Source organism: Priestia sp. ABM2_011, from assembly GCF_056158845.1.
The window spans coordinates 4958962-5016632 of sequence record NZ_JBSWUB010000001.1 but is presented as its reverse complement, the minus strand read 5'-3'; the positions used below and the strand labels follow the sequence as shown (position 1 = coordinate 5016632).

At 38.6% G+C, this 57671-nt stretch carries 53 protein-coding genes, 1 pseudogene and 1 riboswitch (2 of these 55 only partly in view); of the genes and pseudogenes, 41 read left to right on the top strand and 13 right to left on the bottom strand.

Going from position 1 to position 57671, the window contains the following annotated elements:
- Nucleotides 1-245 carry the final stretch of an ATP-binding protein gene (locus ACXAE4_RS26380; protein WP_475237287.1) on the top strand. The gene continues 1561 nt to the left of window position 1, outside the view, so 245 of the gene's 1806 nt are visible here — the last part of the coding sequence; its start codon lies beyond the left edge, outside the window; the stop codon is at nucleotides 243-245.
- A gap of 26 nt (nucleotides 246-271) precedes the next feature.
- Here the strand turns inward: ACXAE4_RS26380 and map are convergent, their stop codons facing one another.
- Nucleotides 272-1018 (bottom strand): type I methionyl aminopeptidase, encoded by a 747-nt coding sequence (map, locus tag ACXAE4_RS26375; protein WP_154974140.1) that lies wholly within the window; start codon nucleotides 1016-1018, stop codon nucleotides 272-274.
- Nucleotides 1019-1351: 333 nt separating this feature from the next.
- Between map and ACXAE4_RS26370 the strand changes: the two genes are divergently transcribed.
- The 4 genes from ACXAE4_RS26370 to ACXAE4_RS26355 all read left to right on the top strand — a co-directional run bounded on the left by ACXAE4_RS26370 (nucleotide 1352) and on the right by ACXAE4_RS26355 (nucleotide 5875).
- Nucleotides 1352-2416 (top strand): lactonase family protein, encoded by a 1065-nt coding sequence (locus ACXAE4_RS26370; protein ID WP_155010620.1) that lies wholly within the window; start codon nucleotides 1352-1354, stop codon nucleotides 2414-2416.
- A 272-nt stretch (nucleotides 2417-2688) separates the two neighbouring features.
- Nucleotides 2689-3702, top strand: coding sequence for a nitronate monooxygenase (locus tag ACXAE4_RS26365; RefSeq protein ID WP_033580819.1), 1014 nt, complete (start codon nucleotides 2689-2691; stop codon nucleotides 3700-3702).
- Between the two features lie 63 nt (nucleotides 3703-3765).
- Nucleotides 3766-4587: a MerR family transcriptional regulator gene (locus ACXAE4_RS26360; RefSeq protein WP_028412508.1), complete on the top strand. Its 822-nt coding sequence runs from the start codon at nucleotides 3766-3768 to the stop codon at nucleotides 4585-4587.
- Nucleotides 4588-4654: 67 nt separating this feature from the next.
- Nucleotides 4655-5875, top strand: coding sequence for a multidrug effflux MFS transporter (locus ACXAE4_RS26355; RefSeq protein WP_047751756.1), 1221 nt, complete (start codon nucleotides 4655-4657; stop codon nucleotides 5873-5875).
- Between the two features lie 41 nt (nucleotides 5876-5916).
- Here ACXAE4_RS26355 and ACXAE4_RS26350 read toward each other — a convergent pair whose 3' ends face one another.
- A complete protein-coding gene (locus tag ACXAE4_RS26350; protein ID WP_165573877.1) occupies nucleotides 5917-6573 on the bottom strand; it encodes a hypothetical protein in 657 nt (218 codons plus the stop codon).
- A gap of 214 nt (nucleotides 6574-6787) precedes the next feature.
- Between ACXAE4_RS26350 and ACXAE4_RS26345 the strand changes: the two genes are divergently transcribed.
- From ACXAE4_RS26345 to ACXAE4_RS26315, 7 genes are all read left to right on the top strand, one after another.
- Nucleotides 6788-7309 carry a M15 family metallopeptidase gene (locus tag ACXAE4_RS26345; RefSeq protein ID WP_048021637.1) on the top strand — a complete coding sequence of 174 codons (522 nt, stop codon included), beginning with the start codon at nucleotides 6788-6790 and terminating at the stop codon, nucleotides 7307-7309.
- A gap of 475 nt (nucleotides 7310-7784) precedes the next feature.
- The gene (locus ACXAE4_RS26340; protein ID WP_028410185.1) at nucleotides 7785-8513 is read left to right on the top strand and encodes an amino acid ABC transporter ATP-binding protein; all 729 of its coding nucleotides are present in this window, start codon (nucleotides 7785-7787) and stop codon (nucleotides 8511-8513) included.
- Between the two features lie 21 nt (nucleotides 8514-8534).
- The gene (locus tag ACXAE4_RS26335; RefSeq protein WP_033580702.1) at nucleotides 8535-9350 is read left to right on the top strand and encodes a transporter substrate-binding domain-containing protein; all 816 of its coding nucleotides are present in this window, start codon (nucleotides 8535-8537) and stop codon (nucleotides 9348-9350) included.
- A 74-nt stretch (nucleotides 9351-9424) separates the two neighbouring features.
- A complete protein-coding gene (locus tag ACXAE4_RS26330; RefSeq protein WP_140451841.1) occupies nucleotides 9425-10063 on the top strand; it encodes an amino acid ABC transporter permease in 639 nt (212 codons plus the stop codon).
- A gap of 14 nt (nucleotides 10064-10077) precedes the next feature.
- A complete protein-coding gene (locus ACXAE4_RS26325; protein ID WP_099330582.1) occupies nucleotides 10078-10728 on the top strand; it encodes an amino acid ABC transporter permease in 651 nt (216 codons plus the stop codon).
- A 225-nt stretch (nucleotides 10729-10953) separates the two neighbouring features.
- On the top strand, nucleotides 10954-12309 hold the full coding sequence (locus ACXAE4_RS26320) for an amino acid permease (protein ID WP_028412503.1): 1356 nt from the start codon (nucleotides 10954-10956) through the stop codon (nucleotides 12307-12309).
- 127 nt (nucleotides 12310-12436) lie between these two features.
- The gene (locus tag ACXAE4_RS26315) at nucleotides 12437-13714 is read left to right on the top strand and encodes a DUF445 domain-containing protein (protein ID WP_034327421.1); all 1278 of its coding nucleotides are present in this window, start codon (nucleotides 12437-12439) and stop codon (nucleotides 13712-13714) included.
- Nucleotides 13715-13751: 37 nt separating this feature from the next.
- Here the strand turns inward: ACXAE4_RS26315 and ACXAE4_RS26310 are convergent, their stop codons facing one another.
- The 4 genes from ACXAE4_RS26310 to ACXAE4_RS26295 form a co-directional block, all read right to left on the bottom strand.
- The gene (locus tag ACXAE4_RS26310; protein ID WP_155010622.1) at nucleotides 13752-14291 is read right to left on the bottom strand and encodes a PepSY domain-containing protein; all 540 of its coding nucleotides are present in this window, start codon (nucleotides 14289-14291) and stop codon (nucleotides 13752-13754) included.
- A 133-nt stretch (nucleotides 14292-14424) separates the two neighbouring features.
- Nucleotides 14425-15000 carry a PepSY domain-containing protein gene (locus tag ACXAE4_RS26305; protein ID WP_028412500.1) on the bottom strand — a complete coding sequence of 192 codons (576 nt, stop codon included), beginning with the start codon at nucleotides 14998-15000 and terminating at the stop codon, nucleotides 14425-14427.
- Nucleotides 15001-15072: 72 nt separating this feature from the next.
- Nucleotides 15073-16419 carry a HAMP domain-containing sensor histidine kinase gene (locus ACXAE4_RS26300; protein WP_108674360.1) on the bottom strand — a complete coding sequence of 449 codons (1347 nt, stop codon included), beginning with the start codon at nucleotides 16417-16419 and terminating at the stop codon, nucleotides 15073-15075.
- A 3-nt stretch (nucleotides 16420-16422) separates the two neighbouring features.
- Complete coding sequence (locus tag ACXAE4_RS26295) at nucleotides 16423-17115, bottom strand: response regulator transcription factor (protein ID WP_154974135.1); 693 nt, start codon at nucleotides 17113-17115, stop codon at nucleotides 16423-16425.
- A gap of 190 nt (nucleotides 17116-17305) precedes the next feature.
- On the opposite strand from ACXAE4_RS26295, the gene ACXAE4_RS26290 reads away from it, so the two are divergent.
- The 4 genes from ACXAE4_RS26290 (at nucleotide 17306) to ACXAE4_RS26275 (ending at nucleotide 21084) form a co-directional block, all read left to right on the top strand.
- On the top strand, nucleotides 17306-17899 hold the full coding sequence (locus ACXAE4_RS26290; RefSeq protein WP_028412492.1) for an undecaprenyl-diphosphatase: 594 nt from the start codon (nucleotides 17306-17308) through the stop codon (nucleotides 17897-17899).
- A gap of 151 nt (nucleotides 17900-18050) precedes the next feature.
- Nucleotides 18051-18470 (top strand): organic hydroperoxide resistance protein, encoded by a 420-nt coding sequence (locus ACXAE4_RS26285; RefSeq protein WP_028412491.1) that lies wholly within the window; start codon nucleotides 18051-18053, stop codon nucleotides 18468-18470.
- A gap of 105 nt (nucleotides 18471-18575) precedes the next feature.
- Nucleotides 18576-18758, top strand: a riboswitch (cobalamin riboswitch).
- Nucleotides 18759-18891: 133 nt separating this feature from the next.
- A complete protein-coding gene (locus ACXAE4_RS26280) occupies nucleotides 18892-19689 on the top strand; it encodes a HoxN/HupN/NixA family nickel/cobalt transporter (protein WP_028412490.1) in 798 nt (265 codons plus the stop codon).
- Nucleotides 19690-19920: 231 nt separating this feature from the next.
- Entirely contained in the window at nucleotides 19921-21084 is a 1164-nt protein-coding gene (locus tag ACXAE4_RS26275) for a M20 family metallopeptidase (RefSeq protein ID WP_034327426.1), read from the top strand.
- A gap of 67 nt (nucleotides 21085-21151) precedes the next feature.
- On the opposite strand, the gene ACXAE4_RS26270 is transcribed toward ACXAE4_RS26275, so the two are convergent.
- Complete coding sequence (locus ACXAE4_RS26270) at nucleotides 21152-21574, bottom strand: DoxX family protein (RefSeq protein WP_289578676.1); 423 nt, start codon at nucleotides 21572-21574, stop codon at nucleotides 21152-21154.
- Nucleotides 21575-21876: 302 nt separating this feature from the next.
- Here ACXAE4_RS26270 and ACXAE4_RS26265 point away from each other — a divergent pair, with 302 nt between their 5' ends.
- Entirely contained in the window at nucleotides 21877-22401 is a 525-nt protein-coding gene (locus tag ACXAE4_RS26265) for a type 1 glutamine amidotransferase domain-containing protein (protein ID WP_013055087.1), read from the top strand.
- Between the two features lie 634 nt (nucleotides 22402-23035).
- Nucleotides 23036-23524: a DinB family protein gene (locus ACXAE4_RS26260; protein ID WP_028412487.1), complete on the top strand. Its 489-nt coding sequence runs from the start codon at nucleotides 23036-23038 to the stop codon at nucleotides 23522-23524.
- Between the two features lie 25 nt (nucleotides 23525-23549).
- On the opposite strand, the gene ACXAE4_RS26255 is transcribed toward ACXAE4_RS26260, so the two are convergent.
- Nucleotides 23550-24302 carry a lipase family protein gene (locus ACXAE4_RS26255; RefSeq protein WP_034327418.1) on the bottom strand — a complete coding sequence of 251 codons (753 nt, stop codon included), beginning with the start codon at nucleotides 24300-24302 and terminating at the stop codon, nucleotides 23550-23552.
- A 255-nt stretch (nucleotides 24303-24557) separates the two neighbouring features.
- On the opposite strand from ACXAE4_RS26255, the gene ACXAE4_RS26250 reads away from it, so the two are divergent.
- Complete coding sequence (locus tag ACXAE4_RS26250) at nucleotides 24558-26012, top strand: alanine/glycine:cation symporter family protein (RefSeq protein ID WP_028412486.1); 1455 nt, start codon at nucleotides 24558-24560, stop codon at nucleotides 26010-26012.
- A gap of 32 nt (nucleotides 26013-26044) precedes the next feature.
- Here the strand turns inward: ACXAE4_RS26250 and ACXAE4_RS26245 are convergent, their stop codons facing one another.
- The gene (locus ACXAE4_RS26245; RefSeq protein ID WP_028412485.1) at nucleotides 26045-27100 is read right to left on the bottom strand and encodes an aromatic acid exporter family protein; all 1056 of its coding nucleotides are present in this window, start codon (nucleotides 27098-27100) and stop codon (nucleotides 26045-26047) included.
- Between the two features lie 143 nt (nucleotides 27101-27243).
- Here ACXAE4_RS26245 and ACXAE4_RS26240 point away from each other — a divergent pair, with 143 nt between their 5' ends.
- The gene (locus tag ACXAE4_RS26240) at nucleotides 27244-28410 is read left to right on the top strand and encodes a M20 family metallopeptidase (RefSeq protein ID WP_155010624.1); all 1167 of its coding nucleotides are present in this window, start codon (nucleotides 27244-27246) and stop codon (nucleotides 28408-28410) included.
- Between the two features lie 54 nt (nucleotides 28411-28464).
- Here the strand turns inward: ACXAE4_RS26240 and ACXAE4_RS26235 are convergent, their stop codons facing one another.
- A complete protein-coding gene (locus ACXAE4_RS26235; protein WP_028412483.1) occupies nucleotides 28465-28920 on the bottom strand; it encodes a ferritin-like domain-containing protein in 456 nt (151 codons plus the stop codon).
- Between the two features lie 151 nt (nucleotides 28921-29071).
- Here ACXAE4_RS26235 and corA point away from each other — a divergent pair, with 151 nt between their 5' ends.
- The 17 genes and pseudogenes from corA (at nucleotide 29072) to essA (ending at nucleotide 49190) form a co-directional block, all read left to right on the top strand.
- Nucleotides 29072-30037, top strand: coding sequence for a magnesium/cobalt transporter CorA (gene corA / locus ACXAE4_RS26230; RefSeq protein ID WP_028412482.1), 966 nt, complete (start codon nucleotides 29072-29074; stop codon nucleotides 30035-30037).
- Nucleotides 30038-30191: 154 nt separating this feature from the next.
- A pseudogene (gene dcuS / locus ACXAE4_RS26225) lies at nucleotides 30192-31779 on the top strand (DcuS/MalK family sensor histidine kinase).
- Entirely contained in the window at nucleotides 31772-32497 is a 726-nt protein-coding gene (locus tag ACXAE4_RS26220; protein ID WP_028412480.1) for a response regulator, read from the top strand. Before dcuS ends, ACXAE4_RS26220 begins: the two are co-directional and overlap by 8 nt.
- A gap of 142 nt (nucleotides 32498-32639) precedes the next feature.
- Nucleotides 32640-33299: a cobalamin B12-binding domain-containing protein gene (locus ACXAE4_RS26215; protein ID WP_028412479.1), complete on the top strand. Its 660-nt coding sequence runs from the start codon at nucleotides 32640-32642 to the stop codon at nucleotides 33297-33299.
- Nucleotides 33286-34038: an STAS domain-containing protein gene (locus tag ACXAE4_RS26210; RefSeq protein WP_028412478.1), complete on the top strand. Its 753-nt coding sequence runs from the start codon at nucleotides 33286-33288 to the stop codon at nucleotides 34036-34038. Before ACXAE4_RS26215 ends, ACXAE4_RS26210 begins: the two co-directional genes overlap by 14 nt.
- A gap of 293 nt (nucleotides 34039-34331) precedes the next feature.
- Complete coding sequence (locus ACXAE4_RS26205) at nucleotides 34332-35426, top strand: ATP-binding protein (RefSeq protein ID WP_224980631.1); 1095 nt, start codon at nucleotides 34332-34334, stop codon at nucleotides 35424-35426.
- Nucleotides 35427-35790: 364 nt separating this feature from the next.
- The gene (locus ACXAE4_RS26200) at nucleotides 35791-36996 is read left to right on the top strand and encodes a DEAD/DEAH box helicase (RefSeq protein ID WP_028412476.1); all 1206 of its coding nucleotides are present in this window, start codon (nucleotides 35791-35793) and stop codon (nucleotides 36994-36996) included.
- Nucleotides 36997-37248: 252 nt separating this feature from the next.
- Nucleotides 37249-37566 carry a hypothetical protein gene (locus ACXAE4_RS26195; RefSeq protein ID WP_013055102.1) on the top strand — a complete coding sequence of 106 codons (318 nt, stop codon included), beginning with the start codon at nucleotides 37249-37251 and terminating at the stop codon, nucleotides 37564-37566.
- Nucleotides 37567-37675: 109 nt separating this feature from the next.
- Nucleotides 37676-38275, top strand: coding sequence for a WXG100 family type VII secretion target (locus tag ACXAE4_RS26190; protein ID WP_155010626.1), 600 nt, complete (start codon nucleotides 37676-37678; stop codon nucleotides 38273-38275).
- 61 nt (nucleotides 38276-38336) lie between these two features.
- Complete coding sequence (locus tag ACXAE4_RS26185) at nucleotides 38337-38729, top strand: SseB family protein (protein ID WP_028412474.1); 393 nt, start codon at nucleotides 38337-38339, stop codon at nucleotides 38727-38729.
- Nucleotides 38730-39098: 369 nt separating this feature from the next.
- A complete protein-coding gene (locus ACXAE4_RS26180) occupies nucleotides 39099-39392 on the top strand; it encodes a WXG100 family type VII secretion target (protein WP_028412473.1) in 294 nt (97 codons plus the stop codon).
- A gap of 93 nt (nucleotides 39393-39485) precedes the next feature.
- The gene (yukD, locus tag ACXAE4_RS26175) at nucleotides 39486-39725 is read left to right on the top strand and encodes an ESX secretion system protein YukD (protein ID WP_025752817.1); all 240 of its coding nucleotides are present in this window, start codon (nucleotides 39486-39488) and stop codon (nucleotides 39723-39725) included.
- 14 nt (nucleotides 39726-39739) lie between these two features.
- Nucleotides 39740-40828: a type VII secretion protein EssB gene (essB, locus tag ACXAE4_RS26170; protein ID WP_475237274.1), complete on the top strand. Its 1089-nt coding sequence runs from the start codon at nucleotides 39740-39742 to the stop codon at nucleotides 40826-40828.
- A complete protein-coding gene (locus tag ACXAE4_RS26165) occupies nucleotides 40746-41045 on the top strand; it encodes a type VII secretion protein EssB/YukC (protein ID WP_475237272.1) in 300 nt (99 codons plus the stop codon). The genes essB and ACXAE4_RS26165 overlap by 83 nt, the downstream gene beginning before the upstream one ends.
- Before the next feature lie 12 nt (nucleotides 41046-41057).
- Complete coding sequence (essC, locus tag ACXAE4_RS26160; RefSeq protein WP_475237271.1) at nucleotides 41058-45536, top strand: type VII secretion protein EssC; 4479 nt, start codon at nucleotides 41058-41060, stop codon at nucleotides 45534-45536.
- Complete coding sequence (gene esaA / locus ACXAE4_RS26155; protein WP_028412471.1) at nucleotides 45533-48715, top strand: type VII secretion protein EsaA; 3183 nt, start codon at nucleotides 45533-45535, stop codon at nucleotides 48713-48715. Before essC ends, esaA begins: the two co-directional genes overlap by 4 nt.
- The gene (gene essA / locus ACXAE4_RS26150; protein WP_028412470.1) at nucleotides 48693-49190 is read left to right on the top strand and encodes a type VII secretion protein EssA; all 498 of its coding nucleotides are present in this window, start codon (nucleotides 48693-48695) and stop codon (nucleotides 49188-49190) included. The genes esaA and essA overlap by 23 nt, the downstream gene beginning before the upstream one ends.
- A 50-nt stretch (nucleotides 49191-49240) precedes the next feature.
- Here essA and ACXAE4_RS26145 read toward each other — a convergent pair whose 3' ends face one another.
- Entirely contained in the window at nucleotides 49241-49717 is a 477-nt protein-coding gene (locus ACXAE4_RS26145; RefSeq protein WP_028412469.1) for a hypothetical protein, read from the bottom strand.
- A gap of 287 nt (nucleotides 49718-50004) precedes the next feature.
- On the opposite strand from ACXAE4_RS26145, the gene ACXAE4_RS26140 reads away from it, so the two are divergent.
- Nucleotides 50005-51168: an endonuclease gene (locus ACXAE4_RS26140; RefSeq protein WP_475237270.1), complete on the top strand. Its 1164-nt coding sequence runs from the start codon at nucleotides 50005-50007 to the stop codon at nucleotides 51166-51168.
- A gap of 104 nt (nucleotides 51169-51272) precedes the next feature.
- Nucleotides 51273-52910: a family 14 glycosylhydrolase gene (locus ACXAE4_RS26135; RefSeq protein WP_155010627.1), complete on the top strand. Its 1638-nt coding sequence runs from the start codon at nucleotides 51273-51275 to the stop codon at nucleotides 52908-52910.
- Between the two features lie 48 nt (nucleotides 52911-52958).
- On the opposite strand, the gene msrA is transcribed toward ACXAE4_RS26135, so the two are convergent.
- The gene (gene msrA, locus ACXAE4_RS26130; protein WP_028412466.1) at nucleotides 52959-53474 is read right to left on the bottom strand and encodes a peptide-methionine (S)-S-oxide reductase MsrA; all 516 of its coding nucleotides are present in this window, start codon (nucleotides 53472-53474) and stop codon (nucleotides 52959-52961) included.
- A gap of 347 nt (nucleotides 53475-53821) precedes the next feature.
- On the opposite strand from msrA, the gene ACXAE4_RS26125 reads away from it, so the two are divergent.
- Both ACXAE4_RS26125 and ACXAE4_RS26120 read left to right on the top strand, forming a co-directional pair.
- Nucleotides 53822-55159 (top strand): ATP-binding protein, encoded by a 1338-nt coding sequence (locus ACXAE4_RS26125; RefSeq protein ID WP_155010628.1) that lies wholly within the window; start codon nucleotides 53822-53824, stop codon nucleotides 55157-55159.
- A gap of 160 nt (nucleotides 55160-55319) precedes the next feature.
- The gene (locus ACXAE4_RS26120) at nucleotides 55320-56216 is read left to right on the top strand and encodes an amidase (protein ID WP_289578681.1); all 897 of its coding nucleotides are present in this window, start codon (nucleotides 55320-55322) and stop codon (nucleotides 56214-56216) included.
- 195 nt (nucleotides 56217-56411) lie between these two features.
- Here ACXAE4_RS26120 and ACXAE4_RS26115 read toward each other — a convergent pair whose 3' ends face one another.
- Nucleotides 56412-57671 carry the 3' portion of an ABC-F family ATP-binding cassette domain-containing protein gene (locus tag ACXAE4_RS26115; RefSeq protein ID WP_028412463.1) on the bottom strand. 297 nt of this gene lie beyond the right edge of the window, so the window shows 1260 of its 1557 coding nt (coding positions 298-1557); its start codon lies beyond the right edge, outside the window; it ends in the stop codon at nucleotides 56412-56414.

Below are 57671 nucleotides of genomic sequence, written 5' to 3'. Positions count from 1 at the left end.
TCATTACAATCTACTCGCAGGTTCATGAAGATAGCTACTGTCTATACATTGAAGATACTGGAAAAGGTATTCCGGTTCATATGCAGCAGTCGCTGTACCAGCCTTTTTCCACTTCGAAGGATAGTGGCACAGGTCTTGGCCTGCCCATTGCTCAACGTATTCTAGAAAGCCACGGAGGACAGATTAAATTATTATCTACTTCTTCCCGCGGCACAGTTTTTGTTATTAAATTTCCTCTACATTAAGAAAACAGCCTCAAAAGGGCTGTTTTTTAATGTGCTGTTAAAATAAGAGGACCGTTTTTCGTAATCGCAAGCGTATGTTCAAATTGAGCGGATAATTTACCGTCTGTTGTACGAGCAGTCCAACCGTTTTTATCCATTTTAGAATGCCATGTACCAGCGTTTACCATTGGCTCAATCGTAATAACCATACCTTCTTTTAAACGTGTACCTTTGCCGGCTTTTCCGTAGTGAAGAATTGTAGGCGCTTCGTGCATGGTATTTCCAATTCCATGTCCTGTGAAGTCGCGTACGACAGAGAACTTTTCGCCTTCTACATAGCTTTGAATAGCGTGGCCGATGTCACCTGTACGGTTTCCTGGCTGTGCTTGCTCGATTCCTTTTGAAAGCGCTTCGTATGTAACATCTACTAGACGCTGTGCTTCGTCTGAAATGTCTCCAACGGTATGAGTCCATGCGGAATCTGCTAAGCCTCCGTTTAAATTTACAACCATATCAATGGTTACAATATCCCCGTCTTTTAACGGTTTAGTTGTTGGGAAACCGTGGCAAATTTCATCATTTAAAGAAGCGCACGTTGCATATTGATATCCTTTGTATCCTTTTTGTTCCGGCGTTGCTCCGTGCTTTGCTAAGTACTCTTCAACAAATTTATCAATTTGCATTGTTGTTATGCCTGGTTTGATCATTTTAGCGATTTCTTTATGACAAGAAGCTAATAGTTTACCTGCTTCGTGCATTAAATTAATTTCGCGTTCACTTTTTAATGTGATCATTGTTGTTCACTCCTTTTTTGATGTAACTTTACGAAAAAAGTTGAGCAGCGGTTATAGCGATGAAAGTCGACTATTCATCAGTCGATTCTTCTTTATTTAAAAATCTAAGAAATACAGGAACCGTCTGCTATGGGGCGATATAAAATCATCCTTAATCATAACGCCCAATGGTAGGAAAATGCAAGATGCAGGCTTAAAAAGGAAGGGTTTGACGATAGGCATGTAGGGAAAACTGATAAATGAACGTTGAATTGGAGCATTCTCTATAACAAATGCGGTATGATATAGTAAAATAAATGAAACGAAACAATTCTTTAGGAGGGGTATAGGAAAATGAGTGAACATGGAAAATTTATTGGATTTGCAGGTACATATACAAAAGCAGGCAGTGAAGGTGTCTATACATTTACGTTAGATACGAAGGCTAAAAAGATTGTAGAAGTAAAAGCCGTGGCCAAAATTGAAAACCCTACATACTTAAATGCAAGCAAAGACAACGAACATCTTTATACAGTTATTAAAGAAGGAGAAAAAGGCGGAGTAGCTGCTTTTAAGGTTGATCCAAACACGGGTCAACTAAAGTTTGTAAACAAACAGCTGCTAGATGGCGCGCCTCCTTGCTATGTTTCAGTGAATGAAGATAATACGCTTGTTTTATCTGCTAACTTTCATAAAGGGAGCGTTGAGACGTATTCTGTTAATGAAGAAACAGGAGAAATTGAATATGTAGCATCCGTAGTGGAACATCCTCATTCAGACCTCAAAAAAGGACAAAAAGGAAAACCACACGTACACTATGCCGATTTTACTCCTGGAGAAAAGCACGTGGCCGTTGTGGACTTAGGTATTGATGAAATTGTGACATATGAAGTGGAAGAGAATAAATTGAAGGAAGTCAACAGCCTTTCTATATCTGTTGGTTCTGGCCCTAGACATTTAACGTTCCATCCAAATGGCCGCTATGCGTATGCAATGACAGAATTCAGCTCCGAAGTTTTATTTTTAACGTATGACGAAAGCACAGGAAGCTTTACTCAACAACAAGCTACTTTAGCAATTCCGGCTGATTTTACAGAAAATAATCAAGGGAGTGCGATCCACATTTCTTCAGACGGCCGCTTTGTCTATGCAGGAAACCGCGGACATAACTCGATTGCAACATTCAAAGTAGACCAGGATTCTGGACAGTTAACATTCGTAGAATGGACAGGCACTGAAGGCGACTGGCCGCGCGATTTTGTTTTAGATCCAACGGAACAATTTATTGTGGCGTCTAATCAAGAGACAGGAAACTTGGTGCTGTTTGAAAGAGACCAAGAAAATGGAAAGCTAACGCTTCTTCAATCTAACGTTACGGTTCCAGAAGCTGTATGCGTAAAGTTCCTCCACTATAAGTAATCGATGTAGAAAGCCAGACCTGATCCAAAAACAATCAGGTCTGGCTTTCTAAACCTAAGCGGCTGTCACTCCCCTTTCGGGGTTAGTGCCATCCGCATAGGTGAACCTTTGAGGGAATAGTTAGGTAGTGCGCATTCCTAAGCGTCATTTATGATCCCAATTTTTGAAATGAGCATAATCTATATATGGAAGAAAAGCCCTTTTGGAGGGCTTTTTTTTCTGGGGTTGTAGTAGAATGAAGAGAGAACGCATGAAGGGCTGAGGTGATAAGTGTGGAAAATATATGTGAGTATCCAATTGTACAAGCTCCTATGGCAGGAGGAGTTTCGACGCCTAAACTAGCTGCAGCTGTATCTAATAGCGGAGGGCTAGGGTTTTTAGCCGCGGGATATAAAAGTGCGCGTGAATTGGAGCAGGAAATTATAGAGATGCACTCACTTACGAAAAAACCTTTTGGAGTAAATCTGTTTGTTCCGACAAATGAAAAAGTAGCAGTTGATGCACTTGATTGTTATCAAAAAGAATTGTCAAAAGCCGCTGGATATTTGGAGTGTCAAGTTGGCATACCAAAGAATGATGATGATGAATGGAGTGCCAAGCTCGACATCATTCAAAAACATCGAGTACCTGCTGTGAGCTTTACATTTGGGTGCCCGGATCGAGAGATTGTAGCAAGCTTAAAGGGAATTGGAAGTCATATTTTCGTTACGATTACAACACCTCAAGAAGCCGAAGTGGCTTTGAGAGCAGGAGCAGATGCGCTGTGCTTGCAAGGAATCGAAGCCGGCGGCCATCGGTCTACTTTTTTAGAGAGTTCGGTGGACTTTTCGCTTATAAATTTGCTAAAAGAAGTCCGTCTAATCACTAAAAAGCCATTAATTGCTGCGGGAGGCTTGATGACGGGGTCTGACATTAAACGCGTGTTACAGGAAGGTGCTTCTGCTGCGCAGTTAGGTACGGCTTTTATTTGTTGTCCAGAAAGCGGAGCGAGTGCTCTTCATAAAGAAAGCATTCTTCAAAAGCGTTTTAATGAAACAGGTGTTACAAGAGCTTTTACAGGGAAACGTGCTAGAGGATTTGTGAATGCTTTTTTTATTTCCTATGATAAATCAGCACCATCCGCTTACCCTCATATTCATTACATGACAAAGCCTATTCGAACAAAAGCTACACAAATGAATAATCCAGAGTACACTTCTTTGTGGGCAGGAACTGGATTTACGCTGGCAAAAGAACTGCCTGCACATCTTATTGTGGAAGAGCTTGTACAAGAACTAAATGAATGATGAGAATTACGGTGTTGCTTGCTTTAAGTGCAAGCAGCTTTACATAAAGAAGGTGAACTTATAGTGCAAAACAAATTTACGATTGGGCAAATGGCCAGACTGCACGATATTCCAATTAAAACACTTCGCTATTATGATGAAATTGGCCTGTTCGAGCCTTATGAAGTTGATCCGCAAACCGGTTATCGTTACTATACGTTAGAACAATTTAAAAAATTAGATATCATTGTCTATTTAAAGCTGATGGGAGTTCCGTTAAAAGAAATTAAAAGAAAGATGGAGCACAGCAGCTTGGATGAATTTATTGAAACTTTAGCGGAATATCAGAAGGTAACAAAAGAAAAAATTCGTCACCTTCAAAGAGTGAATGCCCAGTTAACAACTCGAATGAAGGAATTAGAACAGACGAGACATATTAACCAAATAGGAGCCCCGTTCATCAAACACCTTCCTTCTCGTGAAGTTGTGCAAGTAAAAGCAGAGGTAGGTACGTTAGACGGAACTGAAAGTGTTCTCCGTGATTTAAAAAAGAAAATTAGTCATATTACCCCGATTATGATTGGGAAAGTAGGGTTTATACTATCTGTAGAAAACACAAAAAAACAACAATTTACAGATTACGATGGCATTTTTTTATTGGTCGAAAGCGATGTTTCTTTTAAGCATGAACTCGTTACGTTAATACCTGAAGGCGATTACGCATCTATTTATATGAGAGAAAAGAGAGATACCACAGGAGTCTATTACGATACGTTACTGAACTTTATTAAAGCCGAAGGATACAAAGCAGAAGGGCCTTTTTTAATTCGGCGAATTGTAGATTCATTTATTTCTCATCATGAAGAAGAGCGGCTGACGGAAATTCAAATTCGAATTACGTCTTGACTATCCAGTTGCTGGAGGGTTTAAGATGAGACTATTGTAAAACTGCTGAAGGGAGAGACAACAATAGATGAATCAGCAAAGTATTTCCCAAGGAATGTCTTTAAGCCGAGGAAATCGCATTTTATTTATTTTAATTTTGGGTTCACTAAGCGCATTTGGACCGTTATCAATTGATATGTATTTGCCAGCGCTGCCGACGCTTGCTAAAGAACTGCATACGTCAGCTTCTTTAGCCCAGGTCAGTCTGACAGCTTGCTTATTAGGCTTGGCATTTGGGCAAGTGGTAATGGGGCCATTCAGTGATATCCGGGGAAGGAAAAAGCCGCTTGTAGCAGCATTAATCACCTATGCAGTTGCCTCTGTGTTATGCGTGTTTGCGCCTTCTATTTGGATTTTTATCGTTTTACGATTTATTCAAGGCATGGCGGGAGCAGCAGGAATGGTTATTTCAAGAGCAAGCGTGCGAGACTTGTTTTCAGGTTCGGATTTAACAAAGTTTTTCTCCATGCTCATGCTCGTAAATGGTTTAGCTCCCATTTTGGCTCCGGTTGCCGGTGGACAGCTGCTGACGGTTATGTCGTGGCGCGGAGTATTTGGTGTATTAGCCGTAATTGGTGCACTAATGTTTTTTGCCGTTTTATTTGGCTTGAAAGAAACGCTGCCGGCTGAACGCCGTAAAGAAGGTGGATTAACAGAAGTACTGCGTACATTTAGCGTATTGCTAAAAGATAGTGTCTTCGTGGGATATGCGCTGGCGCAAGGTTTTATTATGAGCGCTATGTTTGCTTATATTTCAGGCTCTACATTTGTTCTTCAAGACATTTATGGACTGTCTCCGCAGATGTTCAGTTTTGTTTTTGCTATTAACGGTTTTGGTCTCATTATAGCTACTCAAGTGACAGGACGTTTAGCTGGTAAAGTAAAAGAAGCTACTCTTCTCATGTATGGATTGCTTCAAGCAGCCGTTGGAAGCGTGCTTTTAGTGGCTGTAATTGCTACTCACACATCCGTTATTTTGGTCTGCATCTTGCTTTTCTTTGTTGTATCAAGCGTAGGAATTGTGAACACAACCGTTTTTTCACTTGCTATGCAAAATCAAGCTTCTAATGCAGGGAGTGCTTCAGCGCTTCTAGGATTGCTGCCGTTCTTGCTCGGAGCAGCCGTAGCTCCTCTTGTGGGACTTGGAGGAGGGCAAAATGCTCTGCCGATGGGCATTGTGATTATGGTCTGTGATTTATTAGCATTAGGTGTATACATGGCATTAGTGAAACGGAAAACTGCATCATAAAAAATCTACTTGGCTCTCAACAGCCAAGTAGATTTTTTTAGTTATTGAGCTTTGTGCTCGTTCTTTTCAAACGGCATTGTGACACCGAGTTTTTGAATTTCTTTTTTTGCATTTTCTAAAATGGTTTCGGCCTTAGCTTTTGTTTCAGCATCTAAACCATTTAGAAAATCTTTCTTTTTAGCAGGAAGATCTACGCCAAGTTCTTTTAATTTGGCTTCAGCTTGTTCCTTAGTCAGCGTGCCATCGCGAAGCTGATCCATAATAGCTTTGGCTTTTTTCTTAGTGGCTGCATCTAGATTGCTAAAAGGACCACCTTTATGTTCAGGGAAGTCTACGCCAAGTTCTTTTAATTTGGCTTCAGCTTGTTCCTTAGTCAGGGTGCCGTCGCGAAGCTGATCCATAATAGCTTTGGCTTTTGCCTTTGTACCAGCATCTAAATTGCTAAAGGGGCCTTCTTTATGATGCTGAGGTAAGCTTACGCCGAGTTTCTGTAATTTTTCCTGTGCTTTTTTCATAATATCATCAACTTTTTGTTGTGTTGCATCACTCGTAGTTGTTGTATTGCCATTTGTTCGCTCTACAACCGTTGAAGAGCTTGTTTCATCTTTGCTTGCTGCAAATACCGTGGAGTTTGCAGCGGCCATAACTCCTAGTGTTAAACCGCTTGCCATGATATAACCGAATAGTTTCTTTTTCATGCTGTTGTCACTCCTTAAAAGTTATAGGGGTGTGGTACAGAGCTGTCCACAATTGTTAATGTAACCACCAATAGTGAAAAAATGGTGAAAATAGATAAAAAACGAAAAAATATAGACGTTTGTTGAACACTACAGCTCTTTTATTGGATAACAAAATGAAATTCGATATGATTTTATCTAAGTAACAGCAAAAAAGAATGGAGACTTTATATAGATGAACGTTCTTAAAAAATTGGCAATAGCTTTGATAGTTGTGATAGCGGTAAGCCTGTTATTTTTGTTTCGCGATGAGTTAAAGCCAGGTCCAACGTTAAAAGATTTTTCAGGAGCAGCTGAGTTGCATCCTGTCGTAGAAGAAAAGAAAAATAAACTTGTTCAACAAGCAAACGACCAAGGAATCTCGATTGTCATTACGGAAGGTTTCCGTTCAAAAGAAGAACAAGATAAGCTTTATGCAAAAGGCAGGACGGAAGAAGGCAACATTGTTACCTATTCAAAGGGCGGCCAGTCTTATCATAACTATGGACTAGCTATTGATTTTGCTATTGGGTTAAAAGACGGACAAGTTATTTGGGACATGAAATATGACGGTAATAACAATAATCGGTCTGATTGGATGGAGGTTGTAGATATCGCAAAAAGTTTAGGGTTTGAATGGGGAGGAGATTGGCAAGGTTTTAAAGACTATCCGCATTTTCAAATGAGTCCGGAAAATATAAAAGGCCACACACGCTAATAAAGCGTGTGTTTTTTAGAGAAATAATATAATTTCACTATATTTATGTCAGAACCTCTAACATGAATGGAAGCTTGTATTTACTTTTTTATTAATTTACTGCTAAGAGAATTATATATATTAATATAATAAAGTGATAGACAGATAATTAGAAAAAGGGCTGATTAGAGAGAACTGCCCTAGAAAAATGAAAGACAATTCGTATAAAGATATGCGTTAACTAATATAATCTATTGATTAAGCTTATACAAGTACCTTCAGCCTAGCGAACGTATGCTTACATATCGGCAAATGCCAACAAAACCTTTTATTTTTCTAGCATATTTTATTTGAAGATAGTTCATTTTGATTACAAAAAAGAGATAATTTGTCAACTGTTGACTTTGCTTTAAGGGTAAGAATATAATTTTTAACATATTTTAAATATTTTAAAAATTTAAATATTTATTGTTGTTCGCAGATTAGGAGGAGGAAAATGATTGTTTTTGACGGAGTGAACAAATATTACGGTGATTTTCACGTATTAAAAGATATCAATTTAACGATTAAAAAAGGTGAAGTTGTCGTCGTAATTGGACCTTCGGGTTCGGGTAAAAGCACGATGCTGCGATGCATAAATTATTTAGAAACAATATCTAACGGACAATTGACGGTAAATAATATATTAGTTGCAGATAAAAAAACAAATATTAACAAACTGCGCCGCAATATAGGTATGGTGTTTCAGCATTTTTATTTATATCCGCACAAAACGGTTTTAGAAAATATCACCTTAGCGCCTATGAAAGTACTGGGACAGTCGTCAGAAGAAGCTAAGAAAACAGCTCTATACTATTTGGATAAAGTAGGAATCGGTGAAAAAGCCAACGCCTACCCATCCCAGCTTTCAGGCGGCCAGCAGCAGCGTGTAGCCATTGCGAGGGGACTTGCGATGAAACCAGAGATTATGCTTTTTGATGAGCCTACCTCTGCTCTTGATCCAGAAATGATTGGAGAAGTGCTGGATGTCATGAAAACATTGGCTAAAGAAGGAATGACGATGGTAGTTGTAACTCATGAAATGGGGTTTGCTAAAGAAGTAGCAGACCGCATTGTATTTATGGATCAAGGAAAAATCTTAGAAGAGGCAACTCCGGCTGAGTTTTATGAAAACCCGCAAGAAGAAAGGGCACGTTTATTTCTTAGCCGTATTTTAAATCATTAATTGTTTAATAGGGGGAGTAATATGAAGAAATCAAAAACGTTTTTAAAGGCAGCCGTGCTTTCATTAGCAGCGGCTATGATGTTAGCGGCTTGTGGAGGGAAAAGTGAAGAAACGAGTGGATCATCAGCTAAAAAAGATGCGCTCACTGAAATCAAAGACAGAGGGAAAATTGTCATTGGAGTTAAAAATGATACGCGTTTGTTTGGCTTAAAGAATCCAAAGACGGGTGAAGTAGAAGGTTTTGATGTTGATATTTCTAAGCAGCTGGCTAAAGAGATTTTAGGAGATGAAAACAAGGTAGAATTTAAAGAAGTTACGTCCAAAACAAGGGTTCCTCTTCTTCAAAAAGGAGATATTGACGCTGTTGTTGCAACAATGACCATCACAGATGAGCGTAAAAAAGAAGTGGATTTTACGGATGTGTATTTTCAAGCTGGCCAGTCTCTTCTTGTGAAAAAAGGCAGTAAAATTAAAAGCGTTGATGATTTGAAGAAAGGTACTAAAGTGTTGGCTGTTAAAGGATCAACTTCAGCTATTAATATTCGCGAAAAAGCACCGGAGACAACGGTATTAGAGTTTGAAAACTATGCAGAAGCATTTACCGCTTTAAAATCTAAGCAAGGAGATGCTTTAACAACTGATGATGCTATTCTTTATGGAATGGCTGATGAAGATCCTTCTTATGAATTAGTAGGAAAGCCGTTCACAGAAGAGCCTTATGGCATTGCTGTGAAAAAAGGAAACAAAGAGCTTGTAGATGCATTAAACGATGCGCTTAAAAAGATGAAAGACTCTGGAAAATATGATGAAATTCACGACAAGTGGATCAAACAATAAGCGTACAGTTTTCTTTTCTCAGGATGAGCAGCATTATGCTCATCCTGCTTGTTTAGTTGAAAGGAGGAAGAAAATTGCTGGATTTTTCAATTCTGACGAACAATATGGATCTTTATTTAGAAGGTTTTAAGTACACCATTATCGCCAGTCTGATTGCTTTAGTGGCCAGTTTTGTACTTGGTACAATCATTGCGGTAATGCGAATAGCTCCTTTCAAAATAGTAAATGTAATTGGCACTGTCTACGTAGAGTTTATTCGAAATATTCCACTTGTGGTTATCGTCTTTTTTATTTTTATTGTGGCAGGAATCAGCGGTACAGCAGCCGGAGTGCTGGGATTAACTATTTATACGGCAGCTTTTATCGCCGAAGCTATACGAGCGGGAATTATGGCAGTTCCAAAAGGGCAGCTTGAAGCGGCGCGTTCATCCGGCCTTACGTACGGTCAGGCGATGCGATTCATTATATTGCCTCAAGCCATTAAAATTGTCATTCCTCCTCTTGGGAATCAATTTATTAATTTAGTGAAAAACTCATCCGTGCTAGGGATTGTTGCTGGTTTTGATTTAATGTATCAGGCAGATCTTGTTTCCTCTCGAACTTACGTAGTGTTTGATGTGTATATTTTTGTGGCCTTATTCTATTTAGTTCTAACCATTCCGTTGAGTTTAGGAGTTGGTTATCTTGAGAAACGTCTTGGTAAAACAAGCTGAAAGGAGTGAAAGTGATGGATTTTATGAGTGCTTATTCTCCTGATCACCTTTCCTTCTTAGTAGAAGGATTTTGGGTCACTTTAAAAGTGGCATTCATTTCGATTGTGTTAAGTTTTCTTATTGGAAGTATAGTAGGTATTTTAAGGTATGCCCGCATTCCAGTTCTGTCTCATGTACTCGCTTTTGTCGTAGAAATTATCCGGAATTTGCCGCTTCTTTTAATCATCTTTTTTACATACTTTGCTTTACCTGAAATCGGAATTGATATGGAAATTACGTCAGCAGCGATTGTGGCCCTCACTGTATTTGAATCTGCTATGATTTCAGAAATTATCCGAAGCGGATTAAAATCAATTGAAAAAGGACAAATTGAAGCGGCACGTTCATCAGGTTTAAACTATTACCAAACGCTTCGTTTTATTGTATTGCCACAAGCTTTGCGACGAATGGTACCTCCTTTAGTTAGTCAATTTATTTCATTATTAAAAGATACGTCGCTTGCAGTGGTCATCGCGCTTCCTGATTTGCTGCATAATGCTCAAATCATTTATGGACAGAAACAAAGTTACGTGGTGCCGATGTTTTTGATCATTGCGATGATGTATTTTATTGTAAACTATGCTTTATCAATCATTGCACGAAGACTAGAAGTCAAAAGGGTGTAGATACTCTTTTGACTTTATTTTTGGAAAATAAATAACATTGACAATGCATTGTTGCAACGCATAAAATGACTAAAGTAACAGTGATTAAATGAGATTATTTTCATTCATTATATAGAAGAAAAAAACAGTGTTGGTCCAACCCCTACTGAATATCCGGTAGGGGTTTTTGTGCAAGAAGTGATTTGGTTAAACTAACACGTAAAATGAACAGAAGGGACGGGCATTATGGAAAAACAAGATCAAAATTTAAAAAAAGGTCTGTTGCCTCGTCATGTGCAGCTCATTGCACTTGCCGGCATGATTGGGACAGGCATTTTTAAAGGTAGCGCTGACACGCTAGGTATTGCAGGACCAAGTGTTGTACTTGCGTATTTATTTGGCGGCCTTATCTTATTTATTGTAATGACGGCACTAGCGGAGATGGCAATTGTCTATCCGAATATGAACGTACAAAATTTAGTGCATAAGGCATTCGGTACGCAAACCTCTTTCATTGTAGGGTGGCTGTACTGGGTGAACTGGATTGTTGTGACGGTTGTTGAACTGCTTGCGGGAGGAAGCTTTTTGAAGTTTTGGTTCCCTTCTGTACCTCTTTGGCTCTTAAGCTTTCTCTGTGCAGTGCTGATTGTAGGGATGAATTTATTTCAAGTGAAGTATTACGGAGAAATTGAGTTTTGGTTTGCCGGTATTAAAGTAATTGCTCTTACTGCTTTTATCATTTTGGGAGCTTTCATTTTATTCGGTGTAATTCCAAGCGATGTGCAAAATCCTTGGGCAAATTATACGGCTCATGGAGGCTTTTTCCCTCACGGCATGAGCGGTGTGCTGAGCGCCTTTTTAATTGTGATGTTCTCTTACGGGGGAGCTGAACTAATTGGTGTGGCCGTAACGGAAACAAAAGATGTAAAAAACGTGTTACCGAAAGTAATTAAAGGCACAGTATGGCGAGTGATTGGCTTTTATATTTTGCCTATTTTAATTATTTGCGGCCTTATGCCCTGGAATTCTGTATCGGGGCAAGACAGTCCCTTTGTGCAAGTGTTTAGTATTACCGGTCTGCCAGGTGCGGCTCACATTATGAACTTCGTTTTATTGACGGCCGTTTTATCAGCAGCCAATTCAGGGATGTATGCAACTTCGCGTACGCTCTATGCTATGGCTCAAAGCGGAGAAGCATCCAAGCGCTTCTTGAAAGTTTCAAAAAATGGCATTCCGATTAACGGTTTGATGATTACGGCTGCTTGTATTTTAATAGGTTTGTTTTTAGCCTATAAGACGCCGGATAATGTAATTAGTTATTTAATGACTATTCCAGGTTTCACGATCATTCTCATTTGGGTGAGCATTTGTTTAGCTCAATTAAAGCTGCGTAAAGGGTATAAAGAAAAGCCGTTTTTTGCCTTAAAGTGGTTTCCTTATACAACGCTCTTTGCAACAGCAGCACTGCTTGTTATTTTTGTATCGTTTATGTTTAACAAAAACAATGTGATTGGATCAAGCGTATGTGCGGTTATCCTGGTCGTACTCCTCATTTTTTCATTTATTAATAAAAGTCGAAAAGAAAAAAAGTTTGAAGTATAGCAAAAAGGCAATATACTAGAAAGACGAGGGTAAAAGCTTGTCTTTCTTTTTTTGCGAAAATTTCTGTATCACGTTACATATTTCTAGATGAAATGTTTAGTTAAATAAATAAAGGATGAGGACTACAATGGAATCAAATAATGTATTTACAACAAACCCAAAAAAGAAATCAAAGCACTTGGCCACGATTTCTTTGGCGATTATGGGAGTGGGCTTCGTTGCCACCATGCCTTTTGGTGATTCAATTTGGGGTCGGTTGCTTCAAGGTGGGTTCGAAGCTGGATTAGTCGGGGGCTTAGCGGATTGGTTTGCAGTTACGGCTCTTTTTCGTCACCCTTTAGGCATTCCTATTCCACACACTGCGCTGCTTCCTAAAAACAGGCAGCGTATTACAAAAGGGTTAGTCTCAACGCTTGAAAACGACTGGCTGTCAAAAGAAAGCATTCAAGAAAAAGTAAAAAGAATTGCGTTTACAAAGCGTTTGCTTCCGATTGTTCGAAAAGGTGTTCATTCGGAAACGATTCAACAAAAAGGAACAGCACTGCTTGTTGATGCGATTAATCGTGTGGATACAGAGAAAGTAGTTCCTATTATTGAAAAAGAGCTCAAGTCATCGCTTTCAGCAATAGAGTTAAAGCCTATTGTGCATTCGGTTGTTGGAGAAGTGGTTAGAAATCAGTATGATGAAAAAGCACTTGATGTTCTTTTAAATAAGGGAGAGGGCTGGATTAAAAAAGAAGAAACGCAGTATCAGCTCGGAAGTATTGCTAAAAATGCGCTTGATAATATTGAGCTTGACGGTATTTTACAATTTGCTCTCAAATCATTTCAAAGCATGATTAACGAAGAGAAGCTAGGGTCTATTTTGCAAAATCTACTGCTTTCTATTACAGGTCGTCTTCGTAATGAAGATGATGAATATCGCCTTGCTTTGGTAAATGGAATTAGAAAAGAGCTGCAAGGCTTGGAGCACAATGAAGAGCTTCTTGAGAAATTAGAAGCATGGAAACAAAAAACGATTAATGAATTAAATGTAACGAATAAATTAACAGAAATCGTCGATAAAATGAAAGCGAAAGTGACGGCATTTATTGAAAGCCCTGAATTTATGAAAAGCTACGCCGTTCCTTACGTAGAGAGCTGGCTGAATGCTCTTGAAGGGGATGCACAGCGTCAAGAAGCAATTGATACGGCTATTCAAAAGCAAATCATGAGTTTTGTAGACGAGAATCATTCAAAAATTGGGCAGCTTGTTCAAGAAAACTTAGATAAATTAGATGATGAAACGCTTGTGGATATGATGGAAAACAATGTCGGAAAAGATTTGCAGTGGATTCGAGTGAACGGAGCTCTATGTGGATTCTTGATTGGTATTGTGTTAACGGTTATTAAATTAGCGGTATAAAAAAGAAGCACGCTCCTTTTGGAGCGTGCTTTTTCTATTAATCATCTATTTCTACACTGATTACGTCACCGTTTTTGGCATCTATTGAAACAGTTGCTTCACGTTTATCGGCTGTGTCAATTTCAATTTCATATACTAAACGGTTGTTTTCTTGTTCTAAATCCGTTTCATTCACGGTTCCTTTAGCACTTTTTAAAGCTGTTTTTATCGCTTGATCTAATGAAACAGCAGGGGAAACGTTTTGAAGATTCTCTTCTTTCTTATCTTCATCGTCTTTTTGTTCTTCATCAAATTCAATGATTTTACCGCTGTTGCTGTCAATATCTACATCGTATTCTTTATTACCTTTTGTGATGTCTACTTCATATTGTTTAACGCCGTCATCTACGGCTAATTGGATATTTGTAATGTCACCGCCTTCTGTTTTTTGAAGAGCAATGTCTTTTGCCTTTGCTTCTTCAATCGTTGTGGTTTGCTTCTTGTCATTGCTTTTAGACTGATCCGTCATGGCATATGCACTTGCACCTAATCCACCGACTAATACTGCACTGGCTAAAACAGTTGTAATAACTTTCATATGTTACGGCCTCCTTGATTTGTTGTTAAGACTATATTAGCCCATGAACTTTAAAGGAAAAGAAGAAGAAGTTTAAAATTTTCTTAGAAATAAATAAAGGTGTATAAAAAAAGCACAGCTTTCCGCTGTACTTTTAGTCGTCGTCATTTTCGTAGGTGATGGAATCTACATGCCCAGAGTAAGCGTTTATCATTACTTTAGCTTCTCTTGTTTTAGACTGATCAATTTCGACTTCGTAGAAGGTTTGGCCTTCTTCCTCTTCTATTTCAACTGAGGAAAACGTTCCTTTTACTTTTTGTAAAGCAATATCTCTTGCTTGTTCCATTGAAATGAGAGGCTCGTCGGATGTAGGAGAAACGGGTGGCTGCTCGCTCTTTTTTTGTTCTTTTTCTGTATCATTTTTAGTTTGAGTAGACGTTTGTTTCTCTACTTTTTGTTTGATTAATGACTGGACTTCTCCATTTTCTCCATTTACTGTGATGTGGTATGGAATATCACCTTTAAGCAAAGTAATTAGATAAATCGGTTCATCATCTTTTTGAGAAAAGCTTGCATTTTCAATTGTGCCGCCATATTTCTGCTGAATCATACGGCTGATTTCAGACTCGGATAAAATGGTATCAGATCGATTCATTGCTTTTGCTATTCCATAAAAGCAAGCTGAACCAACAGCAAGAAAGATAAGTATAAAAAGCACCGTTTTCTTCATACATTCACCTCCAGTATTATGAAAAATAGTATAGCAGGCAATTCTTAAAAATCTCTAAGAAACGGTGAGAAATCAAAGAGGAAAGCAAACCGTTACGGATGTCCCTTTGCCTTCATCGCTGCTAATCTCAATACGTCCGCTATGGGCTTCTACAATCTTTCGAGCAATGGATAACCCAAGCCCTGAACCACCGGTTTCTCGATTTCTTGCTTTATCTACGCGAAAAAAGCGTTCATACACGTTTGATAAATCTTCTTTTGGAATACCAATTCCTTGATCTGTGACCGTAATCATAAAGCTTTCGCTTCTTGTTATGGTTACCTCTACCGCTTTTTCACTATATTTAATGGCATTATCTAAGAGGATGTACAGCAGCTGCTTTAAGCGTTTTTCATCCGCTGTTACGACGGGATGATCCGTTTTTATATTTAAATAAATGGTTCGTTCAAAAGCTTGTTCTAGATGCTTGATTGTTTGGTTACAGACGGCCGCCGCATCTACGTGTTCCATGTGAAGCTCCCACTGCGACTCATCTTTCGCAAGCACCAGCATTTGAGACGTAAGCTGTTTCATGCGTAAAGACTCAGAGTGAATGGCTTCGATGGCTTCTTCTAAAATATCTGGACGCTTCATCCCCCATCGTTTTAGCATATTGGCATAGCTTTCTACCACGGTCAGGGGTGTTTTTAATTCATGAGAAGCATCGGATACGAACTGCTCTTGCTTTTTATAGTTTTCCTCTAATAAATCCATCATATTATTGAAGGTGTTGGCCATTTGATCTAACTCATCTTTAGAAGAGGAAGAGAGAGCGATTTTTTTGAATGTGCGAGACACTTGAATTTCTTCCATAGTATGAATAAGAGATTTGATAGGCCGCAAAATGATTTTACTTAAAAGCCGTCCGGCAAATATGGTCGGAATTAATATAACAAGAGAGGCAATAAGCAAGATGAATTTTAACGTCTGTAAAGATTGTTCCACGTCTTCGAGTTGTTCCGTGACTTCTAAAGAAACGACTTCACCGTTCGTCCAAATGACCGGAGTATGCGAAATTGCGTATAGGTGGCCGTCGTCTTCTTTGATGGTTGTTTGTTCATTTGAATAATAAGAATAGGATAAGTCCTGAAGCTCTTTCGTTTGATCAGTAACCGATACAACTAAAGGCCTCCCTGATTTAGGCAAAATACGAATCATTCCGTTAGGAGGCAAATAGGCACGAAGCAAATTGGCTTGTTTAACCGTCGAACTTGTTTGTTTTAGACCATGTGTTACGTTGCTTGTTTCTGCTTGCAAACGTTCAATTGCATTGTCTTCCATGGTTTTCTTGAAAATGAAGTAAATCGAGCTGTTCGCAATCACTAGCAGAATAAAAAGCAGCACAGTTGATGTAAGGATAATCTTTGTTTGCAGTTTCATGAGCTACTCCTTAAGCATATAGCCAACGCCCCGCACTGTTTGAATGTAGGGTGTTGAAAATGGAGCATCAATTTTTTTGCGCAAATAACGAATGTATACGTATACAATATTCGTGTCGCCGTAGTAATCAAATCCCCACACGTTTGTAAGAAGCTGTTCAAAGCTTAGCACTTGATTGTTGTTTTGAAGCATATAGACAAGCAAATCATATTCTTTAGGAGTCAGCTCAATAGCTTCATTTTCACGCGTGACTTCTCGCGTTTTTTCATTCACAACTAAAGTTCCTAGCTGCAGAGTATCTGCTTCTTTTTCAGCAGGAGATGCTGATGCAGGATGGCGAAGCCAGACGCGGATACGTGCAAAAAGCTCCTCAATTTGAAAGGGCTTTGTAATGTAATCGTTCGCTCCTAAATCTAGTCCGCTTACCTTATCAGGAAGGGCGTCTCGAGCGGTTAATAAGATAACGGGCGTCTGATCATCGTTTGCTCGAATGCGACGCAGTACTTCGAGTCCGCTCAATTCAGGAAGCATCACATCTAAAAGCAGCAAATCCCAATCATGTGCTTGAAACTCTGCCAATCCTTCTGTCCCTGTATAAGCCATGCCCGTTTCGTACCCTTCGTGTTCAAGCTCGAGCTGAATCAAACGAGCAATTTTGCGTTCATCTTCTACAATTAAAATTCTGCCTTTACTCAAAAAAATTCCCCCTTGTGTCTATGTATAGTTGCGTACATTATAGCATGGAGAGATTCGGGGTGTATAAATGATAAGGAAATCAATGGTTATTTACTAAATATATCAATAATAGCCCGAGAAATAATGTTCATTTTCCCAAGAAACTGATAAGATAGCTAATGACATTTAAAAATAAGAAAGGATTTCGATTATGTTATCAGCTATTAATTCAGTAGACTATACCATTTTCCATGCGGTGAATCAGTATGCCTCGCATGTGAAGTTTGTAGATTCGCTAATGGTATTCTTTGCAGATTATGCCCAGTATGTACTTATTGTTTTACTCGGCTTGTTTTTACTTATTAATAAAAACGGCAGCCGTGTTGTAGCATTTCAAGCTTTATGTGCTTGTGCCACAGGAGTCATTATCAATAAAGTGATTAGTTTATTTGCTTATCGAGATCGTCCGTTTATCTCTCACCACGTGAATCAGCTTATTGATCACGCCGCGAATTCTTCATTTCCAAGCGATCATGCTACATCTGCATTAGTTATCACTTTTACCATCTGGCTGCATTTCAAACGTTCAGGGCGCATGTGGGTTGTCATGGGTGCACTCATTGCATTTTCACGCGTATGGGTTGGCGTTCACTATCCATTCGATGTGTTAACAGGAGCTATTCTAGGCTGCGTGCTGGCGCTGTTTATTCATTATGTTATTTTTAATACGAAACTGATGAGGGCTATTACCAACTTGTCTATTTTTCGAAAATCAGCTTATGACGAACAGTCTCAATATTATTAAGAAAAAGTCGCATATACGCGGCTTTTTTTATTGGGAAATTTTTAATGTATTTAACACTTGTTTTTTAAAATTAAATTGTGTACAATTAAATTGCAGAAACGATAAATAAAAAATTTTAATAAAATTACTAAAAAAGAGGAGAGATTTATACATGAAAGCTTTATATGAAACGACAGTCGTTAACACAGGTGGAAGAACAGGAGAAGTTCATTCTTTAGATAATATCTTTAATTTAGACGTTGCAACACCTCCAGCGCTTGGTGGAGAAGCAACAACAGCAACAAACCCAGAGCAGCTATTTGCAGCTGGATACAGTGCTTGTTTCAACAGTGCGTTAGAATTTATGTTGAAAAAACATAACGTAGAAATTAAAAGCAGTGAAGTAAAAGCTACGGTTCAGCTGCTTCCAGATAAAGCTGATCAAGGAGTAAAAATTGCTGTAGCGCTTGAAGCTCATATCGAAGGCTTAGATTTAGAAACAGCTAAAAAATATGTAGACCTAGCCCACTCATACTGCCCGTATTCAAAAGCAATCAGCGGCAACGTAGACGTAACGGTAGAAGTAGTTTAATTGCTTTAAAAAGCCCTGTTAAGCATGTAAAGCTTAGCAGGGCTTTTTTATTTGAATTTTCTCTATTCATTTGTAAGGAGTACTAGTATAATGAGGAAGAAAATGAATCATTCGCACAGTTTAGGTGCTCTTACATAGCGTAAGAGGTAACAGGGAATCGAGTGCAAATCTCGAGCGGTCCAGCCACTGTAAGCAGGGAGTTTTCTATCTTATCGTCACTCAAAACGGGGAAGGCGGTAGAAAATGATGATCTCAAGCCAGGAGACCTACCTATTCTGTACACTTGACTCTTCTAGGAAAGAGGCGGTGTATCAAGGTACGCAGTGAGCAATTACTGTTTATTTTCATATGCCGACACATCCTCAATTTCTATAGAATTGAGGCTTTTTTACGTTTTATTTTAAAAAAAGGAGTGTAGGAAATGGAAGGTTTATCAGTTTTTTTACTTGTCTTTTTATTAGGAATCAGGCACGGATTAGATGCAGATCACTTAGCTTTTATTGATGGCCAGACCCGATATAATTGGCGAATGGGCAGCCGTTTTGCCCCGTGGGTCGGAACGCTGTTTTCACTCGGTCATGGAGGAATGGTGGCCGTCACGGCCGGGGTGCTGGGCGTAGTGATGAAGAATTTTACGTTTCCAGCATATTTCGATCATTTTGCATCTTGGGTATCTATCATCTCTCTCTTTCTGATTGGGACATTAAACACATATCATTTGCTTCGAACTAAAAACAAAGAAGAAGAGTTTCAGGTGAGCGGGTTAAAAGGGAAGTTTATTCCGAAAATCGCAAAAGGAACAACGAATCCTTTTTTAATTATTCTTGTAGGAGCGCTGTTTGCCCTAGCAGCTGAAACGGTCAGTCAAACGGCCGTGTGGTCTCTAGCTGTAGGGAACGCAGGCAAATATACGCCGCTTTTATTAGGACTAGTATTTATGTTTGGTATGATGCTGACAGATACAATCGATTCACTGATTGTACATAAAATGGTGAATGAATCGAGTAAGTTTGGGCAATCTGCTTCCCGCTTGATGGGCTGGGTTATTGTTATCCTCGCATATGGGGTGTCCTTCTACTTAGCATTCACTTTCTTTAATCCATGGGCCGAAGTAAACTTTGAAATGGTTGGCGTTATTTTGTTTATTTTTTTAGTGTCTATGTTTGTATTTGTAAGTGTGAAGTCAAAAGGGAAAAATATCAAAATAAATGTCAATTAATAAAATGAAAGCTTTAATCTGTTGAAGATTGAAGCTTTTTTGTATAAATTTGTTGAAGTTTATGGCTATTTTCGGTCGGTTATGAATAAGTTAAAGTATTATCTGTATTTTAAGGATGGAAAATTGTCTGAAAACCATTATAATTAAGGATAATTTAAGGTCGTTATGTGAAACGTAGAACATACTCATACGTACGATAAATAAAAGCAATGAATGCACAAGCAGCAGGGGTTGTTTGGAGGAGGAATTGATTTGAGTCAGGTAATGGTAGAACAAAGCGTATTTAGTTATTTAAAAGAACATGAACAAGAGATGCTCGAAGATTTAGTTGGATTTGTGAAAAAAGAATCACCGTCCTACAGTAAAGAGTTAGTGGATCAGTGTGGAATGTATTTAACGCAGCTGTTTCAGAAGCGTTTAGGCGTAGGGTATGAAATCATAGAAGAAAAAGAAGTAGGAAACCACTTGAAATTTACGATTGGAGAAGGAGAGAAGCAGCTTTTAATTATCGGTCACTTTGACACGGTATGGGAAAAGGGAAGGCTGAGTCTAAGAACAGAAGGAAACAAGCTTTATGGTCCGGGAATTTTAGATATGAAAGGCGGCATTATACAATCTATATGGGCGATTAAAGCGATTCAAGAGCTTGGCTTATCGCTGGATAAAAAAATTGTGTTTTTTTGCAATTCAGATGAAGAGATTGGATCAATTTCCTCTAAAAAATATATAGAAGAAGAAGCACAAAGAAGTGAAGCAGTGCTAGTAGCAGAACCTGCGGTGGCGGGTTCAGGTGCGTTAAAAACGTCGCGCAAAGGAGCGGGGATTTTCACCGTAAAGGTGTGGGGACGAGCAGCCCACGCTGGTAATCACCACAAAGAAGGAATCAATGCTATTGAAGAGCTAGCGCGCCAAGTGATTTTTCTGCAGAGCTTAACCGATTATGAAAAAGGTACAACGGTGAACGTTGGGACATTTACCGGAGGCAGCGGTACAAATGTAGTGCCGGAATATGCAGAAGCGCACGTGGATTTACGTGTTTCTACAGAAGAAGAAGCAAAACGTATGACGGATATTATTTTGAATTTAACGCCCATTTTAAAAGGGATTAAGATTGAAGTAACAGGAGGCATGAATCGTCCTCCAATGGTTAAGTCTAAACAAACGGAAGAGTTATTTGAATGCGCTCAGTCAATTGCGGCCAAACTGGGTATGAAATTAGAAGAAGCAGCTGTTGGAGGCGGAAGTGATGGCAATTTTACAGCGGCTATTGGCATTCCCACGTTGGATGGATTAGGAGCATGCGGAAAAGGAATACATGCAGAATATGAACATATTCAAATTGATACGTTGTCCGAGCGTTCTTCTTTATTTGCGAATTTGCTGCTTCAAATATAAAAAAAGCCCGCCTCAAACGGCGGGACTAACCTGAAAGCTTATATTGGGAGAGTATAAGCTTTCTTTTTTATTTACTGCTTTCTTCTTGAAGAGAAAAAGCAGTTTCTTTCTTTTTAAATACCACTTTATCAAGAGCAAGGAACTGGCTTCCTGCAACAAATAAGTGAGCAGACGTGGCAATTAAGGCAATATCAAACTCAAACCCGCCAACGAATCCGCTTTTAAGCTTGGCTGTAAAAATAGCGCCAAGCATAACTGCCACAAATAAAGCAGCTACGACTCTTGTTGCTAGACCAAGAATAATCAGAACCCCACCTACAAGTTCAATTGTTGCCACAATATATGCCATGAAACCAGGGATTCCTAAGCTATCGAAGAAGCCTACTGTATTTTCAATTCCCCCTTGCCATTTTTGAAAGCCGTGTACTAAAAATGTAAAACCTAATACTAAACGAATAATAAGCGATCCAATTTCGACGTTTTTATTCACTTTACTTCCTCCTTTAAGTGTATTTGAAAAACACTACATTATGTAGTGTAAAAGCCCGTAAAAAGAAATGTAGCAATTAAATAAAGTCTTTCTTATTTGGATAATTTTACAACATTATGAACATCACACTACACATTGTAGTGTGATGTTTGTTCCCAGTCAAGTAAAAATATAAAATTAGATCATTTGGCATACAAAAAATTTCTGAAGGGCACTTGAAAAATCCTTTAATTATGTACAATTTAGTTCCTTATTTTCAATCTTATTCTCCAACATGCTATACTGATGGCGGAGGTGTTACGATGCGCTTAGAAAATAAAAGAGTTATTGCGCTTGTTAGTGCAGACTTTGAAGATCTAGAACTATGGTATCCAGTGATGCGTCTTCGCGAAGAAGGAGCAGAAGTACATTTAGTTGGAGAAAAAGCAAACGAAACGTACATGGGGAAATACGGTGTTCCAGCCGTATCGGACTATGCATTTAAAGATGTTGATCCAGCTGAATATGACGCTATTTTAGTACCTGGAGGCTGGGCGCCGGATAAACTGCGCCGCTACCCTGAAGTAATTGAAATGGTTCGTCATATGGATGAACAGCAAAAGCCAATCGGCCAAATCTGCCATGCAGGATGGGTATTAATCTCTGCAAAAATCTTAGATGGCCGAAACGTAACAAGTACGCCAGGAATCAAAGATGATATGGAAAATGCGGGAGCTATTTGGCATGATGAAGCAGTCGTAATCGACGGCCACATCATTTCAAGCCGCCGTCCGCCAGACCTTCCTCCTTATGCAAAAGCATTTGCTGATGTACTAGCAGAGCAATAAGAAAAAAGCCGAAACCATATTGGTTTTGGCTTTTTTATAAGATTCCCTAAAAAAAGAAATGATAAAGTAAATAAAAAATCATCATTAAAAAAGCGAGCAGATGCATCTGCTCGCTTTTGTTCGTGTTTCTTATCAGTAACTTGCTTTTTGCAAGTGTAAAAACAAAATGATTACTTTCTTTATAAAATCCATGATTACGGTTTTTGTATGTTTCATTGTTGTTAGGGCACAATTAGCATTGATTGTGCTTGCATGGATTTCATCCATTGCCGCGGTTTGTTTTTCCACATGATCGATTAACCTAAACGACGCAAGCCCTACCTCTCTTGCATCCTTACGGCTCCGAAGCCGATCCAGTGTGAATAAGTTTTGTTCAAAGACATGTGTCGAATGCCAGTATTTTTACCTTGCATTGTACGATACATCCTTTCAAGTTACTTTCACTATGTCCAGCTCTTAAAGAAAAGCCAGAAATCTAAATATAACACTTCAGTTGATCTATGTCAAATAGAAAAAATATTTTTTTCACGTGAAACAATTGCAGCTAAAACATGGTTAAGTAAAGGGATATCCTTTTTATATAGAAGAGTTTTTTGATACGATAAGCTAGAGGAATCCTAGAGGAGGATGAACAATGAACAAAAATGAACAGTTTCGAAATGATGTATTGAACAGTGTAGAATCATTAACATATGAACAATTAAATCAGCAGCCAGCATCTAATACATGGAGCGTTATGCAAGTATTAGAACATTTATATTTGATGGAGCGCATGATTGTTTCACGTGTAAAGGATCAGTTAGAAAACGGTGTAGATCAGCCAACCGAAGATAAGCCGTTTCATTTAGCGGTAGACCGTTCTCGAAAAGTAGATGCACCGGCTCAAGTTACGCCTTCTAATGAAAATCAGACATTAGAAGAAATGAAGAGTAAGCTGGCGGAATCAAGAGCGGCTTTAGTAGAGTTAGAAGAAACAGCCAGTGAAGAAAACCTAAAGCAAAAATCGTTTCCACATCCTGTGTTTGGGTTAATGGATTTAAAGCAATGGATTGATTTTATTGGCTATCATGAAAAGCGTCACCAAGAACAAATAGAAGAAATCAAAACAGCAATTGGCGCATAAAAAAACAGGCATTCCGCCTGTTTTTTTATTTTTGGACCAAAATAGGGTAATCCGACATCATCCATATCCCAACACTGTATGTTTGGGGATTATGGTTCCCTACGGTAGAGCCTGTTTGGATGGTAAATGAGAGTTGCAGAGGGTCTTGATCGTAATAAATTGTTTGCTTGGTGGAAGGGGAATAGAGTCGCTTCGGAGGGATTTTAGGAACCGTATCCGTCGTGTTAACAAAACAGCGGCTATTTGAAACAAGATTTGTGTATGTTTGAACGAATTGAGGATCCCCTACTCGAGGAGCTCCGTAGTTGTACATTGTAATTTCCGGAAAAGATGCGTTTGTGGCGACATCTAAGGCATGAAGAGCAGCGAGTGCGCCACCTAGGCTATGCCCCGTTATATAAATGGGCTTGGTGGGAAGCGATTTATATGTTTCAAAAATTTCATCACGGCATGATTCGTAAACGGCTAAAAAACCTTCATGAACGAGCCCAGCTCGTTGATTGTATGGATAGGGGCGCTGCCTAATGCGAGCATCAGCAATCCAATCTGCCTCAGATTGAGTTCCTCGAAAGGCAATTACGATAGAGTCATCAGATTCTAAAATAAAACCAAACCATTCTTGCACCCCTACGGCAGAAGCTTTAAACGATTTAATAAGCCGGTAGCCTTCAGGTACATCAAATGTGCCTCCCTGTGCGTATTGCTTATAAGCTAAGACGCACGCATAAAGAAGGTCTAGAGCTAAAGAACGATAAAATAAAGGCTCGATTCTCATCATTGTTTTTCACACCTTCTAATAGAAAATAACTCCTATAGCCTATGTGTTCTTGAGAAGAAAGGTGCAGATATCTCTTTTTTGAGAGCAATAATTATGGAGTGTAAACGATTTCTTATTGGATGTTTTTGAGGGGTTTATAACTTTTTTTGTGTATTTTAACTAAAAAAAAGTTTTAATTTAGAGTTTTATTGTTAAAATTTATAATTTAACTTATAATTTAAAATAGTCTGAATCAAAAAATAAGGGGGTTATCGTTTGGAGCAATTTGTAACGAGTTTGAATAATGTGCTATGGAGCACGCCTGTTATTTATGGGTGTCTTGCGATTGGCCTGTTTTTCTCGATTTTAACAAGGTTTTTACAGGTACGACACTTAAAAGACATGGTTATGCTGATGTTTCAGGGTAAAAGCTCAGAAGCAGGAGTTTCTTCCTTCCAAGCACTGTCTTTAGCGCTGTCGGGACGAGTTGGAACAGGAAATATTGCTGGAGTTGCGACAGCTATCGCTTTTGGAGGTCCAGGGGCTGTATTTTGGATGTGGGCAGTTGCTTTTATTGGTGCTTCTAGTGCATTCATCGAATCAACACTGGCTCAAATTTATAAAGTTAAGCAAGATGGCCAATATCGAGGTGGTCCAGCGTACTACATTGAAAAAGGAACAGGTATGAAATGGTATGGCATTTTATTTGCCATTGCAGCCCTTGTTGCGATGAGTATCTTAATGCCGGGCGTTCAGTCCAATTCCATCGCGCTTGGCATCGACAATGCATTTGGTGTTAGTCCAACGGTTACAGCAGTAGGATTAGTTATTATTCTTGCTTTTATTATTTTTGGAGGCGTTAAGCGTATTGCAGGGGTAGCCCAATTCGTTGTACCTTTTATGGCACTTGGGTATATTATTTTAGCTCTTATTATTATTGCCATGAACATTTCGGAGTTGCCGGGAGTTATCGCTCTTATTTTTAAAAGTGCTTTTGCATTAGATTCTGCTTTTGGAGGAATCGTTGGTTTAGCTGTTTCTTGGGGAGTGAAGCGCGGCATTTATTCAAACGAAGCAGGACAAGGAACGGGGCCGCACGCAGCAGCTGCAGCAGAAGTTTCACACCCGGCGAAACAAGGTCTTGTACAAGCTTTTTCGGTTTATATTGATACACTGTTCGTTTGTTCAGCAACAGCGTTTATGATTTTATTCACAGGCATGTACAACACGGAAGGACCGGGAGGTTCATTTATTATTTCAAATTTACCGGGTGTAGAAGCAGGACCTGGATTTACACAAGCTGCTATTGAAACAGTGTTGCCGGGGTTTGGAGCTGGCTTCGTGGCAGTTGCCCTATTCTTTTTCGCGTTTACAACGATCATGGCTTATTATTACATTGCTGAAACAAATATTGCTTATCTAACTCGCGGAAAGAACGGGAAGTGGGCTATGTTTGCATTAAAACTTGTCCTGCTGGGAGCTACGTTCTACGGGTCAGTGAAACAAGCCTCATTAGCTTGGGCGTTAGGTGATGCAGGACTTGGTATTATGGTATGGCTAAATTTAATTGCTATCTTAATTTTAGCTAAGCCTGCGTTAGTTGCATTAAAAGACTATGAAGCTCAGAAAAAACAAGGGGTAGACCCCGTATTTGATCCTGTTAAGCTAGGAATTAAAAATGCGGACTACTGGGAGAAAGAATATAAGAAAGATGAGTCACAAGTTTCGTAAACAAGAAAATCCTCACATTTGTGAGGATTTTTTTATGAAGAAAGTGAGACAGGCGAATTGTTTAAGTTATAGCGTTCCTTCAAACGATGAATACGGTGTAGTTCTTCAAGCAGGTGATGAATCGCAAGAAGTTCGTACAGCATGGTTGTTTCTGTTGAAAAAGGCTGATCCACTCTGTTTTCTTCCTGCTTATGTGCCCAAAACCTTTGTTTTAAAGTCAAAACAAGCGTTTGATGCTGCAAAGAGCTTTTATATTGTTCATTTTGTAAGACTTTATGAAAGGAAGTGAAAGTGTCCCAAATCACTTGATGTTTTGCACTTTGCAGCTGATGAGCGGGCAAATAAATTAAATTACCAATATGGTAGACAAGCTGCCTCATAAGAGAAAGTTTCTTATATTCATAGTGGAATTTTCTCATAGCTGTACGAGTGAAATGATGAAATTTCCATTCTTTTCGCTGATACTCACAAAGCGTCTCAATTTTTTCAATTTCAGCAGAAAGCTGCTGAAATTGAAGCTTTGTTTGTTTATGACAAGCGTGTACTTGAGAAAGTTCGCTTCCTCTTTGCTGTAAGACGCTACTCATTTGTTTTGAGAGATTTTGAATTTTCCTCGTAATAATCGGTGTATAATTAGGAGGAAGAACAATGATATTTACAAGTGAAGAAGTAAGCAGCCCAATACTAGTGGTCGCTAGGCGAATTAAAAATGATATGAAATAATGGTCGTGCACAATCGTCAGCATAGCCACTCCTGTTAGCGTTGCAACGAGTGTTCCGGCATGTAAACGCAATTTATAACAGGATATAATAGTAGAAACAGCAACAAGCATATAGGTAAGCGGCGTTACGCCTAAAAGAAATGTGTAAATCATGGCAAAAGCAGCTCCAATTGCTGAAGCAGGAAAGCGAATGAACGCTTTTTTGATAGAATCCGCAGCGGTTGGTTCAATCGTAACAATGGCTGTAATAACAGCGAGCATATACGGCCAGCCAACGGACTGACAAATGAGTGCAGTCAAAAAAACGGCAATGCCTGTTTTAATAATACGACCGCCTAAAAAATTAAATTTTTTTACGTTAATCATTATGCATACCTTCTTTAAAACAGTTAGTAGTTTAATTATAAGGCATATTAAGGTGATAGGAAAACACGTCTTAAAAACTAGCTTTCAAAAAACGAATAAATATACTATAATTTGTTTAAATATTTAAAAGAGGAGTACAACTAATGAAACAATTAATAAATGAAACAATTAATAAATTACAGGATACATTTTATGATGTAAGCAAATATATTGGACAAAATCCTGAGCTTGGCCATGAAGAATTTAAGGCTTGCAAAGCATTAACAGATGTTTTAAAAGAACAAGGGTTCACAGTTGAAATTGGTACATGTGACTTGCCAACGGCTTTTACCGCTGTTTATGACAGTCAAAAGCCAGGTCCATCGATTGGGTTTATGGCAGAGTACGATGCTTTGCCGGATCTCGGACACGCATGCGGACATAACTTAATTGGAACCATGTCAATTGCCGCTGGTATTGGTCTGAGTAAAGCAGTCGCAAAAACGGGCGGTAAAATATACGTATACGGAACGCCTGCAGAGGAAACACGAGGCGGCAAAGTAACGATGGCTGAACAAGGTATTTTTAATCATTTAGACGTAGCTATGATGGTGCACCCTTATTACTGTCATCAAAAAAGCGGGCGTTCTCTTGCGATGGATGCGATTCAGTTTGAGTTCTTCGGAAAATCTGCACATGCAGCCGCTGCCCCTCATGAAGGAATCAATGCACTAGACGGTGTATTACAAACGTTCAATAGCATTAATGCGCTTCGCCAGCATGTGAAGCCGGATGTACGTATTCATGGAGTGATTACAGAGGGTGGCAAGGCGGCCAACGTTGTACCGAATTATGCAGTAGCACAATTTTATGTTCGCGCTTCAACTCGTGCATATGTAGATGAAGTAACAGATAAGGTGAAGGCATGTGCACATGGTGCTGCTTTAGCGACAGGAACAAAATTAAAAATCTCAAACTATGAGTTTTCTTATGATGATATGCAAACGAATCAAACATTATCCGACGTCTATACAAATAATCTCATCTCATTAGGTGTGAGCGAGCAAAGCATTACGGAAGACCAAGGCGATCATGGATCTTTAGATATGGGGAATGTGAGTCAGGTTGTTCCGGCTATTCATCCGTATATTCAAATTTGTGATGATTATTTTGTTTGTCATACGCACGAATTTAGAGAAGCAGCTTTAAGTGAGCAAGGAAGAGAAGCAATGATACTTGGTGCAAAAACAATGGCATTAACAGGGTATGACGTATTAACCAATCAAACGCTGCTCCAAAAAATTAAAGAAGAATTTAATGCTACAAAGTAAGAGATAATAATAAAACCATACTAAATAATACGCTTGCAGTGGCAAGCGTATTATTTAGTATGAGAAGTGGGACTGAATGGTTCGAAAAATTTGACCGTGGCGCTGTTCATCGCTCGCAGCTCGAACAATGCGGCTTTGAATTCGAGCATTTGTGATTCTTCTAGCGATTGATTGATAAAATGGAACGGTTTCTACTTCATCTTTAATGGATTCAGAGACCCCTTCTTGAAAAGTATTTGGCAGTTTTATGTTTAATGAAATCTGTGGGTAGCTGCCTGATAAATCATAATAGGCTTTAGAAAACCAGTCAAAGTGTTTAATTTCATCCTGCCGAATACCTAATATAGCTTGTTGAAACTGATCATTAGGAGCCAGCTCTGCTAGGCGTGTATAGTAGTGAATAGCGGAAAACTCATCGTTTACAGCTTTGTTTATATCTCTTAAAAGCTGTTCGTCTAGTCTTGTATCATCTTCCCAATATTCTTCATGCCGGGAGTAAAATTCATACATATGGATATACCTCCTCACCGTTTTGTTCTCTTGTCGTCACCATCATCGTATGTATAGACAAGAAAAGGCGTACATTAAAAGAAAAAAGTTTAACAAAATGGTAAAAAGGGTATGTGCAGAGAATAGTATCAAAAAAGACAGAGGTTATCTTATGATTAAAATTGTAGCTAAAACCAAAGAAGGAGCTATTAAAGAGATAGAAATGAATGAGATTCGTTCAAGCCATGACTTTCAATGGTATTGGGTTGATTTTTACAATCCCACCGAGGAAGAAAAAAAGCAGCTTGAACAATTTAATTTTCATCCTTTAGCAGTTGAGGACTGTTTGAATCAAGGTCAGCGGGCTAAATTTGAGTTGTATGATGAGCATTATTTTTTAGTGTATTATGCACTTCATAAAGAAGAGCTTGAGCACTTAGAAGTATCTGCATTTGTGGGGGATAACTTTTTAGTCACTTACCACTTGGACAAGCTAACGAGCGTGGCTAGAGTGTGGGAGCTTATCAAAAAAGACCCTGAGGCTACCGAAGATGGAACATGGGATATCATGTATGAACTCTTAGATCATACCGTTGATGAATACTTCCCTGTGCTTTATAAATTTGAAGATCACATAGACGACATTGAAGACAATGCAAAAGACGAACCTATGGATGAACTAATGAGGCAGCTTTATGACATCCGAAGTGATTTGTCACGAATGCGCCGGATTTTAAACCCCATGAGAGATTTAATGTATCGTATTATGTCAACCAATGCGTTAAAAGCAAAAGAGCAGGTTCGCTATTTTAATGATATTTATGACCACCTATTAAATATGATTGAAATTATGCAAGCAAGCAGGGATTTGTCAAATGATATTCGAGAAAGCTTTATGTCCATCAACTCGGATCGTATGAATTCAATCATGTTTACGCTAACGCTGATGTCAGCTATTTTCTTACCGTTGACGTTTATTGCTGGCCTCTATGGCATGAACTTTTCATATATGCCGGAACTGACGGGAAAATATAATTATTTTATTGTACTGGGCATTATGATTGGGCTTGTAGGCGTAATGGTCTTTGCCTTTTATAAAATGGGATGGTTCAAATATCGAAAAGGACCTAAACTATAAAGTAGATTGTTAACCTTCCTGTATAAATGTTCATCAACTCAGTAAAAATGAAATTAAATAAGCGAAGATCTTATCTGCCTCTAGATAAGATCTTTTTCTTGTGCTATAAACAAGGAAAGCAGGGAAGCGAGGGAAGAATGTGAAACACGGAAGAATGGGGCTGCGAAGCATCACGGTGCTGCTTGTATGCATGGTGGTAATTCTATCGCTATTGTTAACGGATTTATTAGTTAGCAGTTCAATTGGAAAAAACATCCGAGATCAACAGGCTGAAAAAGCTCGGACTATTGCTACAATTATTTCAGAATCAACGAACGTGAAAAAAGGACTAGAGACAAAAACACCTCAGTCAATTCAGGAATTTACTGAACGAATTCGTAAAAAATCAAGCGTCTTGTTTATCGTTGTTATAGATATGAATGGAATCCGCCAATCTCACCCAGATCCTAAAAAGATAGGAAAGAGGTTTGCCGGAGGCGATGAGCAAAAATCATTGCACGGGAAATCTTATGTATCTGTATCAAAAGGAACGCTTGATAAATCTCTGCGCGCTTTTGCACCTATTTATAATGAAAAAAATCAACAAATTGGCGCAGTGGCTGTGGGGATTTCTTTGAATAATGTAAATGAAGCGATTAGAGATGGGCATCGTCGAATTGTTTTAGGTTCATTAATTGGCTTACTTGTAGGCGTTCTTGGTGCTATTTTATTAGCGAATTACATAAAGAAAATTTTATTTGGCTTGGAACCTTCTGAAATTGCTAAAATTCTAGAAGAGAGAAGCACCATGCTGCAGTCGGTTCGTGAAGGAGTGATAGCTGTTGATAAAGAAGGTAATATTACACTTGCTAATCGTTCTGCACGCCGCTTATTTGTTAAAGCAGGGTTAGCACCAGAGCCAATCGGTTTGTCTATTCGAGAATATATGCCCACCTCCAGATTGGACGACGTTTTGTCTACGGGGGAATCTCATTATGATGAAGAGCAAGTCATAAATGGAGTAGCCATTGTAGTTAATAGGGTTCCGCTAGTGGTAAACGAAGAGATTGTAGGAGCACTTTCTACGTTTCGGGATAAAACAGAAGTTAATATCTTAGCAGAACAGCTAACAGGTGTTAAAATGTATGTGGAAGCGCTTCGAGCACAATCGCATGAATTTATGAATAAACTTCATGTGATTTTAGGAATGGTGCAGATGAATTATTATGATGAGCTAAAAACGTATATTCATCAGCTTGTTAATCATCGTGTCGATGAATCTAGTTCAGTGACTAAATCTATTAAAGATCATGCGTTGGCAGGGTTTCTCATGGGCAAAATGAGTTATGCTAGAGAGGAAAGCGTAGAACTGACGTTTTCCGCTGATGAAGTTATTCCAGAACCTTCAGAATCCACACGTTACTCATCATCTCATTACCATTATTGGAAATTTAATTGATAATGCAATTGATTCAGTTTGTCATCAAGCCTCTAAAAAAGTGTCCATTATGCTTGTGTATAAAAACAATAAGCTTACGATTCAAGTTACGGATACAGGCTGCGGCATTCCTTCCGATACAATGAATCAGATTTTCAAGAAAGGCTTTTCTACAAAAGGAACGAGCAGAGGGTTTGGGCTGCATTTAGTGAAGCAAACGATTGATGAACTAGGTGGCCAAATCGTTATTGACTCATTTATAAATAGCGGCACCACATTCTATATTGATATTCCGTACGAAACAAGGAGAGATCAAGTTGATTAAAGTATTAATTGTTGAAGATGACCCAATGGTTGCTCAGTTTAATCAAAAGTACATTGAAGAGATAGAGGGGTTTACAGTGGTCGCTGTTGCTCATTCGGGTCATGAAGCCTTAGTGAAGGTAAATGAATATCAAGTTGATTTAGTACTGCTTGATATCTTTATGCCTGGGCAAAATGGTTTGAGAGTTTTACAAGAGATTCGAACAAAGCAAGAGGAAATAGACGTCATTTTTATCACCGCTGCTTCGGATGCCCAAACGATTCAGCAAGCTTTACGCTATGGAGCGATTGATTATTTGATTAAGCCTTTTACATTTGAACGCTTTTATCAAGCACTTTCGGCTTATAAACAAACATTTCGTACGTTAAAACAGCAACCTCAGCTTAATCAACAGGAATTAGACGGGCTGCTGTCTAATAAAAAAATAAAAGAAGCTCCGGTAGAGCCGTTGCCTAAGGGTCTAACGACAGGAACATTAGAAGTCATCGTAGAAGCCATTGTGCATCTTAAAGATCACCCTTTTTCGACCGATGATGTGGCTGAAAAAACGGGAATTTCAAGAGTGTCTATTCGAAAATATTTAAAATTTCTAACAGATATAGGTCTTCTTGGAGAAAGAATGACTTACGGCACAATAGGACGTCCTGTGTATGCGTACTTATACAATGAACAAAACCGTCACTTGCTGCATCACTACCTCGTTGACTTTGAAAAATAAAAAGATTTACCTGTCAGAGACGTCCGGTGTTATTTTGTCGGTGTGAGAATATTTTACTGTAGAGTGCCGGTGAGTTAAGTGGTATGGTTGATAATAACAAAGGAAAAAAAACAAGTCGTTTGACTGAAAAAGAGGTGGTTTCTTGATTGAAAGCATAGAACGCTTGACTGAATTACTGTTATCAGGGAATCAAGATGAAGCTTGGAATATTGTGTGGAAAAAAAGACAGCAGGGTTTCGACACATTTTATATTTTTCAGCAATTCATTTCAGTGTCAATGGCTCAAATCGGTATGATGTGGGAAGAAGATGAAATTTCAGTGGCTGATGAACATTTAGCTACTACTACCTGTGACTATGTTTTGTCACGCTATCAATTGTGTATAAGACAAGAAGTTATTAAAAGTGAAAAAAAAGGTCTGTTTTTGTGTATAGAAAATGAACAGCATTTTTTAGGTTTAAAAATGATTTCCATTCTCTTTGAAGAGCACGGATGGCAGACGAAACTTTTAGGAGCAGATTCTCCGCTTTTACATGCAACGCACGCTGTTGAACAATGGAAACCTGATTTAGTAGGAATCTCGTTCAGTTTAACTCATCATATAGAAAAAGCAAACGAATATATAGAAGGATTAAAAAAGACAAAACATCAGCCGCTTATTTTAGTTGGAGGCCGAGTAGTTTCAAACTATAAGTTTCCTCTTGTTCAAACAAATCAAGTTCGATTTATTGCACAGCTAGAGGAGTTGAAAGAGCTTTTTCATTATCAATCAATTAGGGGGATTAAGGTTGTCGACTATTAAATATGCTCCGCTTCCTGCTTTTATTATGGATGAGGAAATGAATATTCTAGCGCAATCTGATGAAGCAGCCGCTTTATTCGGAGAGGTTCAACATTTTTTAGAAATTGTTGATGAAGATAGTCAGAACAAAGCTAGAAAACGATTAGGAAAGAAGGAAAAAATAAAAACAGAATTAGTCATGCATTCGCGTAAATCTAAGATGTCTCTTTATACCGTGAATTGCAAATGGGAGCAAGATAAGGCGCATGTAATATGTGTAGAGGAAGATTCTCAAATTAGAATTCTCTCAGAAAAAATCGAACAGCATACAGCGCGTTTATCTGAAACAGACTTAGAACTGCTGCTGCAAAAAGAACGATTAGAAAAGGCCATGAACCGAGTTATAGAGCTGTCGGGACCGTTTATTCATTTATCGAACAACATGGTGCTTATACCTCTGTTTGGCGATTTATTTGAGGAAGTCATCATGAAAAATGAACATCGGCTGCTCAGACAAATAGATGAGGAAACGGTTGATCGAGTTATCATTGATTTTAATGGAATCGGTCAAATTGATGAACGAGGTGTTGCAGCCCTAGAACATTTAATATGGGAATTTCAGCTAATGGGCGTACAGATTTATTTAACAGGTGTGACACCCGATCACAGTCAATGGCTTCACCAGTATCATTTTCAAGCAAATGTAAAATCTATTAGTAACCTAGGTCAGGCCATTCATCAATTTTTTACAACGGCATGAAATGGCTACAAAAAGTGAACACTTCATATAAAGGCAATAAGACAGGGGATCAATACGGATAAACAGGTGATTAAAATTTGGTGAAACACGCGCGTAAAGTAGCTTTAAGAATTTCAATTATATATATCATTATTGGCGCTGTATGGATCTTGATATCTGATAATATATCTAGAACATTAGCGCAAGGTCGTTTTGAAGTATATATTTTTTTTCAACAATACAAAGGTTGGTTTTTTATTTTAGCTACGGGTATTATTTTGTATGGGTTGGTATATAGGAGAGCTTATAAACTAGTGGAGTCCCAGCAAGAGCTCGTAGTGAAAGAACACGAACTTCAAACGAGCAATCAGCACTATCAATCTTTGTTCAAACATAACCCTGATGGTGTTTTTGAAATAAGTAAAACGGGTGAAGTACTTCTTGCTAACCCGGAAGGTGAAGCAATCGTTGGATACTCCAGTGAAGAACTGCAAAAGATGAAACCTTCAGCTCTTATCGCAGCTGAAGAGTTTGATATGTGTAAAGAGTATTTTAAAGAAGTGCTGAATGGAAAAGGTGCTAAGTTCGAAATGAATGTGATCAATAGAAAGCGAGAAAGACGGTTGCTTAGGTGTTCTTTGCTTCCCATTATTGTTCATAAGCAGGTAGTAGGTGTATTTATGATTGCACGCGATATTACTACATACCGCCAAGATGAAGAGCTTATGATAACCTCGGAAAAAATGTCGGTTATTGGACAAATGGCAGGTGCCGTAGCACATGAAATTAGAAACCCCCTTACTTCTTTAAAAGGTTTTGTACAGGTTATGCAAGCCTCTAAGGAAACAAATGACACATATTTAGATATCATGATGTCTGAAATCGACCGCATCAACTTAATCTCCAGTGAAATGCTCATTCTTGGAAAAAAGCAGCATGTATCTTTTGAAAAGACCAATTTATGCGAGATTTTAAAACAAGTTATTACGCTAATGGAAGCGCAGGCCAATTTAAATAATGTTTCTATTTTATTGAAAGAAACAGCAAAAAGGCCTATTTATGTTTCGGCTGATGCAAATCAGTTGAAACAAGTGTTCATCAATGTGATCAAAAACGGTGTAGAAGCTATTATTGAGAAAGGCCATATTACAATAACAGTTGAAGAAAAAGATACACGAGCATTGATTCACTTCGAAGACAATGGAATCGGAATGAGTCAAGAGAGGATTGAACAAGTAGGGACGCCGTTTTATTCTACAAAAGAAGCTGGAACGGGCTTAGGGCTGGCCGTGTGTTACAAAATCATGGAGCGTCATCAAGGTACCATGCATTTTAAAAGCGGTAAAGGAAAAGGGACAACGGTTACTATTGATATGCCAATTACAGAACGAAACAGCCGCCTTTCGTAGTTCAGAGAGGCGGTTGTTTTCTTGAAAAAGAGGAAGTAAGCAGCTGAGCCCTTTGCGTCCGGATTCATATAGGACATAAAACCTCCTTCTTATACAAGTTTTCGTCCATAATAAAGAGGATCATATTGTTTTCTATAGAAGCAATAGTGTATCATAGTTGAAGCTATGTATATCGATGTAGAAAAGTTAAGGCAACAATCGACTTTTCTACTGACGGATTGACAGGGTCCTTTGGGATAAGGAAGGTTTATTTATAAATAGAAATTAAGGTCAGTATTAACGCACATGGCCACTGATACATTCGTTTAATTGAAATAAAAAAATCGTTTATAATATCGAGAAAAGCATGGAAAAGGAGATAGATATGAGTCAGTTTATAGAGACTTTACAGCCTTTTTTACAAGAGGCGTGGAAAAAAGCAGGGTTCAATGAGCCTACTGCCATTCAAACGAAAGCTATTTCAGAGATTTTAGCTAATAAAGATGTAATAGGAGAATCCCCAACGGGAACAGGAAAGACACTGGCATATTTGTTGCCTGTCTTACATCGCATTCAGCCGGGACCATCTCATGTTCAAGCGGTTATTTTAGCATCTTCCCATGAATTAGTTATGCAAATTCATGGTGAAATTCAAACTTGGTCGCAGGGAAGCGGTATTTCAAGCGCTGCGTTTATTGGCGGAGCAAATATGAAACGGCAATTAGAAAAACTCAAAAAGCGCCCTAATATCATTGTTGGTACCCCAGGACGTTTGAACGAATTAATTAAAATGAAGAAATTAAAAATGCACGAAGTCAAAACAATTGTGATTGATGAAGCGGATCAATTGTTTGTACCTGAGCATGTTCAAACGGTTCAACAGATTGTAAAAATGGCGTTAAGTGATCGTCAAATCCTAGTCTTCTCAGCTACTGTATCAGAACGTACCAAATCGCTAGCGAAAGACATGATGAACCAGCCTCTTGAAATAGAGGTAGGAAGAGATGAACTCCCAGCTTCGAAGGTAGAGCATGTATACATCAAAAGTGAAGCTAGAGATAAAGTGGACGTGCTTAGAAAACTAGTTCGTCAAGAACAAATGAAAGCTTTAGCCTTTTTTAAAGGGATTGATACTCTGATCGAGTTTGAAGAAAAATTAACATTTAAGCGTGTAGAAGCAGGCTCTTTACACAGTGAAACGAAAAAAGAAGATCGTGCTACGACGATTAAAGGTTTTCGAAAAGGAGATTTCCCTGTCTTATTAGCAACGGATGTCGCAGCTAGAGGATTAGACATTAAGGGATTGACGCATGTAATTCATATCGATGTTCCTCAAGATGCAGATCAATACGTACATCGCTCAGGTAGAACAGGCAGATCGGGAGCAGAAGGTACAGTCATTTCTCTTGTCACTGAACGAGAAGAGCGAAATTTAAAACAAATCGCACGTGAACTTCAACTTTCATTAGCGAAAAAAGAGCTTTATATGGGCGAAATCGTCGATGAAGGTACAAAAGAGCAGTCCCGTACAGCTAAAAAACCTTCAAAAAAGCCATTTAACAAGAAAAAGAAACAAAAAGGTCGGATGTAAACTAGGTATTCTTCCTTTTTATAACAGCAGTGTCACAACCTAAAAAGCAACGTCTACTGCTTTATTACAGCAGCCTGGCGTTGTTTATTTTCTCTATTTCCCCTGTATAAATAAGTAAAAAAAGAGAAATGTAGATATTTTTTCCTAGGTATGAAAATAGTTTGAATGATGGATTTTGTTTTTTGTAACCTTATTTTAACATTACTTTAAGAGACTTCTAATAAAAGAGGAAGAAGGACGTGGGGACATTTTATGGATGCAATTGATGATCTCTTTGACGACATAGAGCGAAGAAGAAAAAGCAAAGAATATAGTCGAGATGCAGATCAATTAGAATCATATTTACATGAAGTTCAACGTATCATGGAATTTCTTGAAGAAGGTATCTATCTGTTTCAAAATTCGCACCAACAATATGCGTCAGATTGGTCAGGGCGTTCTAAGAGCTCATATGAGGATATTTATAATGATATTACGCAATCCACTTTTCATCTGTACGACGTAAGGGATGAATTGTTTCAAACTTTACGCTTAGAAATTTCACGATTAAGAGAGCTAGCATCGGCGTAATAAATAACATTATCGACTCACTCTTTTAGAAAGTGAGTCTTTCCGTATAGGCTTAAAAAAGGTTTGGATGATGACTGAAGGCTTACAAGAGATAGGGGGACGGACATACATGGAGATAAAAGTAAATCCAGAGGTGCTGCAGACATTTGCAGAGCGAATTCAACAGTCTCATTCACAGACGACTGATGCACTTCAAAAACTAAGCTGGGAAGCTACAAATCTACATTTCTTGTCTGTTGCAGATATTGATAAAGTGCTGGACTTGCAGGAAGAGTTACAGCATATGATTCGCAAACTTGATTCGCTAACGGAAAATGCACATTTATTAGTAAAAGACACTGCGGAGCAAATGAGAAAAGCAGATGGAGAGCTAGAAGGCTCTTCAGGCTGGACGGAGTTTTGGTCGAGCGTATGGAGCGATGGGAGCGCCCATTCGCAAGATACGTGGAATGACATAAAGAACTTAAAAGAATGGAACACGTATGACAATATGCATAGAACGATTGAAAAACCTCTAGGTACTCTTAATGTTATGTGGAATTCGCTTTCTATGTCTTGGGAAGAAAAAGTAGTGAATGGTTCTACATGCAGTCGAACGGAATTTTTCACTTATGGGGTTATTCAAATGGGATTGGGCATTTTAAGTCAGGAGATGAATCCTTCAAACATTATGTTTAGTGACAGCACAGAGGAAGTGAAGAGAGAATGAATGAAGTATATGATGGCGCTGGAAGTGAAATGGTACAGTTCCTTACAGGGTTGTCTCAGCAATGAAGTATACATTTAATTTATTAGAAAAATCGTTAATTGAAGCAATGAAAGATAATAAAAAAATTGCTCAATTTTATAAAACTTTAATGAATAGCAATTTATGGCTAGTTGTTAGCTCAGAACATGTAGCATCAGATATATTAATTGCAGAGCACTACGTTCAGACGATGAAAAGTGCAGCGTATCGATATTTACCTGTTTTTTCGTCAAAATATCCGATTGAACAGATGCTAAAAGATGAAAAGACCGTATGTGTATCATTTAAGGATATGCTGCCTGTATTAAATGAAGAAATAGCCATATTACTTAATCCTGACACGCCTCTCTCAAAATTATTCATCCCGGAAGAAATAAGAATGTTAAAAGAAGATAAAAATTATTTTAAGCAGTAGCCAAGGCGATAACAAGCACATGTCCTTTTTTCAAGCATGTCTGAATCTTAAATAAATAGGATATATATAGGCAGGGCCTTAAACAGGCTGCTGCTTTTTTATTACTAGTAAATAGTTCTATAGATAATAAATAGAAATGTAATTTAATAGTCTTATAGTTTTTATTTTCCTTTAAATAGGTACCTATAGATTAGATGGAAAAGGTTTAAATGAGAACAAAATCTTGGTTTTTTAGGTTTTATTTGCATTTTTTAGGGGTACTTGTAGATACATATTCTCATTTTTGGAGGCTTTTGCAAGTAACCTTTGACCTTATCACTAGAGTTTCTTACAATAATAGTAAATATATAAACCGAAGGAGAGATATGTATGTCAGGAATTATTCGCGTAACACCAGCAGAGCTTCGCGACATGTCAGGTCGCTATACTAACGAAAGCGGTCAAGTTCAAGAACTAGTAAGCCGTCTTGATACAATGAAAAATCAACTTCAAGATATGTGGGAAGGTGCTTCAAGCGAAGCGTTTGCTGCTCAATACGAAGAATTAAAACCTTCTTTCGTTGAAATGTCTAACCTACTTACAAAAATTGCTAAGCAATTAGACGACTCTGCAAATGTTCTTGAAGATACAGATAACCAAATCGCTAGCCAAATCCGCGGTTAACTTCATCTAATAATCTAAGTGAAGTAATAAAAGGAGCGCCCCATTCTCAAAAGATGAAGGCGCTTTTTCTATGTTTTGAGGTGATGAAACCCTATGTATATAGAAGTAACAGTAGACTTAAAGCACTATACAGGTGATCGGTTCGATTTGCGACTATCAAACTATCATTCAATCAAAAAAGTAGTCGAGATCGTTTGGCAAGCTAAAAAGATTACTCAATCACCAAAGGACGGTGCGTGGATACGTGTTTCAAATAAAAATCTTATTTTCTCGGGAAATGAGACGATGATTAACTGCGGAATTACCACAGGTGATTGTATCGAAATTCTCTAAAGGAGTCTATTAGAATGTCAGAGAAGAAACCGACTTACTTAGAAGAGCAGCTCGAAGCTGTAATGACACGTCATAATAATGAATATACATTTGTTTTTCAAAAAGAAAAAATTCGACTTGATCGTTCTGTTGAAATTGAAATGTTAAAGGATGTAAACACGGCTTTTCAAAAAGAAATCATGATGAGCGATGATGAACTTAAAATAACAATTAAGCCTACCTCTGAATTTCAACCTTTTACAGCATTAAAGGGAAAAGAAGAACAGCAAAAGTGGCTGTTTGCAGATCAGCTTATCAAAAAGATAAAGCAGCATTCTTTTTCAAGGCTGCATTTGTTGATTTGTCCAGAAAATATCATTTTTGATAAAAGTTTAAGTCCTGCTTTTTTACATTATGGAGTGAAAGAAAGTTTACCTCCTTATGAACCTAACGAGGAACAAAGCTTTCAGGAGTTAAAGGCTACGATAGCGGCGGCTGTTGACTCATCGCATACATTTGAACAGTATTTTAAGTTATACGAGACCTTGCAATTAAAAGAAGACGCTAAAAAAATAATGCATATCAGCAATGAGGAAGAGTTGAGTCAATTTGTTCAGCATAAGCTAACCCAAATTGAAAAACATCAAAAGACACTTGTTCAACTTCCTCAAAAACGCTGGACCATTTTTAAGTTTTCATCTGTCGGTATACTTGTCTTATTAATTCCAGCTCTTATTTATACTTTTTATTCTTATTTTTTTGCTCAGCCGAAACAAGAAGCATTTGTAGAAAGCAACGAATACTTTCTTGAAAAAAACTACAGCAAAGTAGTCGACACACTTGAAGATTACGATATTGAAAGTATGCCTAAAATTGTGCAATACGAAATAGCAACCTCCTATCTTGTTAATGAAAAGTTGGGAGAGGAGCAAAAGGCAAATGCTTTAAAGACTATTACGCTTCAGTCAGAATCCTCAGTACTTTGCCTATTGGTTTTACATTGGCCGAGGAGACAACAAAAAAGCTTTAGAAGTGAGCAGGTTGTTAGAAGAACGTTCGTTAATTATCTATGCATTAATGAAATACGAAGGTCAGCTAAAGACAGACAACGATTTAGCGGCTGATAAAAAGCAAGAAGAGCTTGATAAAGTAGCGAATGAACTGGAAGAATTCAAGAAAGAAAATGATCAGCAAGAAGCGGAAGCAGCCAAGCAGCAAGAAGAGAAACAGGCTGAGGAAGCACAGGCGGCCAAGCAGCAGGAAGAAGAACAGAAAGCTGCAGAAGCCGAGAAAAAGAAACAAGAAGAGCAGAAAAAACAGCAGGAAGATCAATCGAAGTAGGGAGGTAGTTGTATGAATATGCTTTGGATAGTTAGTGGGCAAACGTATCAGCAGCTGCCTATAGATTTTAAAACCTTTCGCCAAGCAACGGTTGGAAACACTCAGCATCAAACGTTTACTTTTTCCTATCCGTTTGAGAAAGGTCAAATGACGCTGTCATCTGAAAAGAACGGCCGGCTCTTGATTTCCTACGGAGAAGAAAGGATAGCAGAGCTATCTGTTTCTGAGTCGTTTGTATGGCGAGAACAAGGACAGGCTTTAACCTTTGCCCTTACAGAGACGGCTGTTAAAGAAGCTGTCTATTATATTGATTACGAATCAGAAGTCTCGTTTTCCACAAGTGATGAAGCAGCTGATGTGTATCAGCAGAAAGAAAAGTATGTAGTAGAGCCAAAAGAAGGATTTTACTTATCAAAGATAAACGGGAAGTGGAAGGTCTTTTATAACCAAGAACGGTTTTATCTTAATGGACACCGAATAGAAGAGAATAGGAACCTTCAGCCCGGAGATCTTATTTTATGGTCTTCTATGACGATTCAATTGATCGAAAAAGATTTGCTGAAGATTCAAAGCTACTATGATTATGCATCTAAGCTTCCGGCTACGGCGCAACCTATTTCTGAAATGAAAAAGAAGTACCCGGTTTATAGACGGACACCGCGCATGATATATGATTTGCCTAATGATAAGGTGAGCTTGTCCTTTCCGTCTCAAGACAATGATGAAAATAACCGAAGCTTATGGCTTACCATTTTACCCCCATTAGTCATGCTTTTAGTCATGGGTACGGTATCGATTATTCAGCCCAGGGGAATTTTTATTATTATATCTGTCATGATGTTTACGACCACGCTGATTGTATCTACCGTTCAATATTTCAAAGATAAAAAACAGCGCAAGAAGCGCCAAGAGCGTCGTCGTCGAATTTATACAAAGTACTTAGAGAACAAGCGCGAGGAATTACAAGAACTAGCATCAGTTCAACGAGACGTATTATCTTATCATTTTCCAACGTTTGAACGAATGAAATATTTAACAGAACAGATTTCCGATCGAATTTGGGAACGAACTGTGGAAAGCAGTGATTTCTTACAGGTGCGTCTTGGAAAAGGAACAGTTCCTGGAAGCTACCAAATTTCTTTAAATAGCGGAGATATGGCTAATCGAGAAATTGATGATTTGCTTGAGCAGTCTCAGCACATGGAAAAAGTCTATCGAGAAGTCAAAAATGCGCCTGTTACCGCTCACTTAGGTTTAGGCTCTATCGGTCTGGTAGGAAAGATGAAGACGGTGAAGAATGAACTGCATCAGCTTGTAGGACAGCTGGCATTCTCCCACAGTTATCATGATGTGAGATTCGTATTCATTTTTGATGAAGAAGAATATAAAGAGTGGGAATGGATGAAATGGCTCCCTCATTTTCAGCTGCCTCATTCTTTTGCGAAAGGCTTCATTTATAATGAACAAACGAGAGATCAGCTTTTATCTTCTATTTACGAAATGCTGAGAGAACGCGACTTAGATGAAGCAAAAGGAGAAGGGGTTTTTTTGCCTCACTTTGTTTTTATTATTACGAATCAGCAGCTAATTGCAGATCACGTTATCTTAGAGTATTTAGAAGGGTATCACCCTCATCTTGGGTTCTCTACGATATTTGCGGCAGAGACGAAAGAAAGCTTAACGGAGCATGTTCACACACTCGTTCGTTATATTAACGAATCCGAGGGGGATATATTAATTCAAAAGCAAAAAGCTGTGAATATTCCATTTCAGCTTGATAAACACACGCTTGATTATAATGAAAGATTTGCAAGGATGCTGCGGACATTGGATCACCAAGTTGGCATGACCAACTCAATTCCAAATAGCGTTTCATTCTTAGAATTATTTAAAGCAAGAGAAATTGGTGAGCTGGATATCGTGCAAAGGTGGCACACCAATGAATCAGCTAAGTCGCTAGCGGTTCCAATTGGTTTAAAAGGAAAAGAAGATATTGTTGAACTAAATCTTCACGAAAAAGCTCACGGCCCTCATGGATTACTTGCAGGTACGACGGGGTCAGGGAAAAGTGAATTTTTACAAACGTACATTCTTTCTCTAGCGGTGAATTTCCACCCCCATGAAGTCGCATTTTTATTGATTGACTATAAGGGCGGAGGAATGGCTCAGCCGTTTAAAAACATGCCTCACCTGCTTGGAACCATTACAAATATTGAAGGAAGTAAGAATTTTAGTACAAGAGCCTTAGCTTCTATTAAAAGTGAATTAAAGCGACGCCAACGCTTGTTTGATAGATATGAAGTCAATCATATTAATGATTATACAGATTTATATAAGCAAGGTATGGCAGAAGAACCTCTGCCTCACTTATTCTTAATCTCGGATGAATTTGCTGAGTTAAAAAGTGAAGAACCAGAGTTCATTCGCGAATTAGTCAGCGCGGCGCGAATTGGACGTAGTCTAGGCGTTCATTTAATTTTAGCAACACAAAAGCCAGGCGGTGTTATTGACGATCAAATTTGGAGTAATGCGCGCTTTAAAGTAGCGTTAAAAGTCCAAGATGCCGCTGATAGTAAAGAAATCTTAAAAAATGCAGACGCTGCTTCTATTACGGTGACGGGTCGAGGCTATCTGAAGGTTGGAAATAATGAAGTGTATGAACTGTTTCAGTCAGCTTGGAGCGGCGCGCCGTACATGGAAGATACGTATGGGGCTGAAGATGAAGTAGCCATTATCACAGATATCGGGTTGATTCCTTTATCTGATGTATCTACTCAGCAGACGTCATCCAAACAAGCGGAAGCAGAAATTGATGTTGTGGTGCAAAAAATCGAACAAACGCAGCAGGAATTAGGTATCAAAAAATTAAATAGTCCATGGCTGCCGCCTCTTAAAGAGAGATTGCTTCGCAGTGAGTACAAAGAGAAGCGAGACGGCGTATTCCCAATTGGCTTAATTGATGAACCTGAAAAGCAAAGTCAAACGGTATATAACTATCAGCTGATGGACGATGGAAACATTGGTATATTTGGTTCGTCAGGATACGGTAAATCGTTTACAGTCATGATGTTGCTTCTTAGTCTAGCTGAAAGACAGAGCCCAGAGCAGCTTCATTATTACATTTTTGACTTTGGGAACGGTACGCTGCTGCCGCTTCGTCAGCTGCCTCATACGGCGGATTATTTCTTAATGGATCAAATGCGTAAAATTGAAAAATTCATGACGATTATCAAACAAGAAATCGCAAGGCGAAAGCAGTTATTTCAACAGCAGGAAGTTAGCAATATCAAAATGTATAATGCTCTAAGTTCAGAAGAGCTTCCTCTAATTTTTATCACGATTGATAATTTTGATCTTGTTAAAGAAGAAATGCAAGATCTAGAAATGCAGTTCACACAGCTTGTGCGTGACGGCCAGTCTTTAGGAATTTATATGATCTTTACCGCGACGCGCGTGAATTCTATTCGTCAGTCACTTATGAATAACTTGAAAACGAAGGTGGTTCATTACTTAATGGATCATTCAGAAGCGTATTCTATTTTAGGACGTACGCCGTATGCGCTGGAGTCTATTCCAGGTCGGGCTATTATCAAAACGGATCAACCTTATTTTGCACAGCTGTTTTTACCTGCGGAAGGAAAAGATGATTTTGAAATTTTTGATGCAGTTAAGCTGCACATTCAACGATTAAAGAAACAATATGCTGATGCTATTCTTCCGGAGCCGGTGCCAATGCTGTCATCGAAACTTGTACTTGCCGAATTTATGACGGACAGAAGAGTTATTCGCGAAAAAGGAGTTATTCCTCTTGGGTTAGATGAAGAGTTTGTTCGACCGGTGCATATGAACTTTACGAAAAATAAGCATTGTATCGTCATGGGGCAGACGCAAAAAGGAAAGACAAATGTAGTGAAAGTCATACTGCAAACAGCGCTTGAACAAGGCGTGAAGCAAATCGGACTATTTGATTCGGTTGACCGTGGTTTATCAAGCTATGCAGCTGAAGAGCAAGTTGTTTACATGGAAACAAAAGAACAGATCGTCGACTGGCTTGACCTAACCGAAGAACGATTGCAGCGACGTGAAAATAAGTATTTGGAAGCAGTGCAGGAAGGAACCGTACACGGCCTTTCATTTGCCCCGATCATGCTTGTGGTAGACGGATTTGTACGATTCCAGCAAAACTTAGACAGTGTCTTGCAGGATCGTATTACAAAATTGATGAAAAATTATAGCCACCTGGGCTTTAACTTGATTGTTGCAGGGAACAACAATGAGTTTTCAAAAGGATTTGACGCGTTAACAACAGAAGTGAAGCAAATTGGCCAAGCTGTGTTGTTGATGAAGAAAACAGAGCAAAGCTTATTTACACTTCCTTATGACCGAAAAGAAGCCGACGTTAACCCTGGCTTCGGTTATTATATTAAAAGTGGAAAAGAAACAAGAATTCAAATCCCGCTATGTGTAAGTGAAAGGAAGATCTTAACATGACCGAACAGCGTAAGTATACACTTAAAGTCATATTAGCTGTTGTTTTAATTTTGGCTCTTCCTTCTTTCTTTTTCCAGTATATTGGAGACAACCCGCTACAAGTCACAGAAAACTCAACAAGAACGATTGCGGTTGTTAACGAAGATAATGGAGTAAAAGAAAATAGTGAAAAAGCGATAGAATTTGGAGAAAAAGTGACTCCTCTTTTACAGGAGGGGTCAGATTATCAATGGACCGTGCTTGGACGAAGCGCAGCTACAAGCGGTTTACAGAATGGGAAATATGATGCGGTTATTTATATTCCCTCGACTTTCTCACAAAATATTTTATCGTATCAGGAAAAAAAACCAGAAAAAGCTACTTTGGAATACAAAGTTCAAAGTCAGCTTAACGCAGTTAATAAGGAAAAAGTAGTAGGGGAATTAGAAGATGCTACTACAAAGGTTAATAATGAAATGTCCTCTTTGTACTGGAGTTATGTATCACAGGAAGTGGATAAGGTACGCGGACAGTTCGATAAAATTCTAAATAAAGAAATCGCCTTTCAAAAAACAATGGTCGCTTTTTATAAACCGAATTCAAAAGATTTAGCAGGTGAATTAAATGATCAAAAGAAAATTCTTCAGCAAATCCAAGATAATGTAAATAAAGCAGAAAAAGGTTCTAGCGACAGACAAGGCGACGTAGAACAGGTTGAAAAGAATTTAAACAGCTTCATTGAATATGTAAATCAATATCAAACATATCAAGAAACACAGAAACAAATGCTTGAAAAAACGCAGGCTCAAAGTGTCGCTGCGATTCAACAAGGGTTGTCTTCCCTTGAATCTAATCAGCCAAGCTCTAAGCAAAATTTTAATGAGCAGGCCAATCAAGTGTTTAGTGGCTTATCTTCCATTCAACAGCAGCTGGATGAAAATCAAAAAGCCGTTGGAGAACTTGGAGATCAACAAGCAGATAACGTCAGTGAACAAGAAAAAGCTCTGCAAGATTTGAACGGCCAAATCATCAGTTCATACAAACAGCAGTCTGAGCAAACAACCTTAAATCAAATTGAAAGTAAGCTAAAGCCGCTTCGTGCGCAGCTAGAGACAGCTTCATCAAATGATAGTGGTGGAGGCTCAACGGATCCAGGGGAAAGTGATGGAACTCAGCCAGATCCTAATCAAGACGGAGAGACGCCAACGGACCCTGGAGAAGGTGACGGAACTAAGCCAGATCCTAATCAAGGTGGAGAGACGCCGACGGATCCTGGAGAAGATGATGGAACTCAGCCAGATTCCGGTCAAGGCGAAGGAACGTCAGAACCAATTCAAGTGGATTTATCTCAGCAAACAGCAAAGCTTGATGATATATCAAAAGGGCTTGATGATTTAGAAAAGCAGCTTCAAGGCATGACGAGTGAAACACCCGAAGCGCCTGAAGCACCTGAGACACCTGAGGACACGGAAACGCCTGGAACGCCTGAAACACCGGATACACCTGATACATCAGGCACATCCAATGCTGTGAAAAGTGCGCTTGAAAAAGTGGCTAATCTGAAAACACAGGTACAGGCGGTCAAAGATGAGCTGCAAAATGTAACCGTTCAGCCTGAAACTTCAGGAGAAAATACGGATGCGCTGAAGCAGAAAATTGCCAGTTTGGAAGCAGACGTCGAGTCTTTGACAGCACAGAAAAACAAAGCAGAGAAAGACTTAGAAGAAGCAACCAAGTCGTCCAGCAGTCAAATTGCTAAGCTTCAAGAAGAAAATGAACGATTAAAAAAAGAGAATGAAAAGTTGAAAGAAGACGGCAAAAAACCTTCTAAAGGCAGTGCGGATGTTGATGGTCTCATTACGATGATTAAAAACAAAGAAGATAAAATCTTATCTTCTCCAAACCTTTCAGCTTCTCGAAAAGAAAAGCTGAGCAATACATTCTCAGGTAAGATTAAAAGCAGCAGTGCCGAAGATCTGTTAAAGTACTACGGTGATTTATCGCAGTATGATTTGACTTTAGCTCAAGTCGGAAATACAGACATACAGAACAGCGTCCTTAACAATGACTCTATTAAAGGAAGTTTGCAGCAGGCGTTAGCTGGAACCGTTTCTTCTCAAGACGCGCGTAAGCAAATTCAACAAAACCTGTCTCTAACAAAAGAAGAGTTAGCACAGTTCCAAAGTTCAGTGCAAGATTTTGCTGATCAATATGGACAAACAGTTGATGCTGAACAAGCATCGATTATGGAAGAGCTATCAGCTATTCAAGAAAAAGCAAATGCAATGAATCAAGAGCTTCAATCTAGCGCAGGTGAAGATCAAGCATTAGAAAAGAAAGAAGCTCCGGACGTAACAGGCTTAATGACGCTGCAGCAAAGCATGGGTCAAGAGTTGAAGGGAATGAACGAACTCATTTCATCTTTAGGTGAAAGACAAGCTAATGTTGTCACGTACACAGATGAATTGCAGAAGCGTGTAAATGAAGTTCAGGATAAGGCTGACACGCTTAACAGCAAGTGGGCCCAAAACGTGGATTCAACGAAGTTGGTGCGAGGCCAGGTATACCGCTTGTTAAATAATACATTAGTAGATGGACAGAATAATGATTACGTTTATCATTATTTAGCAAATCCTCTTCAAGTAAGCGGTGAAGTGCCGGCTGAAAAAGTAAAAGAGGTTCCACCGGTTGTCATTTTGGTTATTATCTTAATCAGCAGCCTACTAATTGGCTATTTCAGTCAATACTACCGACATGCACCGATGCTTGTAAAAGGTACGCTCTTTGGATTATTGAATTTGATTGTAGGGTTAATGGTAAGTATCTTTAGCCTTAATATTTATTCGTTATCGGGAGACCGGGCAATGGAATGGTCAATCTTTACGATCGTCTTATTGCTTGCTTCATCTACACTTGTACGTATTGCTTTCTTATTAGGAAGCTTCGCTGGATGGGTGACGACAGTAGGGTTGATTTTATTTTATATTACCCCGCTTCTTAACTTATCTATGCCAAACTTTAATTACGAAGATCCAGTATCTAAAGTGTACATGTCCATTCAATATGATACGCAGTCTCTGTTTGGACAGGCGCTTATTGTATTACTGGGAATGACTGCTGTTTTAAGTGTTCTGCCATCTATTATTCGTGCTTTAAAGACGACTAAAGAGGTTGAAAATGATGAAACCTATAGTGCTTAGTAAGAAGATTGGAAGTGTTGTTCTTATTTTTTCACTTCTTTGTTTCCCTATAGCAGCAGCGGCTGAAGCTGATGATGGAAACGTTGAAGAGATTAAACCAAATGTATATAAAGATGATCCCATTAACTTAGACCCCGAATCCTTGCTAGAAAATAAAAAAGAAGTAGGAAATATTCCGGAGGAAATAAAGGATCTTACATTTGAAAAAGAGGAAGATGCAGAGAAAGAGAGTTTAAAAGAAAGTCTTTTTGCGAACGCATCAGCTGAAGATAATACGATTTCTGCGAAAGCAAAAGAATATAACTTGTTTTCTTCTAAAAACACTTCCTACAAGAAAGATCGGACAGAACAAACGGCTTCTGAAAAGTCATCAGATCTACAATGGTTTTATTTATTATTGATTGGTGTGGGGGTTGTTGTATTATTTGTGGTTTTAATACCGCGCATTAGCCCTCAGCCTTCTGTGAAAAAATGAAAAAACCTCGCTGTTAATCAACAGCGAGGTTTTTGCGTATAGACGTAAATTTACAGGCGGCGGAAGCCTTCTTCAAACAAATAATCTTCTGCTTCTTCGTAAGATAAAAATGCTGCCTCTAAATTCAAGCCAGAATAAATATTCCACAGGTCATCTTCATGAACAAGTAAAAGCGTTGCATTGTCTGGGCCGTTCCAGCGCTGTTCATTTCCATTCCCTACAATAGCTTCTTCTCTAGCTGTATCAGGAAGGGTAGACAAAGATTCAATAGAAGCTTCAATAATTGATCGAAGATCTTCTTCAGTGTAATCACGGATATTCACAAGACCTTTGTCATTTGTTTCATATCCTTTTAAAAAACCTGCATATACAAATCCATTTCCGTTAGGATGCAGATGATGCACAACAACCGTTTTATCGTACACGCTTTCTTCATAATGAAAATTCACGCGTCCTAAAGATACATCTTTTCGATGCAGCTCTGGAAACGATGAAATAATAGCTAATTTTTCGTCAAAACTAAGCATAGACAATCCTCATTTCTATTTAAATCATTTCATTTTCTGAAATGGTATAAGCTCTTTTACGATTCGGTTGATTATACCATATATAAAGAAAGACACATAATGCTTTTTCCAGTGTGGACTTTTAAAAATATAACCCTTCGCATAAAGCAGCCGCCACTGTAAAGAAGAACACATCTTTTTCACTATAAAACTTAACAAAAAACAGGCAGGGAATTCACAGTGAAAAAATAATATAAAGAGGTGGAAGGAAACGAGTTTTTAAACCTATCATAAGGAGGAATAAAAAAGTGAGATTACATGCTCTGTGTAAAAAAACATGGGTAATGTCCCTGCTTGTTTTTGCTCTTGCAGTGAGCTTAACTCCTGTTAGTCAAGCAGCCGCATCTTTATCTGTGTCACAAGCTCTTGAAAATCAAAACAACAGTGTACAAGCTGTTAAAGGATATGTAGTAGGTCAACCTACAGGCACATCTACAGTTATTACGAGCAATTACCCAAACGATTATGCACTTGCTCTTGCTGACAGTGCAAATGAAACCAATACAGACAAGATGGTGTACGTTCAAATTCCTTCAAATTTGCGAAGTACATTTGGACTTCAAAGTCGCTCGGAGTTAAAAGGGAAAAGTCTTACTGTTACGGGCACACTCACTCCTTATTTTTCACACCCAGGAATAAAATCAGTTACTTCTATTAGTACAGAAACAGGAGGAACTGATCCGACGCCAGATCCCACAGAGCCCACAGAGCCAACCGTTCCAGTAGAAGACTATTATCGTACCACAGCTGGAAAAACAGGAAATACCTTAAAGACAGAGCTTCATAACATTATTGATCATCACACAGAACTGTCTTATTCAGCCGTATGGGAAGCTTTAAAGAAAACGGATGAAGATCCAGCTAACGCAAATAACGTTATTTTGCTCTACACGGGGCGTTCACAGGCTAAGAGTACAAATGGAGGCGGAGTGGACGATTGGAATCGTGAGCACGTCTGGGCAAAGTCTCACGGGGATTTTGGAACAGCTATGGGTCCTGGAACAGATCTTCATCATTTACGTCCAACCGATGTGTCTGTAAATGGTACGAGAGGAAACTTAGATTTTGATAACGGAGGGACGGAACATAGCGAGGCACTCGGAAATTATTTTGACAGTGATTCATGGGAACCTCGAGATGAAGTAAAAGGTGATGTGGCTCGTATGTTGTTTTATATGGCCGTACGCTATGAAGGCGATGTAAGTGATGAGCCTGACTTAGAACTTAATAACACAGTGAATAATGGCACTGCTCCTTATCATGGGAAATTATCTGTGCTTCTTCAATGGAACGCCGAAGATCCAGTAGATGATCGAGAACGACGCAGAAATGATATTATTTATTCAGACTATCAGCATAACCGCAATCCGTTTATTGACCATCCTGAATGGGTGAATGAGATTTGGAACTAATGTAGGAGGCGTCCTGGCGGGGCGTCTTTTTTTATAAAAGAAAAAGGAAAAAACTAAAATCCGCCGAATACCTATAGGTGATTTTGAAAAAATGGAGGGAAGCTATGAAACAGCTATGTAAAAAAGGATTGGCTTTTATTTTGGTACTCATTTTTGTTAACGCTTTCATTTTGGATCCACTTAATGGAGCGGCTTCCGTAGATGGAAAATCAATGAATCCTGGTTACAAAACCTACTTAATGGCGCCTTTAAAAAAGGTAACAGACTATACAACATGGGAAGCGTTTGAGAACGATTTACGCAAAGCGAAACAAAATGGATTTTATGCGGTGACAGTAGACTTCTGGTGGGGAGATATGGAGAAGAACGGCGATCAGCAGTTTGATTTTTCCTATGCTCAGCGCTTTGCTCAAGCTGCTCGTAATGCAGGTATAAAGATCGTTCCTATTATTTCTACTCATCAGTGCGGCGGTAATGTTGGAGATGATTGTAACGTTCCGCTTCCGTCTTGGGTATGGAACTTAAAAAGTGATGACAGCCTTTACTTTAAATCGGAAACAGGTACGACAAATAAAGAAACGCTAAGCCCGCTTGCAACTGACGTTATTTCTAAGCAATACGGAGAGCTCTATACGGCATTTGCGCAAGCGTTAGCACCTTATAAAGACGTGATTGCTAAAATCTATTTATCCGGAGGCCCTGCAGGTGAAATTCGTTATCCGTCCTATACAGCAGCAGACGGAACCGGCTATCCGTCTAGAGGAAAATTTCAAGTGTATACGAACTTCGCCAAAAGCAAGTTTCAATCATATGCTTTGACTAAATACGGTTCACTCGCCGGCGTCAATCAGGCATGGGGAACCAATTTAGCCTCTGCATCGCAAATTTTACCGCCATCAGATGGCTATCAGTTCTTAAAAGATGGTTATTCAACAGCTTATGGAAAAGATTTCTTAGCATGGTATCAAGGAGCTTTGGAAGATCACACAAAACGTATTGGACAGTTAGCTCATCAGGCTTTTGATGCCACCTTTAACGTACCAATCGGTGCAAAAGTGGCGGGAATTCATTGGCAGTATAATAATCCGACGATTCCTCATGCTGCAGAAAAACCTGCTGGATATAATGATTACAATGCGCTTTTAGACGCTTTTAAAACAGCTAAATTAGATATAACGTTTACGTGCTTAGAAATGACGGACAGCGGAAGTTATCCCGAATATTCTATGCCAAAGACGCTTGTACGCCAAGTAGCAGGTATTGCGAATGCAAAAGGAATTGTTTTAAACGGGGAAAATGCTCTAACTATAGGCAGTGAAGATCAATATAAAAAAGCAGCTGAAATGGCCTTTAACTATAATTTTGCAGGATTTACTTTGCTTCGTTTCTACGATGTCATTAACAATGATACGCTGATGGGGCAATTTAAAAATACGCTGGCCGTTACACCAGTTGCGCAAACGGTTGTAGTAAAAAATGCGCCAACTGCGGTAGGAGAAACGGTTTATATTGTTGGAGACAGAGCTGAGCTAGGTCAGTGGGATACGTCCCTTTATCCAATTAAATTAACATATAATTCATCTACAGCCGATTGGAGAGGCACCGTCTATTTTCCTGCGAGTCAAAATGTTCAATTTAAAGCAATTGTGAAGAGAGCTGATGGCTCGTTAAAAGCATGGCAGCCTTCGCAGCAATATTGGAGCGTGCCGTCAACAACAGCAACTTATACAGATAATTGGTAAACAAAGCCGCATAGCAAACGCTATGCGGCTTTGTTTCGAACATAAGAATTATTTCCAGTTCGCTTGAATAAACTCATCTCGACCAGACTTAGCGCGGTCTTCTTTATAATGCTTTGGATTTTTCTTGTGGAAATCTTGGTGATACTCTTCCGCTTCATAAAACGCAGAGGCAGGAAGGATGCTTGTCACGATTGGTTTTTTAAAACGTCCGCTTTTTGCGACCTCTAGCTTTGTCTCTTCAGCTTCCTGCTTTTGGCTATCGTTATGGTAAAAAATTGCTGTTCGATACTGCGAGCCGCGATCTTGGAATTGACCTCCATCATCTGTTGGATCAATTTGCGGCCAATAAAGATCTAACAAACGTTTATACGGAAACACTTCAGGGTCAAATGTGATTTGAACCACTTCGTAATAACCGCTTGTGCCAGATTTTACTTGCTCATAGGTAGGGTTATCCACAGTTCCCCCCATATATCCTGATACAATGCCGTGAATACCTTCTAGCTCTTCAAATGGTGTAACCATACACCAGAAACATCCACCTGCAAATGTAGCTTTTTCCATACGTAATCCCTCACTTAATCCGTTGTTATGAAGGGTATTATAACAAATTTATATTGAAACAGCTAGAAAAGGGTTTGTAGGTTGTGTAAAAGCTGTGGATAAAGATAAATATCCACAGCTTTTACACAATAGACTCGGCTATGTTGAAGATTGAAAAATGCAGGAGAGAAGAAAGAAAAAATGATAGAATAGATGAGGTGTATATATCGATGTAGAAGAGATTAGGCGGCAGAAGCAGGATCTATGCGGCATCTAGATAAATAAAGTTAGTACGTTAGTAACAAGAGGTAAGAAGCAGCATATTCGCGCTGTTAAATAAATATACAAAGATAATAGGAGAGTTGAATATGTTACAAGATAATCTCATCCTAGAGCACTATGGATTAAATGAATTAAATTTTGATACGATCAAAAGCTACCGGGATCGATTTGCTGAAGTAAAACCAGCTCATCCTTGGAATGCGCTTGAAACAAAAGAGTTTTTATACAAAGTAGGAGCATGGGGAAAGGTAAGAGATACCCATAAAGAAGGAGTTACGCTCGCAGGCCTGCTTTTATTCAGTGAAGAACGGATTATCACAGAAGTTTTACCACAATACTTTTTAGAATACCGGGAAAGTAAAGGGAATGAAGAATGGACAGAGCGTTTTACCTCTCAAGACGGGACGTGGTCAGGAAATATTTTTGATTTTTATTTCCATATTCATGAAATTGTTCGCAATAGCGAACCCCAGTCGTCAATCGCTTCCTCTTTAACAGAAGTTTTAATCAACATGCTTATTCATGCAGATTATAATGGCGAGGGCGGCGTTATTTTAGAAAAGCAACCTTCTCATTACGTTTTTTCTAATCCAGGTCTTTTGTTAGTACCTACAGATTCAGTTTTTAGTAAAACCGTTAGTCAGCTTCGAAACCCGAATATCGTTAAGCTATTCAGTTTACTAGGGCTATGTGAACGTTCGGGCTCTGGCTTGAAAAAAGTGAAGCAAAACTGGAGCTTGCATCATTATAAAAAGCCTTCTGTTGATCAAGATGTTTCTATGCATCGTACGGTAGTCACGTTATCTCTGTCCACTCAAGAAAGACAGATTAGTTCTTCTGAAAAAGACACTTATCATACGTCTGTAACTGATTTGGGAAATAATTTTAAAAGTGTCGAAAAATATCAAAACATACCTGAAAACAATGTCGAAAGTAACTCCTATAATAAAAATAAAGACTCTTATAATAAAGGTTTATTAGAGGAGTTAAACTCATGTAATAACGACAATAACTCCTATAATAAAGAAGAAAACTACTACAGTAGTGAACTTAACTCATATAATAAAGGTGATTACTCCTATAATAGTTATCAAAACTCCTATAATAAAGAATCGGAAGATGGTTCTTCTAATTCAGTGAATGGTGAGGATATTGATACGAAGCTATGGGATATTGCAGCGCTGGCTCGTGAAAAAAAACGGCTTTCGCCTAATCAGATGGAGCATATTATTCTTGAATTATGCAAAGAAAAACCGCTCATGCTTAAAGAGTTTGCTTATTTACTAGAAAGAACGCCGGATGGAGTACGTAATAATTATTTAACAAAGCTATTACGAAAAGGACAATTACAGTTGAAATATCCAAATCAGCCAAACCATCCAAAGCAGGCATATTTATTCCATAAGAAAGATACAGGGAAGTAAATCAAGCAACCGCTAGAACAAATAAAGATTAGGCTGAAAAAATTGATAAGGGAGAGTTTGCTGAAAGCTACAGATCTAAGGGAGAAATTCACCATAAAGTTGCCAAGCTGCCAGACTCTCTTTATATGAGTTCTGGCTCGTATAAAGGAGGAAATAGAGTGTGAAAAGCAAGTGCGTTCTTATTTTTCTGGTGGTTGTATGGCTGTTTAATATGGGGAAAGGAATAGGATGTGGATCAAAGGTGAATGCAGAGATGAATATACCGCTGTCGACGTGGGTGTGGGATACAAAGAAATGGATGTTGAACCAAGAAGCTATCCGTGAAAAACTTCAAGAAAAAAAGGTGACAAAGGTTTATTTACAAATTGATGCTCATCTTTCACCTTCTGTATATAGGCATTTTATCCAACAAGCGCAAGTCCAGGGTATAGATGTCTACGCACTTGACGGCGCTCCTTCTTGGATAGGGCCTTCTGGTATAGAAGAGCAAGACGCATTTTTTAATTGGATAACAGCTTACCAAGCAGAAGCGGAAGAACAACAGCAATTTTCAGGGGTTCATTTAGATATAGAGCCGTATTTGTATAAAAGCTGGAAAAATAATCGAGCGAAAAGTATTCTGCAGTATCAATATGTTATTTCTCAAGCCGCTGTACAGTCTCATGAGTTACACTTGCCGCTTGCTGTAGATATACCGTTTTGGTTTGACGAAGTTTCATTCAAAAATAGCAACGGTTCCGGTTCGCTGGGGCATTGGATTATTCAGTACGCTGATGAAGTCACAATTATGTCGTACCGAAACCATGCAGATAAAGAAGACGGTATTGCTGACATAACGCAAAATGAACGCAGGTGGGGACGTGTACTATCTACTCCGATTGAAATAGGGGTAGAAACGATGGCCTCAGATGAAGGGGAATACATTTCTTTTTCTGCTAAAGGAGAAGAAAAGATGATGCAAGAGCTGGGTATGTTGCTTACGAAGTGTCAAGCTAAAAACCCTCCAAGCAGTATAGCTGTTCATCATTTTGATAGCTGGCTACAGATGAAACCATGACAACGAAAAGACCGCTGCATCACTGCAGCGGTCTTTTTGGGTTTAGGGAGTATAGATACAATATAGCCATTTTATTAAAGGACTATACATAAAAAAAGTAACCATTTAAAAAATGGCTACTCACACAAAGGGGGGGGAACTTAATCTTATCATTCCCACTTTTTCTAAAAGATATGCCTCTTTTAACCCGTTTTTTTAAAATAATTTAGTCGTCCAAGATTCGCAGTTCCACACGTCTGTGACTACATCTTGATAAAATTCAGGTTCGTGACAAATAATTAAGATACTTCCTTTGTATTCTTTTAAAGCTCGTTTTAATTCATCTTTCGCATCTACATCCAAGTGGTTTGTAGGCTCATCCAGTACAAGAATGTTGGTTTCATTGTTAATCAGCTTACATAGACGGACTTTTGCTTTTTCTCCACCGCTTAGAACTTCTACTTTACTTTCAATATGTTTGGTTGTTAAGCCGCATTTAGCTAACGCTGCACGAATTTCATATTGGGTAAAGTGAGGAAACTCGTTCCATGCTTCTTCAATACACGTATTGTAGTTAGCTGATTTAACTTCTTGTTCGAAATAGCCAATATGCTGGTAATCGCCTTTTTCTACAGAGCCTGAAATCGGTTTGATTTCTCCTAGAATACTTTTTAAAAGAGTTGTTTTCCCGATTCCATTTGCTCCTACAAGGGCAATCTTTTGACCTCGCTCCATTTTTAGATTCAGTGGCTTAGAAAGCGGCTCTTCGTATCCAATGACTAAATCAGATGTTTCAAAAATTAATTTGCTTGAAGTACGAGCACTCTTAAAGTTAAACTCTGGTTTTGGACGCTCTTGAGCTAGTTCAATTACTTCCATTTTATCCAGCTTTTTTTGACGGGACATGGCCATATTTCGTGTCGACACGCGGGCTTTGTTTCTCGCTACGAAATCTTTTAAATCTGCCATTTCTTGCTGTTGTTTTTTATAAGCTGCTTCAAGCTGCTGTTTTTTCATCTCATATACTTTCATAAAATCGTCGTAGTCTCCTACATAGCGATTTAACTCTTGGTTTTCCATATGATAAATTAAATTGATCACGCTATTTAAAAATGGAAGATCGTGAGAAATTAAAATAAAGGCATTTTCATATTCTTGCAAGTAGCGTCGTAGCCACTCGATATGCTGTTCATCCAAGTAGTTTGTAGGCTCATCAAGTAAAAGAATTTCTGGTTTTTCAAGCAGCAGTTTGGCTAGCAATACTTTTGTACGCTGTCCGCCACTTAAATCCTGTACGTCACGATCTAAGCCGATATCTTCTAATCCTAATCCGCGTGCAATTTCTTCGACTTTTGCATCGATAACGTAAAAGTCATTGTTTGTTAAGAGGTCTTGAAGTGTACCGACTTCTTCTAAAAGTTTTTCAAGTTCTTCTGGTGATACATCGGCCATTTTCTCATAGAGTCCATTCATTTG

What these genes read in the sequence shown, in the direction of transcription:
- ACXAE4_RS26290 (WP_028412492.1), top strand. Translation starts at nt 17,306, where the DNA reads ATGTTATCAGCTATTAATTCAGTAGACTATACCATTTTCCATGCGGTG.
- ACXAE4_RS26135 (WP_155010627.1), top strand. Translation starts at nt 51,273, where the DNA reads ATGAAACAGCTATGTAAAAAAGGATTGGCTTTTATTTTGGTACTCATT.
- ACXAE4_RS26235 (WP_028412483.1), bottom strand. Translation starts at nt 28,920, where the DNA reads ATGTATGAATTTTACTCCCGGCATGAAGAATATTGGGAAGATGATACA.
- map (WP_154974140.1), bottom strand. Translation starts at nt 1,018, where the DNA reads ATGATCACATTAAAAAGTGAACGCGAAATTAATTTAATGCACGAAGCA.
- corA (WP_028412482.1), top strand. Translation starts at nt 29,072, where the DNA reads ATGATTAAAATTGTAGCTAAAACCAAAGAAGGAGCTATTAAAGAGATA.
- ACXAE4_RS26245 (WP_028412485.1), bottom strand. Translation starts at nt 27,100, where the DNA reads ATGATTAACGTAAAAAAATTTAATTTTTTAGGCGGTCGTATTATTAAA.
- ACXAE4_RS26355 (WP_047751756.1), top strand. Translation starts at nt 4,655, where the DNA reads ATGAATCAGCAAAGTATTTCCCAAGGAATGTCTTTAAGCCGAGGAAAT.
- ACXAE4_RS26340 (WP_028410185.1), top strand. Translation starts at nt 7,785, where the DNA reads ATGATTGTTTTTGACGGAGTGAACAAATATTACGGTGATTTTCACGTA.
- ACXAE4_RS26280 (WP_028412490.1), top strand. Translation starts at nt 18,892, where the DNA reads ATGGAAGGTTTATCAGTTTTTTTACTTGTCTTTTTATTAGGAATCAGG.
- ACXAE4_RS26350 (WP_165573877.1), bottom strand. Translation starts at nt 6,573, where the DNA reads ATGAAAAAGAAACTATTCGGTTATATCATGGCAAGCGGTTTAACACTA.
- esaA (WP_028412471.1), top strand. Translation starts at nt 45,533, where the DNA reads ATGACCGAACAGCGTAAGTATACACTTAAAGTCATATTAGCTGTTGTT.
- ACXAE4_RS26125 (WP_155010628.1), top strand. Translation starts at nt 53,822, where the DNA reads ATGTTACAAGATAATCTCATCCTAGAGCACTATGGATTAAATGAATTA.
- ACXAE4_RS26325 (WP_099330582.1), top strand. Translation starts at nt 10,078, where the DNA reads ATGGATTTTATGAGTGCTTATTCTCCTGATCACCTTTCCTTCTTAGTA.
- essC (WP_475237271.1), top strand. Translation starts at nt 41,058, where the DNA reads ATGAATATGCTTTGGATAGTTAGTGGGCAAACGTATCAGCAGCTGCCT.
- ACXAE4_RS26285 (WP_028412491.1), top strand. Translation starts at nt 18,051, where the DNA reads ATGAAAGCTTTATATGAAACGACAGTCGTTAACACAGGTGGAAGAACA.
- ACXAE4_RS26370 (WP_155010620.1), top strand. Translation starts at nt 1,352, where the DNA reads ATGAGTGAACATGGAAAATTTATTGGATTTGCAGGTACATATACAAAA.
- ACXAE4_RS26145 (WP_028412469.1), bottom strand. Translation starts at nt 49,717, where the DNA reads ATGCTTAGTTTTGACGAAAAATTAGCTATTATTTCATCGTTTCCAGAG.
- ACXAE4_RS26300 (WP_108674360.1), bottom strand. Translation starts at nt 16,419, where the DNA reads ATGAAACTGCAAACAAAGATTATCCTTACATCAACTGTGCTGCTTTTT.
- yukD (WP_025752817.1), top strand. Translation starts at nt 39,486, where the DNA reads ATGTATATAGAAGTAACAGTAGACTTAAAGCACTATACAGGTGATCGG.
- ACXAE4_RS26185 (WP_028412474.1), top strand. Translation starts at nt 38,337, where the DNA reads ATGAAGTATACATTTAATTTATTAGAAAAATCGTTAATTGAAGCAATG.
- ACXAE4_RS26180 (WP_028412473.1), top strand. Translation starts at nt 39,099, where the DNA reads ATGTCAGGAATTATTCGCGTAACACCAGCAGAGCTTCGCGACATGTCA.
- ACXAE4_RS26195 (WP_013055102.1), top strand. Translation starts at nt 37,249, where the DNA reads ATGGATGCAATTGATGATCTCTTTGACGACATAGAGCGAAGAAGAAAA.
- ACXAE4_RS26200 (WP_028412476.1), top strand. Translation starts at nt 35,791, where the DNA reads ATGAGTCAGTTTATAGAGACTTTACAGCCTTTTTTACAAGAGGCGTGG.
- ACXAE4_RS26315 (WP_034327421.1), top strand. Translation starts at nt 12,437, where the DNA reads ATGGAATCAAATAATGTATTTACAACAAACCCAAAAAAGAAATCAAAG.
- ACXAE4_RS26260 (WP_028412487.1), top strand. Translation starts at nt 23,036, where the DNA reads ATGAACAAAAATGAACAGTTTCGAAATGATGTATTGAACAGTGTAGAA.
- ACXAE4_RS26305 (WP_028412500.1), bottom strand. Translation starts at nt 15,000, where the DNA reads ATGAAGAAAACGGTGCTTTTTATACTTATCTTTCTTGCTGTTGGTTCA.
- ACXAE4_RS26255 (WP_034327418.1), bottom strand. Translation starts at nt 24,302, where the DNA reads ATGATGAGAATCGAGCCTTTATTTTATCGTTCTTTAGCTCTAGACCTT.
- ACXAE4_RS26265 (WP_013055087.1), top strand. Translation starts at nt 21,877, where the DNA reads ATGCGCTTAGAAAATAAAAGAGTTATTGCGCTTGTTAGTGCAGACTTT.
- ACXAE4_RS26345 (WP_048021637.1), top strand. Translation starts at nt 6,788, where the DNA reads ATGAACGTTCTTAAAAAATTGGCAATAGCTTTGATAGTTGTGATAGCG.
- ACXAE4_RS26310 (WP_155010622.1), bottom strand. Translation starts at nt 14,291, where the DNA reads ATGAAAGTTATTACAACTGTTTTAGCCAGTGCAGTATTAGTCGGTGGA.
- ACXAE4_RS26240 (WP_155010624.1), top strand. Translation starts at nt 27,244, where the DNA reads ATGAAACAATTAATAAATGAAACAATTAATAAATTACAGGATACATTT.
- ACXAE4_RS26320 (WP_028412503.1), top strand. Translation starts at nt 10,954, where the DNA reads ATGGAAAAACAAGATCAAAATTTAAAAAAAGGTCTGTTGCCTCGTCAT.
- ACXAE4_RS26190 (WP_155010626.1), top strand. Translation starts at nt 37,676, where the DNA reads ATGGAGATAAAAGTAAATCCAGAGGTGCTGCAGACATTTGCAGAGCGA.
- msrA (WP_028412466.1), bottom strand. Translation starts at nt 53,474, where the DNA reads ATGGAAAAAGCTACATTTGCAGGTGGATGTTTCTGGTGTATGGTTACA.
- essA (WP_028412470.1), top strand. Translation starts at nt 48,693, where the DNA reads ATGATGAAACCTATAGTGCTTAGTAAGAAGATTGGAAGTGTTGTTCTT.
- ACXAE4_RS26335 (WP_033580702.1), top strand. Translation starts at nt 8,535, where the DNA reads ATGAAGAAATCAAAAACGTTTTTAAAGGCAGCCGTGCTTTCATTAGCA.
- essB (WP_475237274.1), top strand. Translation starts at nt 39,740, where the DNA reads ATGTCAGAGAAGAAACCGACTTACTTAGAAGAGCAGCTCGAAGCTGTA.